Source organism: Pantoea sp. SYBGC1, from assembly GCF_057197005.1.
Window position 1 is genome coordinate 115,343 of record NZ_JBXUNM010000002.1, and the last position, 56,959, is coordinate 172,301.

The window sequence follows — 56,959 nt, forward strand, 5'->3', positions numbered from 1 at the left end:
GCAGCCTGCTGCCGGACAATCTTACCCTGAAAACTGAGACAGAAATCATGGCGAATAAGTATGCAGACGCCGCCCGCTCCATTGTTGCTGCACTTGGCGGCCTGGAAAACATTACGGCGGTGACCCACTGTATGACGCGACTGCGTTTTGTCGTGCAGGCACGCGAAAAGATTAATGATGCCGCGCTAAAAGCGATCCCGGGTGTGATGGGCGTGGTCTATACCGACACCCAGTGTCAGGTGATCATTGGCAATGACGTAAACCTCGCCTACCAGGCGGTGCAGCAGCTTGGCACGCCCGGCGCTTCCGCCATCGCAGCCGCGCCGGCGCGGAAAATCACGCTGCGCCGCATCGGAGCCGGCATTCTTGATGCGCTGGTGGGCACGATGTCACCGCTGATCCCGGCTATCATCGGTGGCTCAATGGTTAAGTTGCTGGCGATGATGCTGGAGATGGGCGGCGTGCTGGAGAAAGGCAGCTCAACGCTGATCATTCTCAACGTAATCGGCGACGGCGCTTTCTTTTTCCTGCCGGTGATGGTTGCGGCCTCAGCCGCGCTTAAATTCAATACCAATATGTCGCTGGCGATCGCCATTGCCGGGGTGCTGGTACACCCCAATTTTATCGACCTGATGGCGAAAGCCGCGCAGGGTCAGACGGTGGAGTTCGCATTTATTCCGGTAACGGCGGTGAAATATACCTATACCGTGATCCCCGCGCTGGTCATGACTTGGATCCTCTCCTGGATCGAACGCTGGGTTGATCGCATCACCCCCGCCGTGACGAAAAACTTTCTCAAACCGATGCTGATCGTCCTGCTGGCCGCACCGGTAGCGATTCTGCTTGTCGGACCGCTGGGGATCTGGATCGGCAGCGGTATCTCTGCGCTGGTCTACACCATTCACGGCTATCTGGGCTGGCTTTCGGTCGCCATTATGGGCGCGCTCTGGCCGCTGCTGGTGATGACCGGTATGCACCGCGTTTTTACCCCTACTATCATTCAGACCATCGCTGAAACCGGCAAAGAGGGCATGGTTATGCCGTCAGAGATTGGTGCCAACCTCTCGCTTGGCGGCGCGTCGCTGGCAGTCGCGTTTAAAACCAAAAATCCGGAGCTGCGTCAGACCGCTTTCGCCGCCGCCGCCTCTGCCATTGTCGCCGGTATTTCCGAGCCGGCGCTGTACGGTGTGGCCGTGCGGCTGCGCCGCCCGCTGATCGCCAGTCTGATCAGCGGCTTTATCTGCGGCGCGGTGGCAGGCATTGGCGGACTCGCCAGCCACTCTATGGCCTCACCGGGCCTGTTTACCAGCGTCCAGTTTTTTGATCCTGCTAATCCCATGAGCATTGTCTGGGTTGGCGGCGTTATGGTGCTTTCCGTGGTGGTTTCATTTGTGCTGACGCTGCTGCTCGGCTTTGAGGATATACCTGTTACCACACCAGCAGAACAGCAGCAGCCGGCCCCCGGTAATGTCGCCATCCCTACCCGTTAATGATTGAGGTTTTTTATGTCTGACACGCCATTCCCGGCCGGTTTTTTATGGGGCGGCGCTTTAGCCGCCAACCAGTCTGAAGGGAGTTACCTGGCCGATGGTAAAGGGCTGACCACGGTGGATATGATCCCGCACGGCGCTAACCGTATGGCGGTTAAGCTGGGGCTTGAGAAGCGGTTTACGCTGCGCGAAGAGGAGTTCTACCCCAGCCATGACGCTATCGATTTTTATCATCGCTATAAAGAAGATATCGCGCTGATGGCAGAGATGGGCTTTACCGTTTTTCGGACTTCTATTGCCTGGAGCCGGCTCTTTCCCGACGGCGATGAGCTGACGCCGAATGCGGACGGGATCGCTTTTTATCATAAAGTATTCACCGAGTGCCGCAAATACGGCATTGAGCCGCTGGTTACGCTCTCTCACTTTGATGTGCCGATGCATCTGGTCATTGAATATGGCTCATGGCGCAATCGTAAGATGATCGATTTCTTTGCGCGGTACGCGCGAACCTGCTTTGAAGCGTTTGATGGCCTGGTGAAGTACTGGCTGACCTTCAATGAGATCAATATCCTGCTGCACAGTCCCTTCTCAGGCGCTGGCCTGGTATTTGAACCCGGCGAGAATCATGAGCAGGTGAAGTATCAGGCGGCGCATCATGAACTGGTCGCCAGCGCGCTGGTGACAAAAATTGCGCATGAGGTGAATCCGCAGAATCAGGTGGGCTGCATGCTGGCGGGTGGTAACTTCTACCCGTGGTCCTGCAAGCCAGAGGATGTCTGGGCCGCCCTGCAGAAAGATCGTGAAAACCTGTTCTTTATCGATGTTCAGGCGCGCGGCGCTTACCCTGCCTATAGCGCGCGGCTGTTCCGTGAAAAAGGCGTAACCCTCGACATTACGGATGAAGATGCAGCCATTCTGCGTCACACGGTAGATTTTATTTCGTTCAGCTACTACGCATCGCGCTGCGCCTCGGCAGAGATGAATGAGCAGAACAGCAGCGCCGCCAACGTTGTCAAATCGCTGACCAACCCGCACGTTGCGCGCAGCGCCTGGGGCTGGGGAATTGATCCGCTGGGGCTGCGCATCACCATGAATATGATGTATGACCGCTATCAGAAGCCGCTGTTTCTGGTGGAGAACGGCCTCGGCGCACGTGATGAGCTTACCGCCGCAGGCGAGATCCATGATGACTACCGCATCAGCTATCTGCAGCAGCATATTGCGGCCATGGCAGAGGCGATCGCCGATGGCATACCGGTGATGGGCTACACCACCTGGGGCTGTATCGATCTGGTCGCCGCTTCCACCGGTGAAATGAGTAAGCGTTACGGCCTGGTCTACGTTGACCGGGATGACCAGGGCAACGGCACCCTGCAGCGCATGCGTAAAAAATCCTTCTGGTGGTATAAAAAAGTGATCGCCAGTAACGGACGCGACCTCAGCTCTGAGTAATATGCGCAGGCCAGCCAGCTGGCCTGCAGCTCTCCGCAACAGGTCTGCTATTTCACTACAATTCATATAGTTAATTTGTCGATGAGCGATTTACTGTATTAGACGTTCATCTAACCTGTGTATTCTTTTCACATCCGGTTTTATGCCTTCTGACTGCAGGCAGGCGTTGTATTAACGGTTCATTAATCCCCCCTCGAACTGCAAACAGTAAAGGTACAATTTTTACACCAACCTCAGGACGATACTTTAATTATGGAACAAAAACCTCTTAATAAACTTTCGCATTTTGAAGCGACAGCACATTTTCGGCCAGAGATAGATGCGCTGGTAGACGTATTAAACCCACCTGAAACAATTTGGGGTAAAATAAAGTCAACAGTGAACTCCCGGCATATATTTGCAAAAGAAAACATTGTACGCACCTTCAAGAAAAAATCCTCTTTTTTGACATGCCTTTATAGTGAAAACAATTTAGAATTTCCTCTTGGACGATGTATTATTAAAAAAAGAGAGGTGGATAACGAAGGTACTGTGCGTGGTTCATTAAGATACAAAGTGCCTAGTGTTATTTCTATGGATGCTCCCGTTCCATTACATATGGTCGATGAAGTCATTAATTTATTTAATGCTGGTGGAACACCAGATTTCAGACGCAATAGTTATGAAGAATTGTGCAGTTTCAGAGTTACGCTCGATCAGCGAGCACGTCTTTTACGTGTAAAGCATAACCTTCCGGCAACCGACTCTCTTTTTACTAAAGATAAACATATAAATTTCCGCAAGCTAAAACTGGATAATATATACATTCCCAAAGATATGTTTGAAAAAGCGGATTTTAGCTACAGCTCGATTGGGAAGCGAAATATCACAGAACATGATCTTTCCCGAATAATATTTGAAAATAGTTCGATGCAGATTGATTATTCCGCACTATCTGGCACAGAGAGAGATATCGATTTATTTTTTAACCATCATAATAACCCTGAAGGAACGCCATTAACAGCATTACAAAGTATCGATAATCGCTTTGCCGATTTTAAAATCCAGCTGGCAAGAGGAGTCGTTAATGAGTTATCGCGCCAAAATATCACCTTAGAAAATTTAGTCAGTGCAGCTATGCCGATACTTGAAATTTTTGGCAAAGAACCCTTTTGTTCAGATCCCAACCTCAGGCAATGGCATGACAGGCTAACGGAAGAGTGGTTTAATTCAAATAGACATATCTCAGGCAGCAATCTGGATCTTTTACCTCCTGCAACAATTGAAACTTTGCTTCGTCTTATTACGCATGACTCATCTTTATTGTCGCAAAAAAATGCTTTATTTCATCAAATAATTGGTTTTGCATTTTCTAAGAACCATGAGAATTCAAATCTCACCAATCACGCTCAGGAAAGCTATAACCGTTATCTTCAGAGCCGAGAAGTTACGCCTTATACGCGCTTTGAACACTTCAGCCGCACCACTGCTCTCTCTGAACCTGCACAAGTTAATCTGCAGGAGAGTGATGCTGTAAATCTCGTGTTGATGCCTGCGAATCCAGGCGGCCCGGTTCTGTTAATGAGTCTTGATACCCTGCGCGGCATGTTAAGGCCCGATCCGCTGAACCCCGTCTGGAACCAATTTTATCAAATGGATACGCCGCAAAACTGCTTAAAAATGGTTGAAGTAAACCCGGAAAAGCTGTTCCGCCGCGACTTTCCTCAGTTTCTTACTCCATTTCTGGAAGAACAGCAGAAAAATACGTTTAGCAAATTGCTGGATTTACTTAAGCTGGGAGAGTTTCGTAATGCTTTTTACCACGCAACCGGAGCAAAGTCCTCAACTGAAAAAAATGATTGATAAAGCCAATGAGTTTAAGCTGGAAGCACACTTTCGCCCTGCGCTGTGTCCTGGCGAGTACTGGAGTCAACTGACGCAACAGCATGCGCAGGCAATTACAGAAGCTTATGGGATAACAGATGCATCTCTGCGAACAAAAGCAGAACATTTTCTCTGCCTCTCTGCAGTATTTACGCGCCTCTCTTCCAGTTTTTATTTTGGAACAGGAGCAGAATCGCCTTTGCCACTGCGCGCCTACGCTCATGCTTTAATGCTTCAGGCGGCAGAATTTGACTCAACAATTTTTGACTCGCCTTCTTTGCTTATCGAGTGGCAGAATAAGTTCCAGGGAAGTAACGGATTACTTGAATGCACGGCGGTTTTGTCCCAGGGCATGTTTGACTATTTGAACAGAGTCTGTCCGCAAACGCTGGCCGCGGTTCGCCCGCTGGCGTGGAGTTAACGTCGCGCCTCGCATAATCTGTGGCTTCAAATGAGCGGTGGCAATAAATCGGTTTAAAGGCTTCATCCCGTACTGGTTACGCATTTCATGGTGTAAATGGTACTATCCCGGCTTTACTGACCAGGAACAGTGCCATGCAGATAAAAGGATTTCCTGCCCCGTATTCAAAAGGATGCTGCCTTTGGCTGTGCTGCGCACTGCCTGCGCTGCTGGTGCTGCTTAGCTGGCCGATGGCATATGCCGCTGAGCATACTGCCGCTGACAATCGCGCTAACCGTATTGTCAGCGGTATTCTGAGCTTTACCCGCTGGCCACCTCCGGTGCAGGTGCCGCAGCTCTGTATTCTGGCCTCCGCCCGACACCTCACGCTTTCATCAGCCGACGCGCCGCCTGCCACGCCGTACAGCGTCGTGCGCGCTGACAGCGCCGGCAGGTTACCCGCGCTGCACTGCGACGCGGTCTATTTCGGCACGGAAACCCCGGCTCAGCAGCATGCAGCTCTGGCAGCAATGCCTGATAAAGCGGTGCTCAGCATGGCGGAAAATAACCCTGACTGCGCAACCGGCGCCACTTTCTGTATGATTTTTGGTGAGGACCGTACCCGTTTTTCGGTGAATCTCGATTCACTGGCACGCAGCGGCGTTAAAGTCAGCCCTGATGTGCTGATGCTGTCGCGTAAAGAGAACCAATAAGATGAAATTTTTACTGAGAAAATGTCAGGGTTCATCACTGCGCGGCCGCCTGCGCCGCATCAGCACCATAAATGCAGCGGTGATCCTGCTGCTGTGCTGGCTGCTGATGACCTCGACCTCTCTCTACTTTATTAAACGTTACGAAAACCGCAATCTGGCGCTGACGGCAACCACGCTGAGCACCAGTCTTACTGCAGCAACGGTATTTGAAGACAGCTATGATGCGCACAGTAAGATTGCCATGCTGGGCGACGAAGGGATGTTTGCGTCTGCGCAGCTGGTCACCGCCAGCCATACTGTCCTGGTTGACTGGGTCAACCGCCGCGAGCACAGCGGCTTCTATGAAAAACAGCTGCGGCAATGGATCTACGCCAGCCCGGTCAACGTGGAGATACAGCACGCGGGCGCGCGGGCCGGCAGCCTGACGCTGGCCGGAACGGTGAACGGCGCCAGCGAATTTATCCACTACTCCATTCTGATCCTGACCTGCGGCATGCTGTGCGTGCTGGTGATCTCTTTTATGCTGAGTGAATTTCTGCATCGCGGCATTCTGCTCTCCATGCGCACTATTACGCGCGCGATTCACTATGTGATCCGCACCGGTGATTTTACCCAGCGCGTGCCGCCTGAGCCGATCAATGAGTTTCAGCTGCTTTCCAGCGATCTGAATGCGCTGCTGAGTGAGATGCAGACGCTGAAAGCATCGCTGTTGCGCGATAACCGTTCGCTGGCCGAAAAAGCGCTGACCGACCCGCTTACCGGTCTGGCGAACCGTTCTGCTTTCGTGGCGCGGCTGGCGCAATTGCTCGATCGTCCGTTAACGCCGCCGCGCTTTGCGCTGCTGTTTCTGGATGGTGACCGCTTTAAGTGCATTAATGACAGCTGGGGACACGCTGCCGGGGATGAAGTGCTGAAAGCCACCGCTGAACGCCTGGCTGGTCTGGTCTCAGAGGGCGATCTGGTGGCACGCATGGGCGGCGATGAGTTTGCGATTGTCCTCACCAGCCGCACTACGCCTGCCCGGCTGCAGGCGCTTCGGGATGCCATACAGCATGCGGTACGCCAGCCTATCGCGCTCAGCGAAGATCGCACGATTACCACCTCGGTCACCATCGGCTATGCCTGGGCGCAGTCTGGCGACAGCGTAGCCTCACTGCTGGAGCGGGCAGATTTGCATATGTATAAAAACAAAAAACTCAATAAGGATCGGCTGTGAAAATCTATTATTGTCTGATGGCGCTGATACTCACCTGCGCGGGCTGCCAGTCCGGCGGCTTTACCCGTGCCCAGGTTGCGGCGCTGCAGCAGGAGGGTTTTAGTCAGAACAGCGAGGGCTGGGGGCTGGGATTACCCAACCGCATCCTGTTTGGCATTAATGAGTCAGAACTTACCGCGGCCAGTAAACAGCGCATCGCCTCCACGGCAAGCCTGCTGGCAGCCACCGGCATCACGCATCTGCGTATCGACGGCCATACCGATAACTATGGCGAAGCGGGCTATAATCAGCAGCTTTCACTCAAACGCGCCAACGCCGTGGCGCAGCAGTGGGCCGCCGGCAGTGGCGTCCCGCGCGCGAATATTGTGACGCGCGGGCTGGGTATGCGGGTGCCGGTTGCCAGCAACAGTACCTCGCAGGGGCGCGCACAGAACCGCCGCGTCGCCATTGTCATCACTGCGCCGTAGCGTGGCCGCCGCGCTCCAGCGCATAGAAATAGAGGCGGTCGCGGGCGAGGTTTTTCATTTTGACTTCGCACATGATATCGAACTGGTCAAACGAGAGTGCCCAGTCGTTTAGCGTCTGATTAAAGAAGTAGTCCGAATGCGCGCGCAGCTTCATTTTAGAGGCCGCCAGCGCATTCTGGTCGGGAAAACCGTGATCGGGGATCAATCCTTCCTGCGCAATGGAGTAGTGCAGCACCGGACGCACGCCGCGCCAGGAGTCGATAATCTGCGCAATCCGGCCATCGTCAGGTTTGATAAAGGCGTTCTCTTTTACCCAGTGATGGTGAATATCCAGCACCACCGCGCAAAGCTCGCGCGCCTGGAGCACATCATCGAGCGCGCAGGAAACCTCATCATTCTCGACGGTGAGCATATTACGCGCCTCGGGGCTGAGCCGCATAAACGCATCGCGAAAACCGGCAAAGCCCTTTTTGCCGTTCATATGGATATTGATTTTAAAATCCTGAAACTGCTGACCATAGCCCATCAGGACGGCACAGGTGGCGTGATATTCAACATCCTCAATTGCACGCTCCACCACGCCCTCATTATCAGACGCCAGTACAGTATATTGTCCGGGATGAAACGAGAGGCGAATGTTGCGGGCGCGCGCCAGTTCACCGCAGCGGGCAAACAGCGGCGCCAGCTCCGGCATCGCCTCGCGGTAGAGTGGCGTAGCCTGCGGAACGGTATAGAGCGGCAGCAGATCGCTGCCGATACGCATCATGCGCAGCGCATCAGGCAGCGTGGCGAGCTGTTCCAGCAGAGCATAAAGATTGGTGAGGTTAGTACGCGCCAGACCAACCAGCAGCGTGGCGGCGGCGTCACCCTGCATACCCAGAAAGCGGGTGCGGGTGGTGCTTTTGAATGGGAAAGGCTGCTTCGCCTCATGATCGAAATACTTACACGCAAAACCCAGTTTCATAGAATTCCCCTTAACGGCAGCTAGTGAGTCTAGCTCTCAGACAGGAATGCGCGAGGCGGAGAGGAAAGAAAACGGGCAGCCGCATGGTCACAGCTGCCCGTAGGGTTACATCTCAGGGAAGGTCAGATTACTGCCTGGTGCCTCACGATGCAGATGGATAAAGTTCAGGTGACGCTCATACTGATCGAGAATATCGATAATCACCTGCTCCTTGTTGTAGTCCATTAGATCGTTGCCCTGGCTACCCTCCAGTAAAAATGTCTCCAGACGGTAATAGTGCGATTTACCGCTGCGTGCACGATAGGTAAAGCCGGGGATCGAGTATTGCTGCGGCCAGACCTGATACATAAAGCTCTGCTCCTCACCCAGATCCACGCGCAGCTCAAGGTGCCCCAGCGCCTGCCCCTCTTCAGCCGGCATTTTCTCCAGCATAGCGCGTGCCCCGCGCAGCTCCAGCTCTTTCGCCACATCTTCCATCGCCGGATAGATAACGGTCTCCATCATGCGCTGCGTATAGCGCGTGCCCGGATAGTTCATCAGGCGCGACAGCCGCTTCTTCCAGCTCAGACGATCGCTGCTTGAGGGAATATAAGGCGCGGTTTCACGCACGGCGCTGGCGCGACGATGATCTTCCACTTTTAGCGATTTCCACAGGCCGGCCATCACAAAGAAGATCACAAAGCTAAACGGCAGCCCCATGATGACCGTGGTGTTCTGCAGTGCAGAAATACCGTTGGTCATCAGCATGCCCATGGTCAGCACCCCGATCGCGATTGACCAGAAGATACGCAGCCAGTTAGGCGCATCGCTATTGATATCCTTGAGCTTTGAGGTGAAGTTACCCAGCACCAGCGAACCGGAATCCGCTGAGGTAACGTAGAAGAGCATCCCGGTAATGGTCGCCACCGACGCGCTGAGCTTAAATGCCGGATATTGCGCCAGCAGGCTGTAAAAGCCGCGTTCAGCATGCGCCATCACTTCCTGCGCAAAGCCGGCATCGCCGTGAATGATTTCATACAGCGAGGCGTTACCGAAGACGGAAAGCCATAGCAGGGTAAACGTAAAGGGAATGATCAGCGTGCCAAGCACGAACTGGCGAATGGTACGGCCGCGTGAGATACGCGCCAGGAACAGGCCAACAAACGGCGACCAGGCGACCCACCATGCCCAGAAAAACAGCGTCCAGCTATTCATCCACTGGGTCGGACGATCGAACGCAAACGTGTTCAGCGTCATGCCCATAAAGCGGTTGATATAGTCGCCAACGTTCAGCACCAGTGCGTTCAGCAGGAAGTCCGTTTTGCCCATAAACAGCACAAACAGGATCAGGCCGAGCGCCAGCGCCACGTTGAGCTCAGACAGAATCCGGATGCCTTTGTCGACGCCCGATGTGACGGAGATTGTCGCAATGATCACCGACAGGACAATCAGCGCCATCTGCGCGGTCAGCCCTTCAGGAACATCAAACAGTACTTTCAGCCCATAGTTCAGCTGCACCACGCCAATACCCAGCGTGGTAGCAATACCAAAAATGGTGCCGACTACCGCTGCGATATCCACGGTATGACCAATCGGTCCATTGATGCGTTTACCAAAAATCGGATAGAGCGCAGAGCGAATGGTGAGCGGCAGATTATAGCGGTAGCTGAAGTAGCCGAGCGCAATCCCCATCAGTGCGTACATTGACCAGCCGGTCAGCCCGTAGTGAAACAGCGTCCAGACCATCGCCTGACGCGCTGCTTCCATGGTTTGTCCGGCGCCCTCCGGTGGCTGCATATATTGCGACACCGGCTCCGCAACGGAGAAAAACATTAAATCAATCCCGATACCGGCGGCAAACAGCATCGCCGACCAGCTCAGCAGGCTGAACTCCGGTTTGGACTGCTCCGGCCCGAGCTTGATCGCGCCATAGCGCGAACAGGCCATATAGATCACGAAAACGATATAGAGGGTGGCGGCCAGCATGTAATACCAGCCAAATGTGGTTGAGACCCAGTTTACCGCTGTCTGGATCCAGGCGGCCGCAAGGTCGCTATAGATAATGGTGACAAGTGAAAATGTCAGAATCAGTCCGGCCGAGGTGAAAAACACCACGGGATTAATTCTGTCCTTTTCACTGGCAGGTGGATTAATCATCGATAACCTCTGGTTAATTTCCTGTAACTACTCAATAAATTGATACGATCAGTATGGCTGATCTTGTTGTTGTACTCCCTGCTTTACCTCCGTTAGTTGGGCACGGTGATAAATCGCTACCAAGCGTAGCTCACCGTTTGGCTTTTGTAACAAACGAAGCACACCATCCTAACAACTTTCTTTTTTATATTGAACGTGCAATCAAAAAAAGTTTTAATAGGGGTCTCAATTTGAGGTGGAGCGGAAGTGATGCCAAAGGTAGGAATGCAGCCGATACGTCGCCGGCAACTGATTGATGCGACGCTGGATACCATCAACGACGTAGGAATTAACTACGCCACCATCGCGCAAATTGCCCGACGGGCTGGCGTCTCTACCGGCATCATTAGTCACTATTTCAAAGATAAAAATGGCCTGCTGGAAGCCACCATGCGTGATGTCACGCGTCAGCTGCGCGAAGCCGTTGCCATGCGGCTTAAACCGCTGGCAGACGCCAGCACCGAAGCACGCCTGCTGGCCATTGTGGAAGGTAACTTTGATGACACCCAGCTGCACAGTGCCGCCATGAAAGCGTGGCTCGACTTCTGGGCAAGCAGCATGCATCAGCCGCAGCTGGGCCGGTTAGAGCGGGTCAGCAGTCGCCGCCTGTTCTCCAGCCTGGCTGCCGAATTTCGCCGGGAAATGCCGCGCGAGCAGGCCCGACTGGCAGCTTACGGTTTGGCTTCTATGATTGATGGCTTGTGGCTGCGTGCCGCATTGAGTGGCAAGCCCTTTGATTTAGCGATTGCCAGAACCCTTACCACCCAATTTATTCGTCAGCAACTGGCTGGCTCACCGAATCACTGAGGAAGGAGAAACCATGTCCCGATTCACCGAACAGCACCTCTACATTGATGGCAAATTTGTCCCTTCTGCAGCAGGTAACACCTTCCAGAGTATCAACCCTGCTAATGGCGATGTGCTGGCAGAGGTCCATGAAGCTGAGCGTGCGGATGTCGATCGCGCCGTTGAGGCCGCGAAAAAAGGCCAGAAAATCTGGGCTGCGATGACGGCGATGGAGCGCTCGCGCATCTTACGGCGTGCAGTGGAGATCCTGCGTGAACGTAACGACGAACTGGCGGAACTCGAAACGCTGGACACCGGTAAACCGTTCAGCGAAACCCAGGCGGTAGATATTGTCACCGGCGCGGATGTGCTGGAGTACTATGCCGGGCTGATCCCTTCACTGGAGGGTCAGCAGATCCCGCTGCGCGACACCTCTTTTGTCTATACCCGCCGCGAACCGCTCGGCGTGGTGGCCGGGATCGGCGCGTGGAACTACCCCATCCAGATCGCGCTGTGGAAATCGGCACCGGCACTGGCTGCGGGTAACGCCATGATTTTCAAACCCAGCGAAGTCACTCCGCTGACCGCGCTGAAGCTGGCTGAGATCTACACCGCGGCCGGCGTGCCGGATGGTGTTTTCAGCGTGCTGAACGGACGCGGCGCGGTAACCGGCCAGCTGCTGACTGACCATCCTGGTATCGATAAAGTTTCCTTCACCGGCGGCGTGGCCAGCGGTAAGAAAGTGATGGCAAACGCTGCCGGCTCGACACTGAAAGATGTCACGATGGAGCTGGGCGGTAAATCTCCGCTGATCATCTTTGATGATGCCGATCTCGACCTCGCCGCTGACATCGCCATGATGGCAAACTTCTACAGCTCCGGTCAGGTCTGCACCAACGGCACCCGCGTCTTTATTCCTGCAGCGGTAAAAGCGGAATTTGAGGCCAAAATCAGCGAACGCGTGGCGCGTATCAAAGCGGGCGATCTCTCCGATCCGGCTACAAACTTTGGTCCGCTGGTGAGCTTTGCCCATCGCGATAACGTAATGCGCTATATCGAATCGGGCATCAGCGAAGGGGCTACGCTGCTGTGCGGCGGTAAGCGCATGAGCGGCGCTGAATTTGATCAGGGCGCGTGGGTTGAACCAACCGTCTTTACCGACTGCCGCGACGAAATGACCATCGTACAGGAAGAGATTTTTGGCCCGGTGATGTCCATTCTCACCTATGAGAGCGAAGAAGAGGTTGTGCGTCGCGCTAATGCCACCGAATATGGCTTGGCCGCGGGCGTGGTCACGCAGGACCTTAACCGCGCGCACCGCGTTATTCACCAGATTGAAGCCGGTATCTGCTGGATCAACACCTGGGGCGAATCCGCCGCTGAAATGCCGGTAGGGGGCTACAAGCACTCCGGTATCGGCCGTGAAAACGGCGTGATGACGCTGCAGAATTACACCCAGGTCAAATCGGTACAGATCGAAATGACCCGTTTTCAGTCAGTATTTTAATTGAGCTTACCTGAGGAGCGACTAATGGAATTTGATTACGTCATTATCGGCGCCGGATCCGCAGGAAACGTACTGGCTACCCGTCTGACCGAAGATAGCAATGTCAATGTACTGCTGCTGGAGGCGGGCGGTCCCGATTACCGCTTTGATTTCCGCACCCAGATGCCTGCGGCCCTGGCTTACCCGCTGCAGGGCAAGCGCTACAACTGGGCGTATGAGACCGAGCCGGAACCTTATATGAATAACCGCCGCATGGAGTGCGGGCGCGGTAAAGGGCTGGGTGGCTCGTCGCTGATCAACGGCATGTGCTATATCCGCGGCAATGCGATGGATCTCGATAACTGGGCCAAAGCACCCGGTCTTGAGCAGTGGAGCTATCTCGACTGCCTGCCCTACTATCGCAAGTCAGAAACGCGTGATATCGGCGCAAATGACTATCACGGCGGCGAAGGCCCGGTCAGCATCACCACCTGTAAGCCGGATAACAACGTCCTGTTTGCGGCAATGATTGAAGCAGGTGTGCAGGCGGGTTATCCGCGCACCGACGATCTGAACGGCTATCAGCAGGAAGGCTTTGGCCCGATGGATCGCTTTGTTACGCCGAAAGGCCGCCGTTCCAGCACGGCACGCGGCTATCTCGATACCGCGAAAAAGCGTCCGAACCTGAAGATCATTACCCATGCGACCACCGATCGCATTCTGTTTGACGGCAAGCGCGCAACCGGCGTTGAATATCTTGAAGGCGGCAGCAACACCCCGAAAACAGTCTATGCGCGGCGTGAAGTACTGCTGTGCGCTGGCGCCATCGCCTCGCCGCAGATCCTGCAGCGTTCAGGTGTTGGTCCGGCAGAGCTGCTGCAGCAGTTTGATATTCCGGTTGTGCACGACCTGCCCGGCGTAGGTGAAAATCTGCAGGACCACCTGGAGATGTATCTGCAGTATGAGTGCAAAGAACCGGTCTCTCTCTATCCGGCGCTGAAGTGGTGGAACCAGCCGAAAATTGGCGCCGAATGGCTGTTCAACGGTACCGGCGTCGGCGCCAGCAACCAGTTTGAAGGCGGCGGCTTTATTCGCAGCCGGGAAGAGTTTGACTGGCCTAACATCCAGTATCACTTCCTGCCGGTTGCCATTAACTACAACGGCTCTAACGCGGTTGAAGCGCACGGCTTCCAGTGCCACGTTGGCTCTATGCGCTCGCCAAGCCGGGGTCACGTGCGGATTAAATCACGCGATCCGCGCCGCCATCCGGCCATTCTGTTCAACTACATGTCACATGAACAGGACTGGCAGGAGTTTCGCGATGCGATTCGCATTACGCGTCAAATCATCAACCAGCCGGCGCTGGATAAATATCGCGGTCGTGAAATCAGTCCGGGAATCGATTGCCAGACCGATGAGCAGCTGGATGAGTTTGTGCGTAATCACGGTGAAACTGCTTACCACCCTTGCGGCACCTGTAAAATGGGCAGCGATGAGATGGCGGTGGTCGATGGTGAGGGTCGCGTGCATGGCCTGCAGGGGCTGCGCGTGGTCGATGCCTCAATCATGCCGCTGATTATCACCGGTAACCTCAATGCGACGACCATTATGATCGGCGAGAAGATTGCGGATAACATTCGCGGTCGCGATCCGCTGCCACGCAGCACTGCCGACTACTATGTTGCCGGCGAGCGCCCGGTGCGCGGTGAGCCTGTACGGGCATAACCTCTCTGCAGGGCAGCGCAATGCTGCCCTGCTTCAAACCGTTCTATCCTCGCTGTAAAACAAGTCGCTGTGAATATCCGGTCACACCTGCCGGCACTGAAGCTGATATGAGTTAGTTGATCAACTAACAGTATGTTGTAATTATCATAATGTGACAGCTTTACTTTCCACACCCGCTGCTGCCAGAAAATGCTGCAGAATGGCGTTCTGGCGCTCTCCCTGCCGGGTCACAATCGCGATTTGGCTGCCGAATCGCAGCCGCGAAGGCGCTATTGCACGCATCTGCCGCAGCTCACACCAGCGTGCTGCGTAGTGATCGGGCAGAAAGCCGATATAGCGTCCGGTCAGGATCAGAAAAGCGATACCTTCCCGGTCAGAGGCTGTGGCCGTACAGTTAAGTGACTGATGCAGGCCAGCGGCTTCCGCGCTCAGGCGGTAGCCAGGCGCTATTGCTTCATAGCAATGCAGCACCGCCGGATCAGCCTCATCCGCGTGGCTGAAAAGCGGGTGCGTACTGCTGCAGTAAAGACAGGAGATCTCTTCATAGAGCGGCGTATAGACCAGGCCCGACACCGGCGCGGTATAGGGCAGCGCGCCCACGTGCAGGCGACCGTCAAGCAGGCCCTGCTCAATATCAGCGGCCGTAAGCATACTGATATTGATGCGGACTTCCGCGCCCTTTTCGCGTAACGCTTCCAGCGCCTGCGTAATCTGCATGCGCGGCTGCGTCACCAGATTATTGATAATGCCGATATTGAGTTCACCGCGCAGCTGTTTATGCATCTGGTTTATTTGCTGGCGAAAATCCTCAACCGCCACCATCAGGCTGGCGCTGTGGCGCAGGATCTCGCGCCCTTCATCCGTCAGGGCAAACCCCGCCCTTCCGCGCTGACAGAGCCGCATCCCGAGACGCTTCTCCAGATCGCTCATATGCAGGCTAATCGCCGAACGGGTAATGCCCAGCCTGCTCTCGGCAGCCGTAAAGCTGCCGCATTCGCTGACGACTTTAAACAGCCGCAGCAGACGCAGATCGAAATCGGTAACCTGCGCCAGCGTTTTAGGTTTCATTCAGGTGAGTTTTCCGCTGACTAAACTTGAGTTAATTAGCATTTAACTTAACCGATGCCTGATTGCAAACTCTGGCTATACATTCTGGAGAACCCGCCATGTCCGAACGCACTGATACCGCTTCCCTGAACCTGCAGTCGCACTGGATGCCCTCCAGTGCTAACCGTAATTTCCAGCGCGATCCGCGCTTTATCGTGGCAGCGGAGGGACGCTGGCTTACCGATGATCAAGGGCGACACATTTATGACAGTCTGTCAGGGCTGTGGACCTGTGGCGCTGGCCATACGCGCAGTGAGATCCAGCAGGCGGTAAGCCGGCAGCTCGGCGTGCTTGATTACTCCCCCGGCTTTCAGTATGGCCATCCGCTCTCGTTCCAGCTGGCAGAACGTATCACGCAGTATATGCCGGGCGATCTCAACCATATCTTTTTCACCGGCTCCGGTTCTGAAGCGGCAGACACCGCGGTGAAAATGGCGCGCGGCTACTGGCGCGCGAAAGGCCAGCCGGCCAAAACCAAACTGATTGGTCGCGCCCGCGGTTATCACGGTGTGAATATCGCCGGCACCAGCCTCGGCGGCATTGGCGGCAACCGTAAAATGTTTGGTCAGTTTATGGATGTGGATCACCTGCCGCATACGCTGCAAAGCGATCTCGCTTTTACGCCAGGTCAGGCTGAAACCGGCGGCGAGGCGCTGGCTGATGAAATGCTGAAACTGATTGAGCTGCATGATGCGTCAAACATCGCCGCGCTGATTGTTGAGCCGCTTTCCGGCTCCGCCGGAGCCATCATTCCGCCACGGGGTTATCTGCAGCGCCTGCGTGAGATCTGCACGCAGCACAACATCCTGCTGATTTTTGATGAAGTGATCACCGGCTTTGGTCGCATGGGACGCTGGACCGGCGCAGAGTACTTTGGCGTGACGCCGGATCTGCTTAACTTTGCCAAGCAGATCACCAACGGCGCTATCCCGCTGGGGGGCGTGGCCGCCAGCAGCGAAATCTACCACACCTACATGTCACAGCCGCTGCCAGAGCATGCGGTGGAGTTTGCGCATGGCTATACCTATTCCGCCCATCCGGTCGCCTGCGCAGCGGCTATCGCCACGCTTGACCTGCTGGAAAAGGAGTCGCTGATAGCGCAGTCGGCTGAGCTGGCACCGCGATTTGAGCAGCAGCTCCACGCGCTGCGCGGTTGTCCGCACGTGGTGGATATTCGCAACTGCGGGCTGGTCGGGGCAATTCAGCTGGCGCCGCGTGAAGGCGATGCCACGCTGCGCCCTTTTGAAGCGGGCATGCTGTTATGGAAGGCGGGATTCTATGTTCGCTTTGGCGGCGACACGCTGCAGTTTGGCCCGATGTTTTCTGCTCAGCCTGACGAACTCGACAGGCTGTTTAATGCGGTAAGCGATGCGCTGTATCGCCTGGCGTAAGCGATCACGCCAGCGCTTTCGCCTGCTGCAGCCGGTAATAGAGCAGCGACAGTAATATGAGCAGGCAGCCAAGCATCTGTCGGGCCGACATCGCTTCGCCATACCAGAGGGCCGCCGCCAGCACCGTCAGCAGCGGCTCCAGAATCATGATCAGTGCGGCGTTCGCCGCGCTGGTCATGCTCTGCCCTTTCAGCTGCAGCCAGAAGCGCAGGCTGGTCGCCAGCAGCGCGCTGGCCGCCAGCCAGCTCCAGGAGGCCAGCGCAATCTCATGCGGCCAGCTTTCAGAGAGCAGCGACAGCACGCCTGCTACCGCGCCGGTGCAGGCGAGCTGCACCGTGGCCAGCGGACAGACAGGAACCGTCGCGGCAAAGCGGGTGGTGAAACAGAAGTAGACTGCCTGAACCAGCGCGGCACCGAGGAACAGCAGCTGGCTCAGTTCAAAATGGAGATCCTGCCTGAGCGTCAGCAGCGCCAGCCCCGCGATGCCCACCGGCAGAGAGAACCAGAACGCACGCGCCGGCCGGCTGCGCAGTATGACCCAGGCAAAAAGCGGCACAAACAGCATCGACAGGCTCATGATAAAAGCCCCCTCACCCAGCGAGCGCGTGGTGGCGACGGCATAAATCCACAGCAGCATGTAAGCAGACTGCAGCAGCCCGCTCATCAAAACCGGCCTGATATTCCGCAGGGTATGGCGCAGCTCGGCGGCACGGCACAGCAGCAGCAGTACCGCGCTGGCGGAGAGAAAGCGCAGCGCAACAAAGGCCAGCGCGGGCATACCGGCTATCGCTTCGCGTGAGCAGATCCAGCCAAATGCCGCGATGAGCGTGGTGCTTACCAGCAGGGCATCAGCCTGACGTTGTCTGGCTATCATTTATCTCTCCGCAGCGTGCGTAGTTGCCATCAGCTCTGAGCGCTCACCAGCCGGACGGCAAAACCAAAGAACAGCATACCGGTCAGCATATTGGCAAATTTAACCAGCCGCGTGCGGCTGCGCAGGAAGCGGACCATCACCGCGCCCGCCACCAGCAGCACGGAGTAGTAGCTGAAGCTGATAAGCTGGATCAGCGCACCCAGCGTGGCGAACGCCGGCGCGGTATGAGTGACTTTGGGGTCAATAAACTGAATAAAGAAAGAGACGTAGAACAGGATAGCTTTAGGGTTAGTCACCCCCAGCAGTACCGCACGCAGAAAGTAGTTTTCTGCTTTGACCGGCTCAGCAGGCTGCGCATCCGCACGCTGGCGCAGCGCGCCCATGATGATTTTGATACCCAGGTAAAGCAAAAACATCGCGCCCAGATAGCGCACCATCATAAAGATGTGCGGGCTGGTGCGGATTAGCGTAGCAACCCCTGCCCAGGCAAGAAAAATCAGGATCAGATCGCCTGCCATGACGCCTGCAATCGCTTTAGACGCAGCTTTCATGCCGCGGCCCATGCCAGTGCGTAAAACATAGAGGCTGTTCGGGCCGGGTAACAGAATAATCACCAGCGCACCTGCCAGAAACGTCCACAAATCGATAATGCCTAAATCTTGCAACATCAGTGCCATAGCTCCATTCACCGTGCGTTATTCGCACGGCGTAATCAGAATATTTATACCGGGTTAACCAGACGACAGCGCGCCGCTGCCGCGCGCTATGGTAGCAGGTATCCCGCATAAATCGCACCTCTGTCGCGTGTGGTTGTCGTGTATCAGGCGGTAGCTGACGGCTGGACGTTAATCACTACAGCGGGCGGCGTGCCGGGGAAGCAGACCGGGGCGTCCCTGCCCGGTGATTACACCTTGCTTTCAGGCAGTACGGTCAATACCGGCTGATGCCTGCGATGAAACAGCGGATAGGCGATACTGGTCACGACCAGACTGATAATCCATGAGATATCCACGCCAGGGATCAGTTTTGCATAGGGACCGGAGAAAAATGCATTTTCGATAAAAGGAACCTGTACCAGGATCCCGGCAAAATAGACCAGCAGCGCCTGCGTATTAAGCCGCCCGTAGCGCCCTCCGTCCGCCTGAAATATGGCTGCCACATCGTAGTGCTGTTTATTGACGCAGTAGAAGTCGAGCAGATTGATCACAATCCACGGGATCAGTACGGCGATCAGCGCCAGAATCAGGTTGATAAAGAATGCGACAAAGTTCTGCGACGCCGCCAGCGCAATCAAAATGCTGCCTGTCAGCACCAGAGCGGACACCACCAGCCGCACCGCCGCTCCCGGCGTCCAGTGCGGCCGGAAGGTTTGCACGGCCGTTATCAGCGATAACACCGCCCCGTACAGGTTCATGGAGTTATGACAGATGATATTCACCAGAAACAGGATCATCAGCAGCGGTCCCAGCCAGCCGGTGGCGTGGCGCACCGCCATCATGGCGTCATCCGCCGGAGCAATACTGACGGCCATCATGCCAAAGACAAACGCCAGGATAGTTCCGCCGCAGGCGCCGAGGTAAGTCGCCCAGAAAGGACGGGCGATCCCCACATCGGCAGGCAGATAGCGCGAATAATCTGAGGTATAAGGTGAAAAGCTGATTTGCCACACCGCACCAATGCAAAAGGTCCCGAACCAGCCTGCCGCGCTCAGCGACCCGCGCTGCCAGAAATCTGCCGGTAGCGGCTGCGATAGCATCAGCGTCAGTCCCAGCAGCAGGGCCGCGCCCATGATCCATGCGCCGATTTTATTGATCCGGTGAATAAAGCGGTAACCTATCACGCCGATCGCCGTTGCCAGCACGGCGCCTAAAATCGTGGCGCCGGCCACCGGCAGCGCCGGAATAACATTGTTAATTACCCGGCCCGAAAGCGAGATATTGGAGATAAAGAACCCCAGATAGATCACAGTGGTAAAGCTGATTACCAGCAGCGAACCATAGCGCCCGAACTGCGCGCGACTCTGTACCATCTGCGGAATGCCGGTTTTCGGCCCCTGCGCAGAGGTCAGCGCAAGAAAGATGCCACCAAAGAGATGGCCGGCGATAATCGCAGAGAGCGCGGAGATCACATTGAGATGAAACGTTTCGGTTGCGATCGCCCCGCTGACCACCGCCAGCGGAGCAATATTAGTACAGAACCAGAGCGTGAACAGGCTGTGCGGTTTGCCGTGCCGCTCAGACACCGGCACATAATCCACCGACTTGTTCTCGATAAACTGCCCCTGACGTGATGATTTTTCCACCTTACCCTCCAGTTGAGATGCAGAATTATTATGTGTTGCAGATACATCACTGGCGTTGTCATGCCATAGCCATCCCGACGATGTGCGTCTCGTCTTCTCGCAGGAGAAACTGCTGGCGGTAAGACTCCTGATACTTAGCGATCCGGCGGGCGAGGATGTGAATGGCCAGCGCCGGAAAGGGAATTAACGCATGATGAAAGGATCGTCGATGGGCTCATCGCTGGTGCGCAGCCATACCGTTTTGGTTGTGGTGTACTCGAGCGCGGCGTCAGTGCCGCCCTCGCGCCCGAACCCTGACTTGCCATAGCCACCAAAGGGTGCCAGCGGTGAGACCGCCCGATAGGTGTTCAGCCAGACCACACCGCTGCGCAGCTGGCGCGTGATGCGATGCGCGCGCGTCAGATTTTGCGTAAAGACGCCGGCGGCAAGACCATATTCGGTGCCGTTAGCCAGCCGCAGCGCGTCCGCTTCCCCGCTAAAAGTCAGCACCGAGAGCACCGGACCAAACAGCTCCTGCACGACACTCTCTGCTGCCGGCACGCTGCTGCAATCAAGAATAGTAGGCGGATAATAGAAGCCAGGCTTGTGAACAGGCTCATGCCCGATAATCAGCTTAGCGCCCTGCTCCAGCGTGCGGCTGACGACCTGTTCAATATTCTGTTTCTGCCGCAGCGTGCAGAGCGGGCCAAACTGCGTTTCAGGCTGCTGCGGGCAGCCGATCATAATGCTGCGCACTTTACTCACCAGCCTCTCAATGAACGCCTCTTTAATACTGGCTTCTACCAGCAGGCGCGAGCCTGCAACGCAGCTCTGACCCGAGGCTGAAAAGATCGCCGCCACCTGAGCGTTAGCCGCACTCTCCAGATCGGCATCGGCAAAGACAATAAAGGGGGATTTGCCCCCCAGCTCCAGTGAGGTGCTGGCGAGATTCTCCGCGCTGCCGCGTATAATATGGCGCGCGGTTTCTGCGCCGCCGGTGAAAGCGATATGATCGATAAGCGGGTGTGCGGTAAGCCGTGCACCGCACTGCTCAGCGAATCCGGTAATGACGTTAATCACGCCGGGCGGAAAACCCGCTTCATCAATCAGCTCTGCCAGAGCCAGTAAAGGAGCCGGAGCCACCTCTGCTGCCTTCACCACCAGCGTACAGCCAGCGGCGATCGCCGGGCCGATCTTCACCGCTGACAGAAACAGCTGGCTGTTCCAGGGGATAATTGCCGCCACCACGCCCACCGGTTCCCGTCTGACCCACGTTTCCATATCGGGTTTATCGATACTTAGCGTGGCTCCCTCCATTTTATCGGCCATGCCCGCGTAGTAGCGGTAATACTCCGCCACATAGGCGATCTGCGCCTGGGTCTCGCGAATAATTTTGCCGGTATCCAGCGTTTCAATGCGTGCCAGGCGCGCCGCATCCCGCTCAATCAGATCGGCCAGCCGCAGCAGCAGTTTACCGCGCGCGCTGGCGGTAAGCGCGCGCCACGCCTCTGACGTAAACGCGCGGGCAGCCGCCTCCACTGCGCGGTCAGTCTCCTGCTGCTCTGCGCCGGCAATGGTTGCCCAGGGCTCTGCGGTCGCCGGATTAAGGGATGTGAACGAGGCTGCGCCGGTTACAAACTGCCCGTCAATATAGAGTTTAAACGCGTCCATCTCTCTCTCCGCTTAGTGGAATTCCGGAACGACCTGATCAATAAAGCGCATCAGCGATGCCTTTTTGCGCTCAAAGGTCATACCGCTGTCGAGCCATAGCGCATATTCGTCATAGCCCAGTGCTTCATAGTTTTTCAGCCGGGCGATCACTTCGTCCGCCGTACCGATAGCCAGGTTCTGGCGCATTTTTTCCGCGCTGTAATAGGTGTTAGCGGCAATCTCTTCATCGCTGAGCGGAGCAATAAGCCCCTGCGTCACCGGACGCTCGTTTTTAAACCAGGCACCAAAGTAGTGGTAGAAGTGGTTCAGCTCCTGCGCTGCCTGCTGTGCATCCGCCTCATCCGCCGCCACGAAACCGTGCTGCAGCAGCATAATTTTCAGCGGCTGCTCCGGAGCGTACTCCCGACGCGCCTCTTTAAACGTGGTGATCAGGCGGACAATCTCCTCTTCGCCCTGATGTAGCGGCGTGCACTGCACGTTACAACCCTGCTTAACGGCAAATTCATGGCTGTTGGGATCGCGGGCAGCAACCCAGATGGGGGGATGCGGCTGCTGTTTGGGTAACGGCGATGACGTGGTGGACGGGAACTGCCAGAACTCGCCCTGATGCGCATAATCACCGCGCCAGAGCGCTTTTACTGCCGGCACCAGCTCCCGCATGCGCTGACCGGCTCCCCACGCATCAAGGCCCGGCAGCAGACGCTCATACTCAAATGCATAGGCGCCGCGCGCAATACCCAGCTCCAGCCGTCCGTTAGTGATGATATCGGTCATTGCCGCCTCACCGGCAAGGCGAATCGGATGGGTAAACGGCGCAATAATGGTGCCGGTACCGAGGCGCACATGTTGGGTGCGGTGCGCAATATCCACCAGATTGATAAGAGGGTTCGGTGCAATGGTGAAGTTCATACCGTGATGCTCACCGGTCCAGATCGCATGCAGCCCGCCGCGATCGGCGATTTCGCACAGCGTCATCATCTCTTCGTAGAGCTTATCCTGTGCATCATCAGCCGAGACGCGCTCCATATGCAGAAACAGAGAAAGCTTCATACCACCTCCTGATGGGCTGGCGCAGAGAACTGTCGCACCGAGCCTTGCGCTTCATCGCCGTAATAGAGACCATAATTACCCGCCGCATATTCACGCATATAGCGTCCCAGCAGCGCCTGCAGCGCCCCGTTCGCAACCGGTACTGCAGCCAGATCCTGCAGATCACGCCACTCTCCCTGGTCAACAGCGGGTAGCGTACTGCCGGTGGGCTGCGCGCATAAAAAGACAATATGCTGCTGCTTTTTCTGCCGATCCTCCCACATGGAGTAGATAAAGCCCGGACTGGCGGTAATCTGCAGCGTGCTGAATACCTGCGTCAGCGTTTCATCGACGCTGCGACCGCGCATGGTTTGTGCCGGCAGGCCATACCCCTCTGGCTGCCTGACCAGCAGTACCTTACCGGCGGACTCGATAAGCGCGCTGACCACGACATCCGGCCCACTAATCAGCGACTCTGCCTGCTGATAAGGGGTAAAATAGGCGCCGCGATAGTAGCCCAGACCCGCCGTGCCGCTGGAAGCGAACTGCAGCACGTTACCAATCAGGATCGCGTGGTCGCCTGCATCAATCACCTGATGCAGCGAGCACTCAAACCAGGCCGAACTCTCATCAATCAGCGGCGTGCCTTGCTCCCCGCGATGCCAGCTGACGCGCGCAAAGCGATCGGCAATTTTCTGCGCAAATACGTTCGACGTCTCTTTCTGCTGTTCTGCCAGAATATTGACGGCAAAATGGCGGCACTGCGTAAAATGTTCAAAGTTAGCTGAACGCTTGTCGATGCTGACCAGCAGCAGCGCCGGGTCGAGTGATACCGATGAAAAAGAGTTAGCGGTAAAACCAATCGGCTCACCTTTCGCATCGTGGGTGGTGACCACGGTTACGCCCGTCATAAAGGCGCCAAAGGCGTCGCGCAACTCTCTGCGTTTATCTGCGTCCATAAGTTACTCCTGAATAAGCTCTTGTGACGTGACGGGGGCTGCAACCGGCTTAAGGAAAGAGAGCATCTCTTGCGTAACCCGTTCAGCATCGGTCAGATTCAACATGTGTCTGGCGTTATCGATAACCACTGCCTCACCGTGAGGTGCTGCGCCGGCCATCTGGCGTGTCATTTCCGGACTGGAGTTGGCATCCAGTTCGCCCGTCATGACCAGCACCGGACAGCGCATCTCTGCCCAGCGATCGGCATACAGCGAGTCGCCTTCAGCAAACGCCTGATAGGCGCGCGCATAGCCTGCCGGGCTGACCTGCTGCAGCCACTCACCGACTTTGTGGCGCAGCGGCTGCTCCTCCGGGATCGCGCTGAACCAGCGATCCAGGGGCGCGTCCAGCTGCACATCGCCGCTCGCCAGCTCGTGAGCGCGCTGCAGGACCGCAGCGCGGGCTGCGGCTGAGCGCCTGAAGACGCCGCTCATGACGATGGCGCGGCTGACAGAGTGCGGATAATCAATTGCCAGTCCGGCGGTGATCAGGGCGCCCATTGAGTGCCCGGCAACCGCAAAACGCTGCTCTGGCTGAGTGGCGAGAAAGGCTGCCAGCCAGGAAACGTAGTCGGTCAGCGTCGCGTGATGCCCGAAGCCTGTGCTGTCGCCATGCCCGGGCATATCCACTGCGATAACCCGAAAATGGCGGCTCAGTACCGCTATCTGGGGAAACCAGGCTTCCGCATTCATGCCCACGCCGTGAATCAGCACCAGCGGAGTGCCGGCTCCCGCTTCGAGATAGCTGACCTGCGCTGACGCCTCAGACAGCGGCTGGATTTTTCTGATCATGGCCAAGCTCTTTAAGATCAAGATAACGGTTACCGATGCGATGATGCGGGCGGCCGCCCAGCGCAGCGCCCAGCGCAATCACGATCTCGTCGCTGAACGGGGCATCATTGATGGTGAACTGCATGGTCAGATAGTGTTCGCGCGATCCCTCATCTTCTGTTCCCATCATCGGGACGAGGATCGGGGTGTTGGCCGGGCCGCGCGTATTGTTGAATGCCAGATAGGTTTTGCCCTGGACCGCAGAACGGTAGTGGTTACCAAAGTGCAATGTATGAATCAGCGCCGAGGCGTGCTCCAGCTCGCCGTTTAGTCCGGTAACGGCACATTTGCCATAGGCGACCACGCGCTCGCCGCCCCCCGCTTCTTTAACGATTAGTCCGGTCAGCAATTCGCCTAATACCGGCGCCATCTCACGGATTTCTGGTGCCAGATCTTCAACAAAGCCTCTGCCAGCCCACGGATTTTTGACCACGGCTGCAGCCGCAATCATCACCAGCGGCGTGCCCGCCGCTTTGCCGCCATCGGTATACACGGTTTCAGTGGTGACGACGGTTTTACGAATATCCGGATGCATGTAAACCCCTTTCAAGTTAACGGTTTGTTAATTGCTACTGGTGAAAGGGGTATAGCATTGCCGTTTTCGAGATGTCAAAACATGGTATACCATCATACGGTAATACCTAAATTGCCTGCTTTTTATGCGCCAGGATGCGCCAGACGCGGTCCTGAGCCATTTTAAGCGGGCTGCCAGTGCAGGTTTTAGCGGGTAGAAAATCAGCTATCGGAGTGTGACTGGCATCATAAAAGTGATGCAGGCCAGCGCAGCGCAAAAAAATCATGTGGCTGATAAATATGCATAATTTTTAAATTCAGCGCGGGAAAAAGAAATGCTTTAGCGATAAGTGATAAAAATGTGAGCAATGACAAATTCCTGTTCCGGCGACAACAGGATCAATCACAGCGCCGCTGAGGGCTTCATGACCTCAGACTCTGTTGCCGCCACGCCCGCGACGTTGCGTTAACTGCCGGAACAGTGCTAATAGTAAAAAAGAGCGCGCGCAGGGGGCTTCGCGCAACGATTCTTAACGCAGGACAATAGGGAAGATCATGATTGCGATTCACTCCTTAAGGATTGAAAACACGCCGGTGACACTACGGGAACTGGCGCTGGTGAAAGTAAGACAGGCAATCATCTCGGGCTATTTTAAAGCGGGCGATCGTCTGGTTGAACGCTCACTGTGTGATGAGCTGGGGGTCAGTCGTACCGTGGTGCGGGAAGTGATCCGTTATCTGGAAGCGGAAGGACTGATCGAAAATCTGCCTAAAAAAGGGCCTATTGTGGCGCGGCTCACTTGGGAGATTGCGCAGCAGATCTACAGCATACGGCAGCTGCTTGAATCTGCTGCTGCAGAAGATTGCGCCCGCAAAGCCACAGCGGAAGATAAGCAGAGGCTGCACACCCGGCTGATGCGTATCGCCAGAGCATCTGAACATCACGACGATATTGAACGGGTTGAAGCGTCTCAGGTGTTTTATGAAACGCTGTTTTCGATTGCAGAGCATCATATCGCCTGGGAGATCGTGCAGCGGCTCAACAGCCGTATCAGCCGGCTGCGCGCCATGACGCTGCGCAGCCCTGAACGCCAGGTTGCCGGATTTGAACGTATGTCGCGTATCTGTGCGGCGGTTGAAGCCAGCGATCCGCAGCAGGCCAGAGAAGCGGTGATACAGCATCTGACGGAAGCGGCGCAGCTGGCAAAAACAATTCTGACAACGGAGGAGTAACCATGACCGCTTACTGGATAGCACACGTGACGGTGCATGATGCTGAGCGCTATCAGCGTTACCGGGATCTTGCACCGGCGGCCTTTAATAAATATCAGGCAACTTTTCTCGCGCGGAGCGAACAGGCGCTGACGCTGGAAGGCGAAAGCTATGGCCGGCATGTGTTAATCGCGTTTCCCGATTATCAGACGGCCCTGGCCTGTTACCATTCACCCGAATATCAGCAGGCGCGTGCCGCGCGTGCTGATATCGCTGACGCAACGATTGTTATTACCGAAGGATTAGCCTGAACCGATCCGGCTGCATAAATTACTTATCTGTTCAGCAAAATTAACTCATCGAACAAAATTCGTACGCTCGCCGAAACGTTGCTATTATAGTGACGCTAAACAGCAATGCGTTGCTGACGAGAAAGTTTACCGGTTATCGTTCGCCTGCCCGCCTCGCGGGCTTTTTTTTGGCTGCAATTCAGGCTTTGCCGGTCAGGCGCGGGCGTTCCGGGCGAAATCCCAGCCCGATAAGACGCCCAAAGAGGTGACGCAGGAACGGGTAGCGGCTGATGAACTGCGGTACTTTTGACGGCGTGCTGCGCGTGCGTTTTTTACTGCTCATCTTTATCTGCAGAAACTGCGTGGCAACCGTCGGAAACTGACGCCGCCGCTGGACTTTCTGTAGTGTTTTCAGGCTCACCCTGCCCCTGAGCAGTGAGGGCGTCAGCAGATTAGCGGTGGCCACCGCATCCTGAATAGCCAGGTTGACCCCTACGCCACCGATGGGCGACATCGCATGCGCCGCATCTCCGATGCACAGCACCCCTGGCCGGCACCAGCTGTCGAGCCTGTCGATCCGGATCGACAGCAGGTGAAACATCCCCCAGTGAGTCAGCACCTGCAGGCGCGCTTCACTAAAGGGAGCAACCTCAGCAAGCCGCGTAATAAACGCAGCGACATCGCCCGCTTTGAGCCGTTCAAACTCACCTTTTTCGATGGTATAGCCGCACTGCCAGTAGTCACCGCGATCGATCACAATAAAATTCTGCTTCGGTCCTTTATGGCCCATGCCGAGCGCCGGATCGTCGGGATGCTTAGGGAGTGAAAACCACAGCACGTCACGCGGTGCGCCAAAACTCTGGCTGGTTAATCCGGCTTTGGCGCGTACCTGTGAATGACGGCCATCTGCCCCGACCACAAGCGGTGCGTGAATAGTATGTCCCTGCAACGTCGTCAGGCCAGTAACCCGGTCTCCCTCTCTGATAAAGTCAGCAAAGCCGGTCTCCTGCAGTAGCGTAAAATTGTCCCAGGCGCGGGCTTTACGCGCCAGAAAATCGAGAAAATCCCACTGCGGCATAAAGGCGATAAAACGGCAGCGCACCGGCAGGCGGGAAAAGTCCGCCATGGTGATCTCTTCCCCGCCCACTTCCGCCTGCAGCTTTTCAGCGCGCTGATGCGGCAGCGTTAATAGCTCATCCAGCAGCCCGAGCTGATGCATCACTTCCAGCGTTGAAGGGTGAATGGTGTCACCGCGGAAATCGCGCAAAAAATCAGCATGTTTTTCAATCACAATCACATTTACGCCTGCACGCGCCAGCAGATATCCCAGCATCAGTCCGGCCGGGCCGCCGCCTGCAATACAGCAGTCAGTATGGAGAGTTTTACCGTTGGGCATTCTGTCAATTCCGCATCAATTTGCTGATAATAATTATCATTTATATAGCATGTTATAGCGGCAAGGCGAGAAACTGATGCGCGTAGATGCCCGTTTAGCAATCGCAGCGCTGCAATATTCTGTAAACATTAAAATAACCTGTTTTAAATAGTTTCCTTGCGGACCCGGCAGCTTATTCCAGGCTTATGAGATAATTTTTTACGCGAGATAAGCAGCGATGAAAGAGCAGAATCGGGATGCCGGCATTAAACCTTATGGCGGCTCAGCCGGCGGCTGGGGTGCACTGAAAGCGGTAGCAGATGCCATTCGCCGTCAGATGGCGGTGAAACAGGATGTGATTGCGTTATTTAAGGTCAATCAGCCGGAGGGATTTGACTGTCCGGGCTGCGCCTGGCCCGATCCGCGTCACGCCTCCTCGTTTGAGTTTTGTGAGAATGGCGCGAAAGCTGTCTCCTGGGAAGCGACCAGCAAACGCACTACGCCCGCTTTTTTCGCCGCGCACACCGTCAGCGAACTCTGGCAGCGCAGCGCCTTTGAACTGGAAGGCGAAGGCCGGCTCACGCATCCGATGAAATATGATGCTACCAGCGATACTTATCAGCCTATTGAGTGGGAGACCGCGCTGCAGGAGATTGGCGCGCTGCTGCGCGGTTATGACGATCCTGATAGCGTGGAATTTTATACTTCCGGACGCGCCTCCAATGAAGCGGCCTTTCTCTGGCAGCTGTTTGCCCGCGAATATGGCACCAACAATTTTCCCGACTGCTCCAATATGTGCCATGAGCCCACCAGCGTAGGCCTGCCTGAATCCATTGGCGTCGGCAAAGGCACGGTAGAGCTGGAGGATTTCGATTATGCCGATCTGGTGATCTGTATTGGTCACAACCCTGGCACCAACCATCCGCGTATGCTGGGGACGCTGCGGGAAGTCTCTAAGCGTGGTGCAAAAATTGTGGCCATTAACCCGCTGCGCGAGCGCGGGCTGGAGCGTTTTACCTCTCCGCAAAGCCCGATCGAAATGCTCTCGATGGGATCCACGCAGCTGGCCTCTACCTACTATAAAGTTCGCGTAGGTGGCGATGCGGCCATGCTCAAAGGCGTGATGAAAACGCTGCTGGCTATGCATGATAAGGCGCTTGAGGCCGGCGAGCCGCCGGTTCTGGATGAGACGTTTATCCGTGAGCATACTGAAGGCTTCGCGGCGCTGAAAGCGGATCTGGATGACACCAGCTGGGATCATATTCTGAAAGTGTCCGGCATGGATATCGCCGAAATCCAGAATATTGCCCACCTCTACGCCGCTGCGGAAAACACCATTATCTGCTACGGAATGGGCATTACCCAGCATCAGTACGGCACGCAAAATGTGCAGCAGATTGCGAACCTGCTGCTGCTGCGCGGCAATATTGGCCGGCGCGGCGCAGGCATCTGCCCGCTGCGCGGACACTCCAACGTACAGGGCGATCGCACCGTGGGCATTACAGAGATTCCTTCGCAGACGCTGCTGGATAGTCTGCAGAAGGTCTTTGGCTTCACGCCCCCGCAGCAGCACGGGCACGGCGCGGTGGCGGCGATTCAGGCGATTCGCGACGGACGCTCAAAAGCGCTGCTTTGCCTGGGCGGCAACCTTGCTGAAGCGATCTCCGATCCGCAAATCACTTTTGAAGCGATGCGCAAGCTCGATCTGGTGGTGCATATGGCGACGAAGCTCAACCGCTCTCATCTGTTGATGGCTAAACATAGTTATCTGCTGCCGGTGCTGGGCCGTACGGAGCGGGATCGCCAGGCGTCGGGCGACCAGAGTGTTACCGTGGAAGATTCTATGTCGATGGTGCACGCCTCGCGCGGCACGCTGGAGCCTGCCTCTCCGCATCTTAAATCGGAACCGGCGCTGGTAGCAGGGCTGGCAAAAGCGACGCTGCCGGCTTCCCGCGTAAACTGGGACGACATGGTCAGCGACTACAGTAACATTCGTGATGCGATTGAAGCCGTCTTCCCGGCGTTTGAGAACTTCAACCAGCGCGTGATGCAGCCAGGCGGTTTCCGCCTGTACAACGCGGCTTCTGAACGTGTCTGGCTGACGCCGTCGAAGCGCGCGCAGTTTAAAGTGATGCAGGGCATCAATGAGGATCCGCGCTCGCTGCAGTGTCACGATCTGGTGCTGACCACGCTGCGCAGCCACGATCAATACAACACGACGCTTTATGGGCTGAACGATCGCTATCGCGGCATTACCGGCCGGCGCGACGTACTCTTTATTTCTGCCGATGAAGCGGAGAGCCGGCAGCTGCGCTCCGGCGATACGGTCAATATGACCGCGCTCGATCCGCAGGGCAACCGCACGCAGCGTCGTATGGAGAACCTGACCCTTGTAATTTATGACATGGCGCCTGGTTCGGTAGCCGCTTACTATCCGGAAGCGAATATCATGGTGCCGCTCGACAGCCACGATACGCAAAGCGGTATTCCCGCGTATAAAAGTATTCCGGTGGTGATTGAGCCTTCCGGTGCCACGCAGGCTGACAGCAGCGGCGTGCTGCGTTAAGAGCAGGGCTCCGGATACGCATTCATGCTTGTCCGGAGCCGCGCTTCAGTGGCGAATCGCGCAGCCACATTGCGACATTTCGCCCGGGATATATTTTCCCTGATGAGAATGACGCACTTCCAGCTCACCCTGCTGCCAGCCGTTGCTGCTGTCAGCACGCTGTTCCAGTAACCGGTTCAGCGTTTCTGCTATCTGTAACTCGCTGCGCGGTGCCCAGCGGGTAAGATGCCAGGTGGATGTCGCCGCTTCGGGCACGCTGCCATAGCCCGTTACCGCAACGTGCGCACCCTGCCCAAAATCACGCACGGCCTGTAGCGCGCCAAACGCCAGCTCATCACTGCTGCAGATTAGCGCGTTGATACGTTCGGCGGCACGGGTTTTCTTCAGGTACGTCATCATACTCAGATATGCCGCTTCGCGCTGCTCACTGCCGGCCGTCAGCAAAAGCTGTATCTCTTTTTCCTGCGTCTGCAAACCGGCATTCACGCCTGCCAGCTGCTGGTTTATAGCTGGCGTGTCACCAGCATGCATAAAGCCTGTCCGCTGATGCCCCTGCGAAAGCAGCAGCAGGGCGAGCGCTTCGCCGGCGCTGTAGCGATCGCTGGCCAGCGCATCAGTATGAAGCTGCGCGACCGCAGGCAGGATCTCTGCGGCCAGAGTCTGCTCATCGTCGCAGACAGATGAGAGATACAGCAGATGTGTAACCGGCAGCGCGGCAGCATTATGCAGCGCCTGCTGCAGCTCCTCGCGTGACCGCGCATGGATCAGTATGCTGACCATGCCGCGTTTGTTGAGCTGAGCGCTGAATGCGCTGAGCTGACGGGCGGTTGCCGCATTTTCAGGCGCGCAGCAGATCAGCGCGACAAGTGAAGAGGAAGCTGACATCAAAGAGGCTCCTGCCAGTCCGGGCTGGCTGGTGAAGAAAACGGTGAGTATTCCACGTTACCCGAATAATGCGCTATCGCCAATAACCGGCGGTACGCGCTGATTAAGATCGGTGCGCCGGACGGCTTTCAGCCGCGCCTTAACGATCACTTTGAGCCGGCAACTGTTACACTGTTGCCACTTATATTCTGTTTGCGGAACCCTTATGCACGTGACTATCGATCCGGCCGATCGGCCTTTTATCCACCGACTGCTGGGCAGTGAACCTGACACCATCGACGCGAGCTCCGCTGAATCGCAGCGCCTGCAGCAGGCTCTGGTTATCGCTCGTCAGCAGAAAAACCACGAAGCCGATCTCGACTGGAAACGTAACGCGCTCTATCTGGTGCTGTTTCTGTTTTTATATGGCGTACTCGGCGCGTCGTTAACCCTGGATCTCACCGGTCTGGCACAGGATTCGCTGCATAAAAGTATCGCTTATGCTCTGGCGGCAGTGCCGGTGCTGATCGCTTTCTCAGGCCTGTTTATCTCGCTACTGTTTCTGTTTGTGACGCGCGGCAGCGCGCGTCGTCTGCGCAGCTGGGACCAGGGCATCTGGGTACTTGAGAAATACACAGGGTGCAACCTCAGTATGCAGATCAACGAAATGGGCGCGCGCACGACAAATTATTCACAATCCGCTATCAGCGTGGCGCTGGCGCTGTTTATCTGCGTCACCTGGGTGGTGATGTATAACTTCTTTACCTTTACCACCAGCGGCGTTATCGGCAGCGTGATCTCTCTGTTTATCACCACTATGACTTACGTCATGCTCGATATTCAGCTGCTTAAATCCGGTAAGTCGATTGCTATCGATGAACCTCAGTTCCCGGCGGACGACGAGAAAGCGCCATAAGCCTGACAGGCAAAGGCGCGGGCAGAACGCATCTGCCCGCGCCCGCCACGCCTCATCAATCCTTAACTATACTCTGCATGGGATTTTTACGATGTTGTGTAAGGAGTGACAATGAAGATTTGGCCTCTGGTTGCTGTCACCGCGCTTTCACTGACGCTGGTGGCCTGCAAATCGCCTACCCCGCCTAAAGGTGTTAAGCCGGTTACCGGTTTTGATGCACAGCGCTATCTGGGTAAGTGGTATGAAATTGCGCGTCTCGATCATCGCTTTGAGCGTGGTAAAGATCACGTGACCGCCACGTATAAAAAGCGCAGCGATGGCGGACTGGTTGTTATCAATCGCGGTTACGATCCGGAAAAGAAAACCTGGAGTGAAAGCGAGGGTAAGGCCTATTTCACCGGACGTTCTGACGTAGCGGCGCTGAAGGTTTCGTTCTTCGGGCCTTTTTACGGCGGCTACAACGTTATCGCGCTGGATGAAGATTATCAGTATGCGCTGGTCAGCGGCCCGAATCGCAGCTACTTGTGGATACTGTCGCGCCAGCCGCAGATCCCGGAGCAGGTTAAACGTGACTACGTTAATCTCGCCAGAGAGCTGGGCTTTGCCACCGATAAACTCATCTGGGTCGATCAATCCTGATCAGCACATTTCACCACGGGGTGGTTTGCGGTTACCGTATGTTTACGGTAACCTTGGCGCCCCTTTTTGCCCTGTGAGACGCAACCTGATATGCATTCAAATGACCCTCTGCACGGCGTAACGCTGGAAATGATAGTGACTGCGCTGGTGGAGCGTTACGGCTGGGCAGAACTGGCAAAACAGATCAATATCAACTGCTTTAAAAGCGATCCCAGTATAAAGTCGAGCCTTAAATTTTTGCGACGTACACCCTGGGCGCGTACAGAAGTTGAAGCACTCTATCGGGAGATGTTAACTGAACAGCCGGAGAAAGACCGGGCTGATTCCGGATTTAATCCGTGGACGCAGGGAAATAAAGAGGAGCGCTGAGCGCTTTCAGGCAGGGCTGGATAGCGCCCTGCCCAATAGTATTACTGGGTATTTTTATTCGCTTCTTTCTCTTTTTTATTCGCCATGTGGTGACCTACTGCACATCCCGCTGCCGCACCGGCTACGCCGTGATGCTTAAGATGCCCTGCCATACCGCCTACCGCAGCCCCTTTCAGACAGCCTTTAGCCTGAACCTGAGCAGTCGCTGATAACAGCACGCCGGCAGTTAATAAAGCAAACGCTATTTTACGCATAATCTTATCCCCGAAAATAAATGCAGATTGCATTCATGCTGAATATAGTAATGAAATTCCGGAATATCGAATTAATTGCCCTGAGATGCGCTGCAATAATGTGTAACCAGAAATAAGTTACTAAAGGTTAAAATTCGCGTTGAAGCGTGTCATTGCTATGCGTTCTGCAGTCAGGGAATAGAAAATAATTAAAAAGAGGCGGATAAAACAGTTCAGCGTGACGTAATGATGAGTGCGCCTGGACTGACAAAGAGGATCGAGCGTGTCCCCTGGTTTATCCACATTTCGCGTGAAAAGAGCAGGCGCAAACCTGTGGATAACCTTCTGCAGGCCGCATGGCAGATACGCCGCTATTGATTGGTTATTTTTTAACCACAAAAACAGCAAAGCCGCCCGGAGGCGGCCTTAATACCTATTCACGCCAGATTATTTGTAGAGTTCGGCGGTCATATGCACACGATTGTTTGTGTTGGCTTCAGTAATTTTATACTGTGCGCCCTGCTCCTGCGCCTGAGCGGCGATTTTCGCTTCTGCTCCATCCAGCGTACCGGAGGTCACAGAGATGCTCTGTGCAAAGCTTGCGCCTGATACCAGGGTTAGAGCGGTTACAGCAGCGATTGAGAGAGCTTTCATGGTTTTCATAATCTTTTCCTTAATATCTGTTTTAAAGGCCGCACGCCTTTGATGAGAAATATAGTAACTCTGTGAACTATACAATTATTGATAATTAATTCTGTTGCTGTGATCTTGCTAACTAATTTTATCAGCAAGTCACGCAGTTTATTTCACTTAAGAAAGCAGCTGGAGAATCACTCCGGAAACGCTATCAGCGCTGCCTCTGTTGCGATGAAGAGAGAATAAAGGCGTTGAGGAGAGTTTAAAAGCTAAGCATTTTGCCGTTTTTGTTCATATTTTTTGAATAAAAATGAGGCGTAAAAAAACCGCCATCAGGCGGTTTTTCTCAGCAGGCAGAGAGAGGTGCAGCTGTTATTCCTGGATCAGAGAAGCAGGCAGCCTTCAGACTTTATTTTTATAGTTGAAGCTGATTTGCGAACCCTGTTCGCGAGGTAGTCGCCGCGCCTGGAGATAGACAGACTTCCAGTAAGGATTGTTGAGGGATGAACGCATCACACCCTGACTCACTGACGCATGCAGGAACTGGCGGTCTGTATCATAGAATCCGACGTGTAGCTCATGCCTGATGCGGAAAAAGACCAGATCGCCCGGCTGCAGATGGGCCTGATCAACCGGCTTGCCCATGGCGATGAGTTCGCGTGTCGTCACGCGCTCCATCGGAATATTAAAGCGGTCTTTCAGCGTGCGCCAGACAAAGCCTGAGCAGTCCACGCCGGAGAGCTGCGTGCCGCCCCACTGATATTTTGTGCCCTGCCAGGAGTGCATCTGATCGTGCAGTGCAGCAATAACCGGGATTAAATCGGGCTGTTTATCACCAGAGAAATTCACTTCAGCGCTGTCAGGCGGAGGCGCTTCATGATGTTTTTTCGCGCATCCAGCCAGCGTAAACAGCAGCAGAGTAGTAAGAAGAGTACGGCTTGCGGTGATAGTCATGGGTTGTCATTTCGCCCGGCTTATTGGTGAAAGATTTATACCGTAAAAAAGCAGCACAGTTAAACCCGCAGCGGAAAAATCCTCACTCTCTCCCTGTTATTTACCTTAATTTACACAAAGGTAACATCATGTTTATACGCATAAAAACAGGATAAACAGCAATTTTGACAGGTGCCGTGGGTCGCACGAGCTGAACGAGCTAATTTTAGCGGGTGTTTGAGAAAAGAGGAGGAGGGAAAAGAAAAATTTCAGCCAGTCTGAGAAAGTGATAAAGAGAGTGTCCCGGTTAACTCAGATAGCCAGCCGGAACCCGATTGCTACTCTTCCGCAGCGGCGACAGCCAGCGACTCAATTTGCTGCCAGAAATTCTCAGGCAGAGACTGAACCAGCGGAACCGGATCGCTGACGGCATGTTCGATGACGGCCAAAAGTTGCTGTGTGTCACTATTGTTGTTTTTCAGAAGTGTTGTCATAACGCAATAACCTGGTGAAATGTATCAGCGGGTTATTGTAAGGATCTGGTACTAAAAATAAATAAACGAACCGCATTAATCTGGCGCTGGCTTAAGGCATTTGTGCGTTTTGCGCGTAACTTCACAGGCTGAAAACAGACCAGGTACGTTGGTTTTACAAAATAAAAACAGTGCGGTAAAAAACAGCGTTTATGCATAACGTCTGCCGCTCACCAGAGGCGGCGGCAGACCCTGAGCGCATCAGCGCGGAATGATATTTTCCGCTTTAAGACGATCAAACAGCTGGATGAAAGAGTCAACGGACGAACGATAGCCGGTAAAACCTGCTTTACGGCTTTTGCTCATATCTGTGAACACTTCCATCGGGCGGCCGAGATCGGCATCGGTATGCCACCACGACGCCAGCTTACTGATGTCCGCCTCACGTAACTGATAGCGTGCGGCGATCTCCCGCCAGATTTCAGCCGCCTCCTGCATTCTCTCTTCCAGCGGCAGCGTCTGAGCCGGCAACTCTGCAGCTTCGATACCAAAATAGGCTGCCAGCTGCGGCCACATCCAGTTCCAGCGGAAAACGTCGCCGTTGACTGCGTTGAAGTCCTGATTCGCCGCGCCTTCTGCTGTAGCTGCCCAGACCAGCTGCTCAGCCAGCAAACCAGCATCCGTCACATCGACCAGGCCATTCCACTGCTCAGGCGAGCCGGGGAAGATAAACGGCCAGCCTTTTTCACGGCACAGGGTGGCATAGACGGCCAGCGTCTGGCCCATATTCATCGCATTGCCGAGCGCAAAGCCGACGATGGTGTGCGGACGGTGCACGCTCCAGCGATAATCATATTTTTCGGCACCGGCAAACAGCTCATCCTCCTGAGCATAATAGAAGTTATCCACCGGCTGGCGGCCCTGCTCTTCGCGGAACGGCGTAACCGGCACGGCTCCTTTACCATAGGCTTCAAAAGGCCCCAGATAGTGCTTAAGGCCGGTGACCAGCGCCACGTGAGCACCCTGCAGCCGTTCGCCCAGCGCCTCAATGACGTTACGCACCATGCCGCTATTAACGCGAATGTTCTCTTTCTCATTTTCCTGACGTGCCCAGACGCTGAAAAACAGCGCATCGGGTTTTTCCTGCGCCAGCGCATCGCGTACCGCATCGCTGTCGGTGAGGTCAGCAGTCAGGCTACGGCAGCCATCCGGTACTGCACCACGTCCGCGCGACAAGCCGGTAACGTCCCAGCCCTCTTTCTGCAGCTGTTCTGCCAGCGCACGCCCGATAACACCGCTGATCCCCACAATGAGTGCCTGTTTTTTCATCATTATCCTCCCGTCGGTTTAATAATATTTAGCCTAATAGAGAAATCAGTTCTTATCTCTGGTAAAAATTCACTTCATTTCTGAATTGAGTTCATGAATAGATGCACGATCACCGCCTGAAAGATATTGTTCCATTTGTTGCCAGCGTGGAATGCGGCAGCTTTGCTGCGGCGGCGCAGCGGCTGCATCTGACCGGTTCAGCGATCAGTAAAAGCGTTACCCGGCTGGAGACACGTCTCGGCTCACGCCTGCTGGAGCGCACCACGCGCAGTCTGAAGCTGACCGATGCCGGCAGCGCCTACTATCAGACCTGCCTGCGCGTCATGGAGGAGCTGGCCGAAGCGGAATCGGTACTGGCCGCGCAGCGAACGATCCCGTCAGGGCGCCTGCGACTGGCCCTGCCCAGCACCTACGGCCGGCTGGCGGTGATGCCGCTGCTAATCGCTTTTTGCCAGCAGCACGCGGAAGTGGAGCTGAGCCTGACGTTTTCCGATCGCTTTATCGATCTGTTTGAGGAGGGAATCGATCTGGCCGTGCGCATTGGCGGCTCGCCGGATCTGCCCGCGTCGCTGGGCTGCCGTCATCTCGGGCGTGAACGCATGGTATTTTGCGCAGCGCCGGACTATCTGGCACGTCACGGCTATCCCGCAACGGAAAATGAGCTGCTGCTGCATCCGGCGGTAATGTATGAACGGGTTGATGGCACCACCAAGCCCTGGCTGCTGACTACCACAGAGGGTCATGCTTACTGGCGTCATGTCCCGCACCGTATGGCGCTGGGCGATGTGGATGCACAGGTGCAGGCAGTCTGTGCCGGATTAGGCGTGGCACAGATGCCCTCCTGGCTCATCGCCGGGCCGCTGCAGCGTGGCGAGCTGGAAATTATCCTGCCGCAGCAGCAGCCAGACGGTTTTGCGCTGTCACTGATCTGGCCGCGCCGCAAGCAGCTGTTACCAAAAGTTGATGCGCTGCTGACGGCGCTTGAACAGTTGCCTATCCGTTAGCCGCTCAGGGACGTTCTGTGGTCACAAATTTGATATCAGTTGGCGTGGCAATTTCTGCCGCCTTCCCTTTCGCCTCCAGCTTGCCGCTCTCTTCGTCGAAAGAAAACAGCGAAATGGCGTTAGTAAAGACATTGGTCACATACAGATAGCGGCCGGTGGCGTCGAAAGCTAACGCCCGCGGCTCAATGCCGCCTGCAGGGTAGCGCACGGGCGCCTCCGGCTTGCCGTCGCGCCCAATCCGGAATACCAGCAGATGGTTGTGCGAACCGCGGTTGGACACAATCAGGAATTTGCCCTGCGGACTGAGCATGATTGCGCCGCCGCTTCTCTGATCCGCCGTGGCGTTATCGGGGGCTATGTCCGTACTCGCGATGCGTTCCGGTTTTTCTCCCGTAAACCGCCAGGTTTCGACCACCGCTGCCATTTCTGCAATGACCCAGGCGTAGTGACCATCGGCTGAAAATACCATATGGCGCGGCCCGGCACCGGGTGAAAAGGTCATGTCGCGTGCCGGATCCGGCTGCAGCGGCGTGGCTGAATGCGCGTCATAGCGATAAGCATAAAGCTTGTCACCCCCCAGGTCAGCGGCATAAAGCGTCTTTCCATCCGGCGTAAACGTGACTGAATGAGCATGTCCGCTCTCCTGACGCTCGTCCACGACGCCGCTGCCTTCAGCAAACGGAAAGTGCTGCACCGGCGCACCCAGCGATCCATCCTGATTTACCGGCAGTACGGCAATGCCCGCACCGCCTTTATCACCAGAATAGTTGGCGACCAGCAGATAGCGGCCATCGGGGCTGAGCGTAGCGTGTGTTGGCTCATCGCCGTGGCTGGCAATGGTGTTAATCACTTTTACGGTGCCATCAGCCGCAACCGACAGTGCGGTTACGCTGCCCGCTTTCTCTTCGTTGGTGGTATACAGAAAGCGCCCGTCGGCAGATTTCACCAGCCATGACGGACTCTTCATCTTTACCACATCCAGCGGGGTAAGCGTGCCGTCGCGGTTTAGCTTCAGCCGGTAGAGCCCTTCGCTTGGCTGCGCCGGTTTTTCAGCAGCCGGTGCATCAGGCACGCTGGTCCAGGTGCCCACCAGGGCAATTTGATCTTCGCTATTTTGTGCCATTGCGTTTCCCCCAAAAGTAAAAAGAGCCAGTGACAGTGCTACGGAAAGCGGCGTCAATGCGCCGGACGCAGCGGATTTGAAAGATATAGACATCGTTATGTTTATCCTGCAGACCAGAGGTGTGATACAGCGTAGTCAGGAAACGGGCAATCTGGCAACGATTCTGCAAGCCGTCTATAGGAGTTAGTCAACAATCTGATTCTGCGATTAACACTGCCTGCCAGAGATGATTTAATAGCTTTTTTACTGCCCGGGACGGAGCCATGTTGCCGTTTTCAAATGGATTTTTGCTTAGCCTCTCCTTATGCCTCGATATTGGTCTTGCCAATATCGCCATGCTGACCCTGGCGATGCAGCGCGGTTTTCTGCAGGGTTTCTGGCTGGGTGTCGGGACCTGCATCGGTGATTTGATCTATGCCCTGCTGGCGCTGGCGGGTATGGCTATGGTGCTGCAATTTGCGCCTGTGCGCTGGGCGTTATGGATTGGCGGTGGCCTGCTACTGATCGTGTTTGCCGGACGTATGCTTTACGCCGCGCTGATAAAGTCTGTTGCCATGCCGGCAGCCGAAACCGTCCCCCGCCAGCCGCTGTCACGGGAATTCCGCCGCGGAGTGATACTGGCGATGTCATCGCCTGGCGCCATTCTCTGGTTTGCCAGCGTGGGCGGCGCGCTGATTGCGCGTATGGGTAATCAGGGAGCAGGTGCCACAGCAGAATTCCTGAGCGGCTTTTTTATTGCAGGTTTACTCTGGAGCGGTGTGATTTGTCTGACCGGCGCGCTGGGCGGCAAAATGCTGGGTGAGAAGCTGCTGAGGCTCTCTTATCTCGCCTCAGCGCTGATTTTCTGCTATTTCGCGGTGTATGTGATCTACTCCGGGTATCAGGAGTTTGTCATATCCTGAAGCGTGCTCTGCCGCTTGCTGTGCGGCAGAGCAGCGCCTGTTAACCAGCAAAATATTTATCTGCCAGCGCATAGAGGATTGCCGCCGTTTCTGCATCCATTACGCCCGCATAATCCTGCTGACGAAAATGCAGCTGAAACGCCCTGACCAGCACGCGATAGCCGTGAGCGGACGCAGCCTCCTGCGTGTTATAGCCATATGTTTTAAATTTGCTGATGATTTCATTTTTATCCGGCAGCGCGGCAGCAAAACGTTCCATATACATCTGTTTCGTACTTTCATCATACCAGGCACCTATGCCCGCTTCATATAATCGCTGCCACGGAAAGCTTGCGCCCGGATCGCTTTTACGGCCCGGAGCAATATCGCTGTGCCCTACTACCTGCGTAGGTGTAATATCGGGATAGCGCTGCAGAATATTATATGCCAGGGAAATTATCGCTTCGACCTGACTGTCGGGATAAGGAGGGAAAATAAATCCCTCACTGCTACTTTTAGCCTCATTTACAATTTCTATACCGATGGATGAGTCATTAATATTTGTTCGTCCGGCCCATGTGCTGACGCCGGCATGCCATGCGCGCTCGTGCTCATCCACCAGGTTAAATACACGTTCATCGGTAAATCCGGCGTCAATATATGTTTTGTCTGTAAAATCGGGCACCAGATAGTGGGCGCTGACGGATGCGCCCGTTAGCGCATTTACTGAGCCGTTAAAATTTAATGCAGTGTAGTGCATAATAAGAAAGCGTACGCGGCGGTTAAAGCCTTTTACAGAACGATAGCTGTTATAATCAATTTTAATCATGACATTCTCCTTTTCGTGTAAGAGAATTCATTTTAATAATAGTAATATTAAATAAATTTTAAACAGGTTATTATGGTGACAATTTTATACAATATCATTACAATAGATATTTCGCGCTATTCGGCATCTTTTAATATACAAATTCCTGTTTACCCTTTATTTCAGAAAAATAGCCTGATGAAACGGATATTTACCGATGCCGTATGCTGGCATACCAGAATTCTGGTTGCGCTAAAAACGGATGCAGTAATGTGCATCCGCTTATAGTAGTTACACGCCGGCAATCTGTCTGAGCTCTGCTTCAGCGCCTGGCGCCACTGCCAGCACCTGCGCGCCTTTCAGCAGGCGATCGCCCTCGGTATTAAACGGGTGATACCAGCCTCCCGCCTCTTTCACCAGGCAATATCCCGCCAGACAATCCCAGGCGTGCATATAGGGTTCAAAATAGCCTACCACCCGTCCTGCAGCGACCCAGGCCAGCATCAGCGCGCCTGAGCCAATACGGATAAAGTTGCCGCCCGCCGCCAGCAGCGACGCGAGCAGCCTGCCCACCTCTTCCGGGCTGACGTGGCTGTTTGCACCAAAACCCGTAACGTGATTCTGCAAAGTGCGTGCGGGATCAACCTGCAATATTGTGCCATTCAGCGTGGCGCCAGCGCCGAGGGAGGCGGCATAACACTCTTCATAAACCGGCGCATAAATAATGCCAACCACCGGTATTCCCTCATGCAGTACGGCCACCGACACGCACCAGTTAGGCATGCCGTTCAGAAACGGGCTGGTGCCATCGATAGGATCAACTACCCAGGTATAACCTGACGAACCCGGCTGCAGCCCATACTCCTCTCCCAGAAAACCATCCTGCGGAAACCGGAGGCGGATCTGCTCTGCTATCAGCTGCTCCACTTCACGATCGGCGCGGGAGACCACATCCTGCAGATCGTACTTCGTTTCCACCACCAGCGAATCGCGCTGCCGGAACCAGGCCAGAGCCTTTTCACCTCCCGCCCGCGCAACCTGCTCAGCCAGCTCCCGTCGCGCCTGTAGCGCACTGCTTAATGTTTCACTCATGACGCATCCTCTTGTCAGCCGGCAATCAGAGCCAGCCCCTGTGGTTTGAAATCGACGCCGACCCGTGCAGCCAGCGGCAGCTGCTGCTCCATCTGCGCATCGACGATAAACAAGGCGCCCAGCTCAGTGGTCACTTCATATTCAATATGGTCGCCCAGCCAGGTGCAGTGCGTGATCTCTCCCGTCAGCGCGCCGGCGCGGTGAGCGCTGAGCGTAATAAACTGCGGGCGCACGGAGAGACGGGCGGTGCCGGCGCGTACGCCGTTATCCGGCACGCGATAGCGCTGATTTCCCAGCCGGATCAGCGCCTCACTCGCTGTGACCTGTTCAACTTCGCACGGCAGGATATTCGCCTCTCCCATAAAATCGGCAATAAACTCTGAGGCCGGATTGCGGTAAAGCGTTTCCGGCGCGCCCTGCTGAGCGATATCCCCCTCTTTCATGACGATGATTTTGTCGGATACCGCCAGCGCCTCCTCCTGATCGTGCGTGACATACACTGCCGTAAAACCAAGCCGCTGCTGTAAATCGCGGATATCGGTCCGTACCCGGCGGCGCAGCCGTTCATCCAGGTTAGAAAGCGGCTCATCCAGCAACAGCACCTGCGGCTCCAGCACCAGCGCGCGCGCCACCGCAATGCGCTGCTGCTGGCCGCCTGACAATTCTGATGGCAGGCGCTGCCCCTGACTCTCCAGTCCTACCAGCTTCAGGCCTTCACGCGCGCGATCCTGCGCCTCACGCTTCGCCATCCCGGACGACTGCAGCCCGTACATGATATTTTCCAGCGCGCTCATGTGGGGAAACAGCGCGTAGCTTTGGAAGACCATCGCCACATCGCGTTCGTTAGCGGGCAGATGGGTGACATCTTTACCGCCAATCAGTATCCGTCCGGAGGTAGGATGTTCCAGCCCGGCGAGCAGGCGCAGCGTCGTGGTTTTACCGCAGCCGGAAGGACCCAGCAGCGTCACCAGCGTACCCGGCTCCACGGTGAGCGAGAGATCCGGCAGCGCGTTAAACCCGGCAAAACGCTTAGTGACGTGTTCAAATACAACGGAACCTGCTTTGATGGCACTCATACAGCACTCTCCTGCGTTAAGGATGGAGCAACGGGTGGAGCGGCGACATCCACCGGGCGCGCCACGCGGCGCAGCCGGCGCTCACCCACCAGCCACTGGAACAGGCCGATAATCAGCAGCATGACAAAGATCAGTACGGTGGAGTACGCGATAGCCACGCCATACTCTCCATTCTCTACCAGGCCAACGATGTAGGACGTCGCCATGTTGTACTGCGCGCTGACGAGGAAAATCACGGCGCTGATGGAGGTAATCGCGCGTACAAAGGCGTAGACCAGCGCGGCGCTGATCGCCGGTTTCAGCAGCGGCAGTACCACTTTGCGCAGCGTGCGGAAACTGCTGGCGCCCAGCGTCAGCGACGCTTCATCCAGGCTTTTATCAAGCTGGCTCATGGCGGCAATGCCGCCGCGCACGCCTACCGGCATATTACGGAAGACAAAGCAGGCGATCAGGATCATCGCCGTCCCGGTGATCTCCAGCGGCGGCAGGTTATAAGCCATAACATAGCTCACGCCGATAACCGTACCGGGAATGGCAAAGCTCAGCATCAGCAGAAACTCAAACGTCTGCCGTCCGGCGAACTTCTGGCGCACAATCAGCCAGGCGGTCAGCAGCCCGACAATTGCGGTGAGCGGCGCGGCGATCAGCGCTATCTCCAGCGTGGTCCAGAAGGAGTTCCACGCCACCCCGCTCCACAGCAGGTGTCCGTCGCTGATGCTCACGCGGAAAGCGCGCACGTAGTGCTCAACCGTCAGCGCACTGTTCAGGCCCCACGACTGCACAAAGCCTCCGACCAGAATCATGCCGTAGACCACCAGGGTAAAGAGGCCCCACGGGATCACCAGCCCATAGACGCCGCCGCGCAGCAGCCGCGGCAGCTGGCTGTGCTGGCCACCATCCCCTTTGCCGGTCACGGTGGCAAAGTTTTTGCCGCCCAGCCACAGGCGCTGCAGCACAAAGGCCGCCAGCGTGAAGCAGAGCAGGATCATCGCCAGCACCGCCGCCCGGCTCGGATCGTTCTGGGCGCCTACTACCGAGAAGAAAATTTCTGTCGAGAGCACGCCGTGGCTGCCACCCAGCACCATCGGGTTGCCAAAATCGGCCATGCTTTCGATGAAGCTGATCAGAAAAGCGTTTGCCAGGCCCGGCGCCATCAGCGGCAGAGAAACGCGGCTGAAAGTGCGCCAGCGATCGGCACGCAGCGTCTGCGACGCCTCTTCCAGCGAGGGGCTGACGCCCTCGGCTACGCCAATCAGCACCAGAAAAGCGATGGGTGTAAAAGAGAGCACCTGCGCGATCCAGATCCCGGTCAGGCCATAGAGCCAGCGCCCGGGTTCTATGCCAAACAGCGCGGCCAGATGTTCTGTTACCACCCCCGAACGGCCAAACAGCAGGATCAGCGCCAGTCCGATAACAAACGGTGGCGTGATAATGGGCAGAATGGTCAGCATGCGCAGCGCTTTTTTACAGGGCAGCGGCGTGCGCGTGGCGGCGAGGGCAAACGCGAGACCCAGCAGCGTGGAGCCGGTCGCCGTCATCAGCGCCAGCCAGAGCGTGCGCCAGGCTGTCCCGCAGCTGCCGCCCGCCAGACAGGAGAGGCTCCAGATTGAGGGGTCCTGCAGATTAGCTAACAGCCCATCGGGCTGAAAGCTGCCGTCAACGTCCTGCACGGAGACCACAAACATACTCAGCACCGGGTAGAGCACAAATACGCTGACCAGCGCGGTGATCAGCACCAGCGCCGCCACAACAAACGCATCCCCTCTCAGCACGCCGCGCTCGGCCAGCGCAAAGGCGAAAAGCAGCAAGAAGGTGGTCAGCAGTAAAATTGCGCCTGCGCCCATTGCAGGCTGCCCCTGTTCCAGCGTGCCAAACTGATTCTCCAGCCACAGCCAGCTCCAGCCGCTGTAGCCAATGGCGTGACCTTCAATAATCAGAAACAGTACGCCCAGCGCGCTGAAAAGCAGCAGCAGCGCGCTGCGCTGCCTGACCGGCAGCAGGCCACTGACACCGCACAACAGCCAGAGCGTCAGCGCCCCCCACAGCCACGGATGTGCAGCAAGCTGCCACAGCGCCGGCGCGCTGGCCTCATCACGCCAGAGCGACAGGATCCAGCCGGTATCAAAAAAACCCGCTTCCAGGCTGTACCAGGGCAGCAGCGTCAGCGCTACAACCCCCGATAGCAGTGCGCCTGTCAGACGGCGATTATGTGCATTCATATAACACCTCGAACGGGAGGGAGCGGACTGGCACGATCTGCACCAGCCCGGAATATCTGTCTGCAGACGTGGATTTACTGCGCACCAGAGCCGATCTCTTTATCCCAGCGGCCGAGCAGCGCTTTACGTTTGGCCGTATCGCCATAGGTTTTGAAGTCGTAATCGATCAGTTTGATATTTTCAAAACGCGGCGCATATTCTGAGATTTCCGCTTTGCGGTTAGAGGGCAGCTGGAATGACTTCGCCTCTTTCATATGCGACTGCGCCTCTGCGCTGAGCGCCCAGTCATACCAGACTTTGGCATTCGCCAGATTGCGTGCGCCTTTCACAATTGACATCGAGCCGATTTCGTAGCCGGTGCCTTCACACGGCGCAACGGTTTTTATCGGGAAGCCATCAACCTGCATGGCGACGGCATCGTGCATAAACACAATGCCGACCGTCGCTTCACCGCGCGCTGCGGCTTTCACCGGTGCCGAACCCGACTTGGTATATTGTGAAATATTGGCATTGAGCTTTTTCAGGTAATCGAAGGCTTTATCCTCGCCCATGATCTGTACCAGCGTGGCCAGCGTGTTGTAAGCGGTACCGGAGGAGTTGGGATTGGCGATCTGAATTTCGCCCTTAAAGGCCGGGTCAAGCAGGTCGGCCCAGCAGGTGGGTTCTTTCAGTTTTTTCTCTGCCAGCAGTTTCGTGTTGTATCCCCAGCCCAGCGCACCCGCATAGATCCCCACGGTGCGGTAACCCGCATTTTCCGCCTGTTTCTGCGCCCACGGCTGCTGCTGATCGAGCAGCGGTGATTTGTAGACCTGCGTCAGTCCTTCCGCCGCCGCCTGCATATGGGGATCGCCGGTGCCGGCCCACCAGATATCGGTACGCGGATTACGCGCTTCACTGCGCAGACGGGCGTAGGCTTCACCAGCTGACAGCCGCACCATGCTCACTTTGATGTCAGGATGGCTCTGGCTGAAGATACGCGTCATCTGTTCGCACACCACCACATCCGCTGAACAGATCATATTGAGATTGCCCGCGGCTGAGGCGGTTAGCGGCAGGCCAGCCGCTGAGAGAGTGAGAGCAACGGCAAGGGATAGGGTTCGCATAGTAGTCTCCTGTCGGGCAGAGGGTGCGCATTAATTATTATTTGCACGTGTGTGCAAATTAGTAACGGACAGAAAATAGGCTGTCAAACGCTGCGCTCTGCAATTGACTGCCCGTGTCACAAAAATGCAACATTTATGCTCAGGGATAATTTGCACAGCTTTGCAATTTGCGGCAGACTCAGTTATGCGACGGGAGTTGAGGACGTACTAATGCAAAACGATAAAGCGGGCGTCAGCGCGCAGGATGTGGCAGCGCGGGCCGGTGTTTCGCGGTCGGCCGTTTCGCGTGCTTTTACGCCGGGTGCCAGCGTCTCTGCTGCTACGCGGGCCAGAGTGATGAAAGCCGCAGAAGAGCTGGGGTATCACGTGAATCATCTGGCACGCGGCCTGGTGCGTAACCGCAGCGGTATTGTCTGCCTGATCGTCTCAGAGATCGCCACGCCCTACCGCGCGACGCTGGTGCGCTGGCTGACACAATTTTTGCAGGAGGCGGGTAAGGTCGCGATGGTGATCAATACCGATCGCTCTGACAGCAGCGTGTCGGCCGCGCTGCTGCAGGCGATCAACTTCCGCGCCGACGCGTCGATCATCCTGTCAGGCATGCCGGACCGTGCCATCACCGCCCAGTGCTACCGGCACGGGCAGCGCATCATTCTGATTAACCGCGATGAAACCTTGCCAGGCTCGCTCAGCATTCATCTGGATGCGCAAAGCGCTGCTGAAACCGCCGTTATGGCCTTTCAGCGCGCGGGCTGCCGCCATCTTGCCTTTGCTAACTCTCTGGCCGGTACGCCCAGCCTGCAGAAGCGCGAAGCGGCGTTTCTGGCCGTTGCGGATGCCGCTGGTCTGCACGTCACCGTTGAAAGGTTTGGGACAACCTCTTATGAGAGCGGACAGATTCTGGCACACCGGCTACTGACGCGCGCGCAGCGGCCTGATGCGATATTCTGCGTAACCGACCTTATCGCCTGCGGCGTAATGGATGAAGCGCGTCACCGCTTCCGGCTGCAGGTGCCGGACGATCTCTGCCTGTTCGGCTATGACAACATTGCGCAGGCGGGCTGGGCGTCCTATAACCTGACAACCTTTGCACAGCCGGTAGAGCAGTTTGCACGTGACGCCGTGGCCTGGCTTAGCGCCACGGAATCGGGCGAGCACGACGCCTCCGGTGCGGATGGAGAGCCGCCCGCGTCGCGTCTTTATCAGGCAGAGGTGATCTGGCGCGGCTCGGTGCGTGGCGGATGACGTTGCGTCAGCCGGGCTGACTACTCATGCAGCGCCAGCCCTTTGATCGCTTTGTCGACCGCTTTTTTCGGGCCAAACAGCGCCAGGCCAACCAGGTTCATCTCCTGCGCGTTTTCTGCCAGAAACACCTCGCGGTTGGCCGCGTCGTTGCCGGTAGAAAACATCGCTTCTACGTAGGGTATCAGCGTCAGTTCACGCTCCAGCCCCTGGCGATGTGCGCGCTGCAGGCCAGCGAGATTGCCGGAAAATACCCGCATCGGCTGTCCGGCGATCCGGCCATAGTGACGTCCCTGCGCGTCGATGTAGGGTTCCCCCAGCATCTCCGGTGCCCCGGCGGCGAGGCCGGTGGCGATAAACGCCACCACGTTCAGACGCTGCCAGGTGGCTAAATCATCGCGTACGATCAGGGCAATTTTAGTGTCAGACATGGCTTAACGCTCTCTTTCAGAAGGAAAACGCTATCATTCCTGATGCGGCGGTGCGCCGTATAGAACGTTTGTGCACGCCCGCTGATAGGCCGCCGGCGTCATATGCCAGGCGCGCCGGAACCAGCGGCCAAGATGACTTTGATCGGCAAAACCGGTCCGGGCAGCGACCTCAACCGGCGCCACGCCCTGCGCCAGCAGCGCGCGCGCCGCGCGCAGCCGCAGGCGTACCAGGTAAGCGTGCGGCGTCTGACCAAACGCCTGCCGGAACTGGCGCGTCAGGCGAAAGCGATCCAGCCCGGCCAGGCGTGAAAGCTCGTCGAGTCCGATATCCTGCGCCATAAAATCATGCAGATAGTCGCGCAGCAGCAGCATCTGACGCTGTGCCGCCGTTTCAGGCCGCTCCGGACGCCGCTCAAGATGCCGCGACAGAAGTGTGATCAACTGCTCCAGCGTCTGATCGCGCGCCAGACGCCCTTCGCGCTGATGAATGGCATACCACGCCTCTTCAGTGGCGCGGGCAAGCTGCACGTCGTCGGTCAGCGTATGCCGGAATGCGCCGCCGATCCGGGCAATATCCCCCTGCCCGCGCTGCTGCATCATGTCAGCCACCCACGGCTGCGGCAGGTAAAGCATGACATAGGTAAAACCCTCAGCCTCCGGCGCGTGGCCATCGTGCACCGCGCCCGGTTCAATGAGGATGACGCGGCCGGGGGTACTGGTATGCAGCGCGCGGCGGCAGTTGAAGCGCTGCAGTCCCTGCCGGGTTACCCCGACCAGCAGCTCATCGTGATCGTGTGCGTCGTAAGCGTGACCGCTGAAGTGGGCATTGATACTCTCAATGCCGGTCTCCTGGTCGCGTCGCAGCTCAACCCAATCTTTATTTTCTGACATAGTCTGGTCCCTTCCGGCAGCGGTGCAGATTATCTGGCTACAGCGTGCGGGTAAAATCAGGCGGCAGCAAGCGCAGTGAGCCACTCTATCAGCGCCCGGGCGTCGGGCTGCTGCAGTGTACGCTGCGGCCAGGCGAGATAGTAGGGCTTACTGAGCGGCAGGCTAAAGCTGTCTGCGATAATCAAATCGCCCCGCGCCAGCTCAGCGGTAATAAGACGCCGCTGGCCCAGCAGCAGCCCGGCACCCGCAACCGCAGCATCTATCGCCAGCGACGTGAGGTTAAAAGTGAAAGCGGGCTGCGGCGCGGGCTCGCCATAGCCGCGCGCCTGCAGCCAGCTTTGCCAGTCCGGCAGGAAACGTCCCTCATTGCCCCAGTCAAGATGGATCAGCGGCGCCTGGTTAAATAGCCGCTCGCCCGGGAAGCGCTGCAGCAGCGCCGGGCTGGCTACCGGCAGCACCTCGTCATGAAACAGCCGCTGTTTCTCCAGCTGCGGATAGCGATCGTCTCCGAATACGATGGCGAAATCAGCCGGCGTGGCGCTGAAATCGACCTGCGCATGGGTGCCATGCAGGCAGAGGTCGCTCGCGGGACAGGACGCGCGCCAGTGGTTTAGCTGCGGCATCAGCCACTTTGACGCCAGCGCCGGCAGTGCGTACAGGGTCAGCGTGGGCCGGCTGGCCGCCTGGCGCAGACTGAGCTGCCCCATCCGCAAAATATCAAACGCTTCTGAGACATAGCGCAGATAGGCCCGGCCGCTCTCTGTCAGCATGACTCCGTTTTGCGTGCGCACAAACAGAGCGTGACCCAGCAGCGTCTCCAGCTGGCGGATCTGCTGGCTGATTGCCGCCGGCGTCAGCGCCAGGTGCGCGGCTGCTTTTGCAAGACTGCCCAGCTCTGCAGCAGCTTTGAACGCGAGAATAAGGCTGATTTTTGGCAGACGCGAAGCACTGACGGACATTAACGTTTCCTTAGCAGGGCAGTAATGATTTATCGTTACGCATTCCCGCCGCAGCAACGTAGAGTTTCAGTACACTGTTGCTATCGGGAACCGCACTATGTCTGGATTAATACGTTTTGACCTGCATCCGCTGGCGGACGCTGACTGGCGCGCGCAGTGTCGTGCGCAGCTGGAACAACACGGCGCCCTGGTGCTGCGGCAGTTTCTGCAGCCGGCAGCGCTGCAGGCCATCATTACAGAAGGAAACGCGCAGCGCCATCTTGCCTGGCACACCCGCAGCAAACATAACGTCTATCTGCTGAAAACCGACGAGACCCTAAGCGCAGACCATCCCCGTAACCGCGATGTTATCAGCACCAAAGGCTGTATTACCGATGAGGCGATCGCTCACGACTCACCGCTGCGTCAGCTTTATAACGACACGCTGTTTAAGCAGTTTCTCTGCGACGTGCTGAACGAGAGCGCCCTCTATTCTTATGCCGATCCGCTCTCGTCAATCAACCTGCACTATGCCGCGCAGGGTCAGGAGCTGGGCTGGCATTTCGACAACTCCTCCTTTGCCATTACCCTGCTGCTGCAGAAGCCGCAGGCGGGCGGCATATTCCAGTACGTGCGCGATCTGCGCAATGCTGACGCGGGCGAGATGAACTACGAGGGCGTCGCCGCAGTGCTCAATGAAGCCCGCACGCCGGATGCGCTGGCGATTGAGGCGGGCGATCTGGTGCTGTTTCGCGGACGCAATTCGCTTCATCGCGTGACGCCGACCGAAGGTGCTATCACCCGCATGCTGGCGGTGCTCGCTTACAATACGCAGCCGGGAATTGCGCTGTCAGAGACCGCCCGCATGACGTTTTATGGCCGGCTGTGACAGCAGCGCCTGCCAGCCGCGCCGGAAAATTTGCTGTGTGCGGAATGCCGTCAGCTCGCGCCAGTCGCGGTCCTGTGGCCAGAACCCCTCAACCAGCTGCTGTTTGAGAGCCTGCCCGGCCGCACTCTGCACATCGCCCTCTAAATGCAGCCAGTGATCGTCCCGCACCCGCCGGTGCATCTCCTCACCCGCGTAAGTGCCACACTCCACCACCAGCGGCAGGATGGCGCCGTCCGGCAGCTGGTCCAGCAGAAACTGCGAGACGTAACCGGTGGCCGTTGCCGTGACGCCGGTGGCGCTCTCCTGCCCGCTGCCGGTGCCGATCAGCGTCAGCCATTCGCCATACAGCTCGCGTCCCCAGGCGTGCACAGGAACCCGCTTCTGCGCAATGCCCAGCAGCATCGGGTGTCCCCATGCGCCTGCGCCGGTATGCAGATCAAAACTCAGGATCTGTTCTGCCCGCAGCAGATGGCCGGTTACAATCTTCTGCAGCGTCTGCTGCGACCAGCTGGCGTGCTCTCCGCCATAAAACAGGCCATCAGCGTGCTGATACTGTCCGGCCTCCACCACCCGCTTGATCGCCGGCCAGCCGTCGCGCTGCAGCGCGGCAGCCAGCAGCCGATCCGCCTCTGCCCGCTCGCCGTGATAAAAGGCGTGATAGCGTGCATAGTCAGCGTTATCCGGCAGCGGCGCGCTAAACGGGATAAAATTGCGGTTCAGGTCGATATTCTCTTCATTGACGCGCCGCAGATGCGCCGCTCCCCACGGGTTCAGCAGATGAATCAGCATCACGGCACACTCTGCCGGTAAGCGGGCCGCATCGAGACTGTTCAGCCACGCAATCTGATTATCCGACCCGTAATACCCCTCCACGCCGTGCGTGCCGGAGATAATCAGCATGACGCGCGAGGCGTGCGGGTTGCCAATCACGGCAAGATCGGTAAACAGTGCTTCACCGGCCGGACCGCATAACGGATGTTGCCAGGTGTGCAGCACCCCTTTTTTATGCTCAACGGCAGCAAGAAACCGGGCACGTTGCGCGCGATAATCGGTCAGGTTATGCATAATTCTCCTGCTGGCAGATAACGGATCCACAGAGCCCGATCAGGGGTAAACTTTATATTTGAAATACTTCTGCGCCAGACGATCGTAGGTACCGTTGCGGTGCAGTTCTGCCAGGGCCGCATTAATCAGCTTAAGATTTGCGACATCATCTTTGCGCAGCCCGATTCCTACGCCGTTACCTAATACGGCTTTATCGGTCAGGGTCACTTTATTCACATATTTCTTTCCTTCTGCGGTATTCAGGAAGCCCTGATCGGCAGACACCGCATTCGCCAGCGTGCCATCAAGGCGCCCGGCAACGAGATCGGGATAAATCTCCATCTGGTTGGGATAGGAGACCACGCTGACGCCTTTCGGTGCCCAGTAAGTCTGCGCGTAGGTTTCCTGAATAGTCCCCTGCGCTACGCCGATGTTTTTACCGCGCAGCGTGGCGATGTCATCAGTCAGGGCGCTGTCAGCCAGGGTGATGAGCGCGCTGGGGGTGACATAAAGCATATCGCTGAATGCAACCTGCTCGCGTCGTTTCTCCGTCATCGACATGGCTGATAAAATCGCGTCAAACTTCTTCGCCTGCAGCGCCGGAATAGCGCCATCAAAACCAATCTGAACCCATTTGCAGCTCACTTTGGCCTGGGCACAAATGGCGTTGCCGAGATCGATGTCAAACCCCTGCAGCGAGCCATCGCTGGCTTTAGATTCAAAGGGCGGAAAGGTGGGATCGACGCCAAAACGCAGCGTCTGTTGCGCCGCGGCTGACTGAATAGCGCAGTACGAGAGCAGCAGAGCCAGTGAAATTCGCTTATACATAATTCTCTCCGGAAGGCTGAAAGCAGAGAGAGCAGTCATATCATGACCCGCAGCATTCAGCCAGAGCGGCAGCCGCGATTTGCAGAGCAAATTCTTATAATAGTTAGGGGGTTAGCGAAAATTACGACGGCCATCAGATTAGCTTAAGTCGGCGGGTGACGTTTTCCTGACCGAAAACAGGCACGAAGCGGCCGCTCCGTGCCGGGTGAATCACGTTATCAGAAACCGCTAAGCACCAGCTTGCCGCGCGCGCGTCCGCTCTCGATCAGCGCATGCGCTTTGCGCAGGTTAGCCGCATTGATGCTGCCGAGATGCTCCCCGGCGGTAGTCTGCAGGGTGCCATCATCAATCAGCTGGCTGATACGCTGCAGAATCTCATGCTGGCGCTGCATATCCGGCGTTTCAAACAGCGAGCGCGTAAACATCAGCTCCCAGTGTAATGAAATCGCTTTACGCTTGAGCGGCATGGCATCCAGCGTCTCCGGATCGTCAATCAGCGCCAGCTTACCCTGCGGCGCCAGCACCTCAATCAGCTGCGTATAGTAGCTGTCGGTATGGGTCAGCGACGCAACATACTTCACCGTGTCAATGCCGAGCGCACGCAGCTGCTCCGCCAGCGGCTGGTGATGATTGATAACGTGATGCGCACCCTGCTGGTGCACCCACTCTTCAGTCTCAGGGCGTGATGCCGTACCGATAATTGTCAGCCCGGTGAGTTTGCGTGCCAGCTGGGTGAGAATAGAGCCGACTCCCCCGCCCGCGCCCACAATCAGCAGCGCTGCGTTCTCATCCGCCTGCACCTCAAGACGGTCAAACAGCAGCTCCCACGCGGTAAGTGACGTCAGCGGCAGCGCAGCCGCATCGGCGTCGCTCAGGGAGCGCGGTTTGTGGCCGGCGATGCGCTCATCCACCAGACCATACTCTGCGTAGCTGCCGGCCCGGCTGATATCGCCGGCATAAAACACCTCATCGCCCGGGCTGAACAGCGTAACCGCTTCACCCACCGCCTCTACCACACCGACGGCATCCCAGCCCAGAATGCGCGGCTGCTCAGTGGCGGCGCCTTTACGTACTTTGGTGTCGACCGGATTCACCGCAATGGCATTGATTTTGACCAGCAGATCGCGGGCGCCCGGCTGAGGTTTGGCAACGTCAGCGTCATACAGCGCATTTTCATCCGAAATGGGTAAGCCGTTCTGACTATAAACAATGGCTTTCATGCCTTATCTCCATGGTAATTGACAGATTTTCTGAGTACCCATCAAGCATAGCGGGCAATGGCGCATGGAAAAATCGACGTTGCAGGGGAAGACTTTCACTCGTAGAGTGAAAATCCGGTTTGCCAGGTAAAAACGTCATGGTTCGTCTCGAAGATATTACGCTGTTTGTCCGCTCAGCTGCGCTGGGCAGCTTCTCCCGTGCCGCGCGCGAAGCAAACCTGCTGCCGGGTCAGGTCAGCGCGGCGATTCAGCGGCTGGAGCGCGATCTCGATCGCCGCCTGTTTGCACGCTCAACGCGCAGTCTGCGGCTGACCGCCGAGGGTGAGCGCTATCTGCCTTTTGCACAGGAGATGCTGGCGCTGATGCAGGCAGGTGCAGAGAGTCTGCAGCGTCATGACGACGAACTGCGCGGTGAACTGAAAATTGCGATGCCATCTGATATCGGGCGGCATATCCTGCTGCCCTTACTGACCCGTTTCTGCCGTCAGCATACCGGATTGCAGCTGCGCCTTTCACTCTCCGATCAGGTCAGTAACGTCTTCCGCGATCCGGTAGATATCGCTATTCGCTACGGCAAATTAGAGGAGAGCAGCTACGTTGCGCTGCCGCTGGCTGAAAATAACCGGCGGGTACTGGTCGCATCACCCGATTATCTCATTGAACATGGCCGGCCTGCCGCGCTGACCGATCTCACCCGCCATCACTGTCTGCCGTTTATGATGGGAGGCCACGTGTATGATAAATGGAGTTTTCCGCAGGCGGAGGGCGCGCAGCTTATCACGGTAAAAAGTCGCCTTCTGTGTGATGACGCGGAAGTCGCACGCCGCTGGGCGCTGGCAGGAATGGGTATCGCCTATAAGTCCTGGCTGGACGTGGCTGAGGATGTACATCAGGGGAGGCTGGAGTTGATTCTGCCTGAGGTGAAAGGGGAGGCGACGCCGCTGCATCTGATCTGTCCGCACCGCAGGCAATTCTCGCCAGCGATTCGCGCCCTGCACCATCACTTACGTCAGCATCTGCAAAACAGCGTGTCGCTGCCGGGCAAAGATTAATGACTGAGACACCGGTTAACCGGTAATATCCCGCTTATCAGCGCCAGTACCACGGATAATCCCGTTCGGATTCCTCTCTATTCTCTGTCGCCTCCAGGCTGCCAAACCAGAGCCGGTCAGCTTTTCCTGACGCGTAACCCTTATCCGCCTCCGGTTTAAGATGGTCTGGCATGGTATTCTTATTCTGAATCAGTAATAGTAAGCAACAGCACATATTTGTCAGGCTAACTATTCAGGATAGATAATGTCTTATTCCAGACCCCGATCGCGCAACCTGCTCACGCACATTGTGCTGTTTATTGTGGTAATCAATGTCATCGATGTTATTCATGCGCTGCTGAGCTGATGTCAGACAGGCACATGAATATCGCGGGAGGGAGCGGTGCTGCAGCACCGCACTTTCTCAGGAGTTATCGGGAGGCGTGCTGCTTTCACTGAACTGCGGACGCTGGCGGGTCACTGAATAAACCACATGTTTCGGCTTAGCCGCATCCGTGGTGATATCAACGCCCGGGATGGTGACTTTGCCAAAACCAAACAGCGTCTGTACATAGCCGCCAATTTCATGCTTGCCTGCCGCAACGCGGATCTCTTTATTCTCACCTTTTTTCAGCATGCCCGCTTCCTGGCCGTCAACGGTGACATACACAGCCGATCCATCATCCGTGCGCGTAACCAGGTGTGAAACGTTGATCACCGTAGGTCCGCTGGCAAAGGGCGTGTCGGTGTTGCTGTTCTCAATCGGTGCGGCAGCACTCACCTCTGCCGGCGCGGTGCTGGCAATCTCATCAGCGTGATGACGGGCGCAGCCGGTAAGCAGTAAGGCAGCGGCTAAAGAAGCCAGTGTAAAACGTGAAAGCATTGTGACGATCATCCCTTAGCAAAATGAGAAGCGTTTAGTTTAGCGTGGCTTCTCATGTGATAACAGTCACAGGATTCCAGTATTTTCCGAAAAACTTGCCGCCGGCTAACCGCTGCTGGCCGCCAGAATCGCCAGGTCCGTATAGCCCCGCTCCGCCAGCTCGCTGGCCGCCTGTGCGGCGCGTATACCGCTGGCACAAACCAGCACGATGCGCCGGCCAGCGGGTGGCTGCCAGGCCGCCAGATCTGCCGGTAAAATACGCTCAGCCTGGCTTGCCACGCTATGGGGCGCTTCATCCCGGCTGCGTAGCTCAACAATACAATCTGCCGTGGTAAGCAGCGAGCAGTCGATAAAGGGCACGCCCGGCACGACAGGCTCCTGCGCTTCATCAAAGCGAAACGCGCGAAAGTGCCAGTTCACAAAATCGCAGTTAACCAGTAATCCCAGCGGAGATGGCTGCAGATCAAGCAGTACCGTAAGCGCCATCTGCGCCTGTATGGCGCCAAGCGCGGCCACAGCCGGCCCCATCACTCCTGCCGTGTTGCAGCTGGCAGCCGTACGCGGCAGCCGGGGAAAAAGCGCCCGGTAGCTGGGCGCACCTCCGCAAAATCCGCCCGCATAGCCCTGCCGGCCCAGCACTGAAGCGCTGATAAACGGTGTGCCGGTCGCATAGCAGGCGTCTGAAAGCTGCCAGGTCACGGCAAAATTGTCGGCCGCGTCGATGACCAGCGAACAGTCAGCCATAGCCTGCGCGATGTTGCTGGCCGTCAGCGCCTGTGCGCAGGTTTCGATATTGACCTCAGGATTACGCTGCGTCAGCGCCTGACGCGCGCTGAGCACTTTTGAGTGCCCGACATCCTGCTGCGTAAAGAGCGTCTGGCGATGCAGATTATGCAACGCCACTTCATCGGCATCATAAATACGCAGCGTCCCCACGCCGGCCCCCACCAGCTGCGGCAGAAGCGTCGCGCTCAGACCGCCCGCGCCGG

Annotated in this window: 54 protein-coding genes (1 of these 54 only partly in view); 22 read left to right on the top strand and 32 right to left on the bottom strand. The window is 56.4% G+C overall.

All coding sequences use genetic code 11. The annotated features are described in order from the left end of the window. The first annotated feature begins 47 nt into the window (after positions 1-47). From ascF to yfiB, 7 genes are all read left to right on the top strand, one after another. Positions 48-1,490 carry a PTS cellobiose/arbutin/salicin transporter subunit IIBC gene (gene ascF, locus AC2CF9_RS06005; RefSeq protein WP_484556496.1) on the top strand — a complete coding sequence of 481 codons (1,443 nt, stop codon included), beginning with the start codon at positions 48-50 and terminating at the stop codon, positions 1,488-1,490. Between the two features lie 15 nt (positions 1,491-1,505). Next, positions 1,506-2,942, top strand: a complete 1,437-nt coding sequence (locus tag AC2CF9_RS06010) for a 6-phospho-beta-glucosidase (RefSeq protein ID WP_484556497.1) — start codon at positions 1,506-1,508, stop codon at positions 2,940-2,942. A gap of 252 nt (positions 2,943-3,194) precedes the next feature. Beyond that, positions 3,195-4,784 (top strand): hypothetical protein, encoded by a 1,590-nt coding sequence (locus tag AC2CF9_RS06015; protein WP_484556498.1) that lies wholly within the window; start codon positions 3,195-3,197, stop codon positions 4,782-4,784. Continuing rightward, the gene (locus AC2CF9_RS06020; RefSeq protein WP_484556499.1) at positions 4,777-5,226 is read left to right on the top strand and encodes a hypothetical protein; all 450 of its coding nucleotides are present in this window, start codon (positions 4,777-4,779) and stop codon (positions 5,224-5,226) included. Before AC2CF9_RS06015 ends, AC2CF9_RS06020 begins: the two co-directional genes overlap by 8 nt. A gap of 212 nt (positions 5,227-5,438) precedes the next feature. Next, positions 5,439-5,918: a regulatory sequestration protein YfiR gene (gene yfiR, locus AC2CF9_RS06025; RefSeq protein ID WP_190314941.1), complete on the top strand. Its 480-nt coding sequence runs from the start codon at positions 5,439-5,441 to the stop codon at positions 5,916-5,918. A 1-nt stretch (position 5,919) separates the two neighbouring features. Further along, positions 5,920-7,134 (top strand): diguanylate cyclase DgcN/YfiN, encoded by a 1,215-nt coding sequence (dgcN, locus tag AC2CF9_RS06030; RefSeq protein ID WP_484556500.1) that lies wholly within the window; start codon positions 5,920-5,922, stop codon positions 7,132-7,134. Beyond that, positions 7,131-7,601 (top strand): outer membrane lipoprotein YfiB, encoded by a 471-nt coding sequence (gene yfiB, locus AC2CF9_RS06035; protein WP_370513334.1) that lies wholly within the window; start codon positions 7,131-7,133, stop codon positions 7,599-7,601. The genes dgcN and yfiB overlap by 4 nt, the downstream gene beginning before the upstream one ends. On the opposite strand, the gene AC2CF9_RS06040 is transcribed toward yfiB, so the two are convergent. Both AC2CF9_RS06040 and AC2CF9_RS06045 read right to left on the bottom strand, forming a co-directional pair. After that, entirely contained in the window at positions 7,588-8,565 is a 978-nt protein-coding gene (locus tag AC2CF9_RS06040; protein WP_150017107.1) for an apurinic/apyrimidinic endonuclease family protein, read from the bottom strand. The genes yfiB and AC2CF9_RS06040 overlap by 14 nt on opposite strands. Before the next feature lie 105 nt (positions 8,566-8,670). Next, positions 8,671-10,701 (bottom strand): choline transporter, encoded by a 2,031-nt coding sequence (locus tag AC2CF9_RS06045; protein ID WP_484556501.1) that lies wholly within the window; start codon positions 10,699-10,701, stop codon positions 8,671-8,673. A gap of 249 nt (positions 10,702-10,950) precedes the next feature. Here AC2CF9_RS06045 and betI point away from each other — a divergent pair, with 249 nt between their 5' ends. The 3 genes from betI to betA are packed head-to-tail and all read left to right on the top strand — an operon-like array spanning position 10,951 to position 14,737. Further along, on the top strand, positions 10,951-11,547 hold the full coding sequence (gene betI, locus AC2CF9_RS06050; RefSeq protein WP_150017105.1) for a transcriptional regulator BetI: 597 nt from the start codon (positions 10,951-10,953) through the stop codon (positions 11,545-11,547). 13 nt (positions 11,548-11,560) lie between these two features. Then, entirely contained in the window at positions 11,561-13,033 is a 1,473-nt protein-coding gene (gene betB, locus AC2CF9_RS06055; protein WP_484556502.1) for a betaine-aldehyde dehydrogenase, read from the top strand. 24 nt (positions 13,034-13,057) lie between these two features. After that, positions 13,058-14,737: a choline dehydrogenase gene (gene betA / locus AC2CF9_RS06060; RefSeq protein ID WP_150017103.1), complete on the top strand. Its 1,680-nt coding sequence runs from the start codon at positions 13,058-13,060 to the stop codon at positions 14,735-14,737. Between the two features lie 144 nt (positions 14,738-14,881). Here the strand turns inward: betA and AC2CF9_RS06065 are convergent, their stop codons facing one another. After that, the gene (locus AC2CF9_RS06065; RefSeq protein WP_484556503.1) at positions 14,882-15,805 is read right to left on the bottom strand and encodes a LysR family transcriptional regulator; all 924 of its coding nucleotides are present in this window, start codon (positions 15,803-15,805) and stop codon (positions 14,882-14,884) included. A 98-nt stretch (positions 15,806-15,903) separates the two neighbouring features. On the opposite strand from AC2CF9_RS06065, the gene aptA reads away from it, so the two are divergent. Next, positions 15,904-17,235 (top strand): omega-aminotransferase AptA, encoded by a 1,332-nt coding sequence (gene aptA / locus AC2CF9_RS06070; protein WP_150017101.1) that lies wholly within the window; start codon positions 15,904-15,906, stop codon positions 17,233-17,235. Positions 17,236-17,239: 4 nt separating this feature from the next. Here aptA and AC2CF9_RS06075 read toward each other — a convergent pair whose 3' ends face one another. The 8 genes from AC2CF9_RS06075 to AC2CF9_RS06110 form a co-directional block, all read right to left on the bottom strand. Beyond that, positions 17,240-18,106 carry a DMT family transporter gene (locus tag AC2CF9_RS06075; protein ID WP_484556639.1) on the bottom strand — a complete coding sequence of 289 codons (867 nt, stop codon included), beginning with the start codon at positions 18,104-18,106 and terminating at the stop codon, positions 17,240-17,242. Between the two features lie 32 nt (positions 18,107-18,138). After that, positions 18,139-18,777 (bottom strand): leucine efflux protein LeuE, encoded by a 639-nt coding sequence (gene leuE, locus AC2CF9_RS06080; protein ID WP_040113891.1) that lies wholly within the window; start codon positions 18,775-18,777, stop codon positions 18,139-18,141. 236 nt (positions 18,778-19,013) lie between these two features. Then, complete coding sequence (locus AC2CF9_RS06085) at positions 19,014-20,411, bottom strand: purine-cytosine permease family protein (protein WP_484556504.1); 1,398 nt, start codon at positions 20,409-20,411, stop codon at positions 19,014-19,016. A 183-nt stretch (positions 20,412-20,594) separates the two neighbouring features. After that, positions 20,595-22,061 (bottom strand): aldehyde dehydrogenase, encoded by a 1,467-nt coding sequence (locus AC2CF9_RS06090; RefSeq protein WP_484556505.1) that lies wholly within the window; start codon positions 22,059-22,061, stop codon positions 20,595-20,597. A gap of 12 nt (positions 22,062-22,073) precedes the next feature. Then, positions 22,074-23,111, bottom strand: a complete 1,038-nt coding sequence (locus AC2CF9_RS06095; protein ID WP_484556506.1) for an LLM class flavin-dependent oxidoreductase — start codon at positions 23,109-23,111, stop codon at positions 22,074-22,076. After that, positions 23,108-24,049 carry a flavin reductase family protein gene (locus tag AC2CF9_RS06100; protein ID WP_150017097.1) on the bottom strand — a complete coding sequence of 314 codons (942 nt, stop codon included), beginning with the start codon at positions 24,047-24,049 and terminating at the stop codon, positions 23,108-23,110. The genes AC2CF9_RS06095 and AC2CF9_RS06100 overlap by 4 nt, the downstream gene beginning before the upstream one ends. A 3-nt stretch (positions 24,050-24,052) precedes the next feature. Then, positions 24,053-24,880 (bottom strand): alpha/beta fold hydrolase, encoded by an 828-nt coding sequence (locus AC2CF9_RS06105; RefSeq protein ID WP_484556507.1) that lies wholly within the window; start codon positions 24,878-24,880, stop codon positions 24,053-24,055. Beyond that, the gene (locus AC2CF9_RS06110) at positions 24,852-25,454 is read right to left on the bottom strand and encodes an amino acid synthesis family protein (RefSeq protein WP_150017095.1); all 603 of its coding nucleotides are present in this window, start codon (positions 25,452-25,454) and stop codon (positions 24,852-24,854) included. Before AC2CF9_RS06110 ends, AC2CF9_RS06105 begins: the two co-directional genes overlap by 29 nt. 533 nt (positions 25,455-25,987) lie before the next feature. Here AC2CF9_RS06110 and AC2CF9_RS06115 point away from each other — a divergent pair. After that, entirely contained in the window at positions 25,988-26,665 is a 678-nt protein-coding gene (locus AC2CF9_RS06115) for a GntR family transcriptional regulator (RefSeq protein WP_484556508.1), read from the top strand. Positions 26,666-26,667: 2 nt separating this feature from the next. Continuing rightward, complete coding sequence (locus tag AC2CF9_RS06120) at positions 26,668-26,955, top strand: DUF1330 domain-containing protein (protein ID WP_150017093.1); 288 nt, start codon at positions 26,668-26,670, stop codon at positions 26,953-26,955. Positions 26,956-27,133: 178 nt separating this feature from the next. Here the strand turns inward: AC2CF9_RS06120 and AC2CF9_RS06125 are convergent, their stop codons facing one another. Then, on the bottom strand, positions 27,134-28,330 hold the full coding sequence (locus AC2CF9_RS06125; RefSeq protein ID WP_484556509.1) for an FAD-dependent oxidoreductase: 1,197 nt from the start codon (positions 28,328-28,330) through the stop codon (positions 27,134-27,136). 217 nt (positions 28,331-28,547) lie between these two features. Here AC2CF9_RS06125 and AC2CF9_RS06130 point away from each other — a divergent pair, with 217 nt between their 5' ends. Next, complete coding sequence (locus AC2CF9_RS06130; RefSeq protein WP_484556510.1) at positions 28,548-30,875, top strand: FdhF/YdeP family oxidoreductase; 2,328 nt, start codon at positions 28,548-28,550, stop codon at positions 30,873-30,875. A 45-nt stretch (positions 30,876-30,920) separates the two neighbouring features. Here AC2CF9_RS06130 and AC2CF9_RS06135 read toward each other — a convergent pair whose 3' ends face one another. Beyond that, complete coding sequence (locus AC2CF9_RS06135; RefSeq protein WP_484556511.1) at positions 30,921-31,760, bottom strand: type 1 periplasmic-binding domain-containing protein; 840 nt, start codon at positions 31,758-31,760, stop codon at positions 30,921-30,923. A gap of 205 nt (positions 31,761-31,965) precedes the next feature. Here AC2CF9_RS06135 and AC2CF9_RS06140 point away from each other — a divergent pair, with 205 nt between their 5' ends. From AC2CF9_RS06140 to AC2CF9_RS06150, 3 genes are all read left to right on the top strand, one after another. Continuing rightward, positions 31,966-32,655 carry a RipA family octameric membrane protein gene (locus AC2CF9_RS06140; protein ID WP_150017089.1) on the top strand — a complete coding sequence of 230 codons (690 nt, stop codon included), beginning with the start codon at positions 31,966-31,968 and terminating at the stop codon, positions 32,653-32,655. 111 nt (positions 32,656-32,766) lie between these two features. Then, a complete protein-coding gene (gene blc / locus AC2CF9_RS06145; RefSeq protein WP_484556512.1) occupies positions 32,767-33,294 on the top strand; it encodes an outer membrane lipoprotein Blc in 528 nt (175 codons plus the stop codon). A gap of 90 nt (positions 33,295-33,384) precedes the next feature. Further along, positions 33,385-33,663, top strand: coding sequence for a VF530 family protein (locus AC2CF9_RS06150; protein WP_484556513.1), 279 nt, complete (start codon positions 33,385-33,387; stop codon positions 33,661-33,663). A gap of 41 nt (positions 33,664-33,704) precedes the next feature. On the opposite strand, the gene AC2CF9_RS06155 is transcribed toward AC2CF9_RS06150, so the two are convergent. The 5 genes from AC2CF9_RS06155 to AC2CF9_RS06175 all read right to left on the bottom strand — a co-directional run bounded on the left by AC2CF9_RS06155 (position 33,705) and on the right by AC2CF9_RS06175 (position 37,267). Further along, entirely contained in the window at positions 33,705-33,917 is a 213-nt protein-coding gene (locus AC2CF9_RS06155; protein ID WP_484556514.1) for a hypothetical protein, read from the bottom strand. Between the two features lie 426 nt (positions 33,918-34,343). Next, positions 34,344-34,559, bottom strand: coding sequence for a YdgH/BhsA/McbA-like domain containing protein (locus AC2CF9_RS06160; protein WP_040113576.1), 216 nt, complete (start codon positions 34,557-34,559; stop codon positions 34,344-34,346). A gap of 375 nt (positions 34,560-34,934) precedes the next feature. After that, positions 34,935-35,486, bottom strand: coding sequence for a C40 family peptidase (locus tag AC2CF9_RS06165; RefSeq protein ID WP_150017086.1), 552 nt, complete (start codon positions 35,484-35,486; stop codon positions 34,935-34,937). 317 nt (positions 35,487-35,803) lie between these two features. Next, on the bottom strand, positions 35,804-35,959 hold the full coding sequence (locus AC2CF9_RS06170; RefSeq protein WP_158249873.1) for a hypothetical protein: 156 nt from the start codon (positions 35,957-35,959) through the stop codon (positions 35,804-35,806). 240 nt (positions 35,960-36,199) lie between these two features. After that, entirely contained in the window at positions 36,200-37,267 is a 1,068-nt protein-coding gene (locus tag AC2CF9_RS06175) for an SDR family oxidoreductase (RefSeq protein ID WP_484556640.1), read from the bottom strand. Between the two features lie 101 nt (positions 37,268-37,368). On the opposite strand from AC2CF9_RS06175, the gene AC2CF9_RS06180 reads away from it, so the two are divergent. After that, complete coding sequence (locus tag AC2CF9_RS06180) at positions 37,369-38,271, top strand: LysR family transcriptional regulator (protein WP_484556515.1); 903 nt, start codon at positions 37,369-37,371, stop codon at positions 38,269-38,271. Positions 38,272-38,275: 4 nt separating this feature from the next. On the opposite strand, the gene AC2CF9_RS06185 is transcribed toward AC2CF9_RS06180, so the two are convergent. After that, positions 38,276-39,394 carry a lactonase family protein gene (locus AC2CF9_RS06185; protein ID WP_484556516.1) on the bottom strand — a complete coding sequence of 373 codons (1,119 nt, stop codon included), beginning with the start codon at positions 39,392-39,394 and terminating at the stop codon, positions 38,276-38,278. Between the two features lie 263 nt (positions 39,395-39,657). On the opposite strand from AC2CF9_RS06185, the gene AC2CF9_RS06190 reads away from it, so the two are divergent. Then, complete coding sequence (locus AC2CF9_RS06190) at positions 39,658-40,296, top strand: LysE family translocator (RefSeq protein WP_484556517.1); 639 nt, start codon at positions 39,658-39,660, stop codon at positions 40,294-40,296. A gap of 40 nt (positions 40,297-40,336) precedes the next feature. Here AC2CF9_RS06190 and AC2CF9_RS06195 read toward each other — a convergent pair whose 3' ends face one another. The 5 genes from AC2CF9_RS06195 to AC2CF9_RS06215 form a co-directional block, all read right to left on the bottom strand. Next, complete coding sequence (locus AC2CF9_RS06195; RefSeq protein WP_484556518.1) at positions 40,337-41,104, bottom strand: N-acetylmuramoyl-L-alanine amidase; 768 nt, start codon at positions 41,102-41,104, stop codon at positions 40,337-40,339. A gap of 270 nt (positions 41,105-41,374) precedes the next feature. Next, positions 41,375-42,175, bottom strand: a complete 801-nt coding sequence (locus tag AC2CF9_RS06200) for an inositol monophosphatase family protein (protein ID WP_484556519.1) — start codon at positions 42,173-42,175, stop codon at positions 41,375-41,377. A 14-nt stretch (positions 42,176-42,189) separates the two neighbouring features. After that, positions 42,190-43,251, bottom strand: a complete 1,062-nt coding sequence (locus tag AC2CF9_RS06205; protein WP_484556520.1) for an ABC transporter ATP-binding protein — start codon at positions 43,249-43,251, stop codon at positions 42,190-42,192. Further along, entirely contained in the window at positions 43,248-45,470 is a 2,223-nt protein-coding gene (locus AC2CF9_RS06210) for an ABC transporter permease (RefSeq protein ID WP_150017080.1), read from the bottom strand. Before AC2CF9_RS06210 ends, AC2CF9_RS06205 begins: the two co-directional genes overlap by 4 nt. A gap of 74 nt (positions 45,471-45,544) precedes the next feature. Beyond that, positions 45,545-46,573: an ABC transporter substrate-binding protein gene (locus AC2CF9_RS06215; protein ID WP_150017079.1), complete on the bottom strand. Its 1,029-nt coding sequence runs from the start codon at positions 46,571-46,573 to the stop codon at positions 45,545-45,547. 210 nt (positions 46,574-46,783) lie between these two features. Here AC2CF9_RS06215 and AC2CF9_RS06220 point away from each other — a divergent pair, with 210 nt between their 5' ends. Continuing rightward, positions 46,784-47,818, top strand: a complete 1,035-nt coding sequence (locus AC2CF9_RS06220) for a LacI family DNA-binding transcriptional regulator (RefSeq protein WP_150017078.1) — start codon at positions 46,784-46,786, stop codon at positions 47,816-47,818. 20 nt (positions 47,819-47,838) lie between these two features. Here AC2CF9_RS06220 and AC2CF9_RS06225 read toward each other — a convergent pair whose 3' ends face one another. Genes AC2CF9_RS06225 through AC2CF9_RS06235 form a run of 3 tightly spaced genes read right to left on the bottom strand, consistent with a single transcriptional unit; the run spans position 47,839 to position 50,096 of the window. Beyond that, positions 47,839-48,246: a DUF2000 domain-containing protein gene (locus tag AC2CF9_RS06225; protein WP_040113600.1), complete on the bottom strand. Its 408-nt coding sequence runs from the start codon at positions 48,244-48,246 to the stop codon at positions 47,839-47,841. A gap of 33 nt (positions 48,247-48,279) precedes the next feature. Beyond that, positions 48,280-49,137 carry an AraC family transcriptional regulator gene (locus AC2CF9_RS06230; protein ID WP_150017077.1) on the bottom strand — a complete coding sequence of 286 codons (858 nt, stop codon included), beginning with the start codon at positions 49,135-49,137 and terminating at the stop codon, positions 48,280-48,282. Positions 49,138-49,193: 56 nt separating this feature from the next. Next, positions 49,194-50,096, bottom strand: a complete 903-nt coding sequence (locus AC2CF9_RS06235; protein WP_150017076.1) for a LysR substrate-binding domain-containing protein — start codon at positions 50,094-50,096, stop codon at positions 49,194-49,196. A gap of 97 nt (positions 50,097-50,193) precedes the next feature. On the opposite strand from AC2CF9_RS06235, the gene AC2CF9_RS06240 reads away from it, so the two are divergent. Then, positions 50,194-50,964 carry a 2OG-Fe(II) oxygenase family protein gene (locus tag AC2CF9_RS06240; protein ID WP_150017075.1) on the top strand — a complete coding sequence of 257 codons (771 nt, stop codon included), beginning with the start codon at positions 50,194-50,196 and terminating at the stop codon, positions 50,962-50,964. Here AC2CF9_RS06240 and AC2CF9_RS06245 read toward each other — a convergent pair. From AC2CF9_RS06245 to AC2CF9_RS06255, 3 genes are all read right to left on the bottom strand, one after another. Beyond that, positions 50,926-52,029, bottom strand: coding sequence for a DUF2817 domain-containing protein (locus tag AC2CF9_RS06245; RefSeq protein WP_150017074.1), 1,104 nt, complete (start codon positions 52,027-52,029; stop codon positions 50,926-50,928). The two genes, AC2CF9_RS06240 and AC2CF9_RS06245, sit on opposite strands and share 39 nt — an antisense overlap. A 39-nt stretch (positions 52,030-52,068) precedes the next feature. Next, positions 52,069-52,836, bottom strand: coding sequence for a transporter substrate-binding domain-containing protein (locus AC2CF9_RS06250; protein ID WP_150017073.1), 768 nt, complete (start codon positions 52,834-52,836; stop codon positions 52,069-52,071). Positions 52,837-53,054: 218 nt separating this feature from the next. After that, positions 53,055-54,056 (bottom strand): zinc-binding alcohol dehydrogenase family protein, encoded by a 1,002-nt coding sequence (locus AC2CF9_RS06255; protein WP_150017072.1) that lies wholly within the window; start codon positions 54,054-54,056, stop codon positions 53,055-53,057. A gap of 137 nt (positions 54,057-54,193) precedes the next feature. Here AC2CF9_RS06255 and AC2CF9_RS06260 point away from each other — a divergent pair, with 137 nt between their 5' ends. After that, complete coding sequence (locus AC2CF9_RS06260; protein WP_150017071.1) at positions 54,194-55,108, top strand: LysR family transcriptional regulator; 915 nt, start codon at positions 54,194-54,196, stop codon at positions 55,106-55,108. 403 nt (positions 55,109-55,511) lie between these two features. Here AC2CF9_RS06260 and AC2CF9_RS06265 read toward each other — a convergent pair whose 3' ends face one another. Next, entirely contained in the window at positions 55,512-55,970 is a 459-nt protein-coding gene (locus AC2CF9_RS06265) for a hypothetical protein (protein ID WP_150017070.1), read from the bottom strand. Between the two features lie 105 nt (positions 55,971-56,075). Continuing rightward, on the bottom strand, positions 56,076-56,959 hold the 3' portion of the coding sequence (locus AC2CF9_RS06270) for a HesA/MoeB/ThiF family protein (RefSeq protein ID WP_150017069.1). Its footprint extends 85 nt past the window's final position; the window shows 884 of its 969 coding nt (coding positions 86-969); the start codon falls outside the window, past its right edge; the stop codon is at positions 56,076-56,078.

Bases quoted from the DNA above. Each gene is read 5' to 3' on its own strand.
- AC2CF9_RS06065 (WP_484556503.1), bottom strand. From the start codon at position 15,805: ATGAAACCTAAAACGCTGGCGCAGGTTACCGATTTCGATCTGCGTCTG.
- AC2CF9_RS06015 (WP_484556498.1), top strand. From the start codon at position 3,195: ATGGAACAAAAACCTCTTAATAAACTTTCGCATTTTGAAGCGACAGCA.
- AC2CF9_RS06255 (WP_150017072.1), bottom strand. From the start codon at position 54,056: ATGAAAGCCATTGTTTATAGTCAGAACGGCTTACCCATTTCGGATGAA.
- AC2CF9_RS06170 (WP_158249873.1), bottom strand. From the start codon at position 35,959: ATGACAACACTTCTGAAAAACAACAATAGTGACACACAGCAACTTTTG.
- AC2CF9_RS06090 (WP_484556505.1), bottom strand. From the start codon at position 22,061: ATGGACGCGTTTAAACTCTATATTGACGGGCAGTTTGTAACCGGCGCA.
- AC2CF9_RS06265 (WP_150017070.1), bottom strand. From the start codon at position 55,970: ATGCTTTCACGTTTTACACTGGCTTCTTTAGCCGCTGCCTTACTGCTT.
- ascF (WP_484556496.1), top strand. From the start codon at position 48: ATGGCGAATAAGTATGCAGACGCCGCCCGCTCCATTGTTGCTGCACTT.
- AC2CF9_RS06115 (WP_484556508.1), top strand. From the start codon at position 25,988: ATGATTGCGATTCACTCCTTAAGGATTGAAAACACGCCGGTGACACTA.
- AC2CF9_RS06235 (WP_150017076.1), bottom strand. From the start codon at position 50,096: ATGTCCGTCAGTGCTTCGCGTCTGCCAAAAATCAGCCTTATTCTCGCG.
- AC2CF9_RS06040 (WP_150017107.1), bottom strand. From the start codon at position 8,565: ATGAAACTGGGTTTTGCGTGTAAGTATTTCGATCATGAGGCGAAGCAG.
- betA (WP_150017103.1), top strand. From the start codon at position 13,058: ATGGAATTTGATTACGTCATTATCGGCGCCGGATCCGCAGGAAACGTA.
- AC2CF9_RS06140 (WP_150017089.1), top strand. From the start codon at position 31,966: ATGCACGTGACTATCGATCCGGCCGATCGGCCTTTTATCCACCGACTG.
- AC2CF9_RS06045 (WP_484556501.1), bottom strand. From the start codon at position 10,701: ATGATTAATCCACCTGCCAGTGAAAAGGACAGAATTAATCCCGTGGTG.
- AC2CF9_RS06125 (WP_484556509.1), bottom strand. From the start codon at position 28,330: ATGCCCAACGGTAAAACTCTCCATACTGACTGCTGTATTGCAGGCGGC.
- AC2CF9_RS06200 (WP_484556519.1), bottom strand. From the start codon at position 42,175: ATGAGTGAAACATTAAGCAGTGCGCTACAGGCGCGACGGGAGCTGGCT.
- AC2CF9_RS06190 (WP_484556517.1), top strand. From the start codon at position 39,658: ATGTTGCCGTTTTCAAATGGATTTTTGCTTAGCCTCTCCTTATGCCTC.
- aptA (WP_150017101.1), top strand. From the start codon at position 15,904: ATGTCCGAACGCACTGATACCGCTTCCCTGAACCTGCAGTCGCACTGG.
- AC2CF9_RS06260 (WP_150017071.1), top strand. From the start codon at position 54,194: ATGGTTCGTCTCGAAGATATTACGCTGTTTGTCCGCTCAGCTGCGCTG.
- AC2CF9_RS06100 (WP_150017097.1), bottom strand. From the start codon at position 24,049: ATGGACGCAGATAAACGCAGAGAGTTGCGCGACGCCTTTGGCGCCTTT.
- AC2CF9_RS06155 (WP_484556514.1), bottom strand. From the start codon at position 33,917: ATGCGTAAAATAGCGTTTGCTTTATTAACTGCCGGCGTGCTGTTATCA.
- AC2CF9_RS06175 (WP_484556640.1), bottom strand. From the start codon at position 37,267: ATGAAAAAACAGGCACTCATTGTGGGGATCAGCGGTGTTATCGGGCGT.
- AC2CF9_RS06130 (WP_484556510.1), top strand. From the start codon at position 28,548: ATGAAAGAGCAGAATCGGGATGCCGGCATTAAACCTTATGGCGGCTCA.
- AC2CF9_RS06110 (WP_150017095.1), bottom strand. From the start codon at position 25,454: ATGCATCCGGATATTCGTAAAACCGTCGTCACCACTGAAACCGTGTAT.
- AC2CF9_RS06010 (WP_484556497.1), top strand. From the start codon at position 1,506: ATGTCTGACACGCCATTCCCGGCCGGTTTTTTATGGGGCGGCGCTTTA.
- AC2CF9_RS06180 (WP_484556515.1), top strand. From the start codon at position 37,369: ATGCACGATCACCGCCTGAAAGATATTGTTCCATTTGTTGCCAGCGTG.
- AC2CF9_RS06240 (WP_150017075.1), top strand. From the start codon at position 50,194: ATGTCTGGATTAATACGTTTTGACCTGCATCCGCTGGCGGACGCTGAC.
- AC2CF9_RS06105 (WP_484556507.1), bottom strand. From the start codon at position 24,880: ATGATCAGAAAAATCCAGCCGCTGTCTGAGGCGTCAGCGCAGGTCAGC.
- AC2CF9_RS06220 (WP_150017078.1), top strand. From the start codon at position 46,784: ATGCAAAACGATAAAGCGGGCGTCAGCGCGCAGGATGTGGCAGCGCGG.
- AC2CF9_RS06250 (WP_150017073.1), bottom strand. From the start codon at position 52,836: ATGTATAAGCGAATTTCACTGGCTCTGCTGCTCTCGTACTGCGCTATT.
- AC2CF9_RS06150 (WP_484556513.1), top strand. From the start codon at position 33,385: ATGCATTCAAATGACCCTCTGCACGGCGTAACGCTGGAAATGATAGTG.
- AC2CF9_RS06195 (WP_484556518.1), bottom strand. From the start codon at position 41,104: ATGATTAAAATTGATTATAACAGCTATCGTTCTGTAAAAGGCTTTAAC.
- AC2CF9_RS06225 (WP_040113600.1), bottom strand. From the start codon at position 48,246: ATGTCTGACACTAAAATTGCCCTGATCGTACGCGATGATTTAGCCACC.
- AC2CF9_RS06020 (WP_484556499.1), top strand. From the start codon at position 4,777: ATGATTGATAAAGCCAATGAGTTTAAGCTGGAAGCACACTTTCGCCCT.
- AC2CF9_RS06120 (WP_150017093.1), top strand. From the start codon at position 26,668: ATGACCGCTTACTGGATAGCACACGTGACGGTGCATGATGCTGAGCGC.
- dgcN (WP_484556500.1), top strand. From the start codon at position 5,920: ATGAAATTTTTACTGAGAAAATGTCAGGGTTCATCACTGCGCGGCCGC.
- AC2CF9_RS06205 (WP_484556520.1), bottom strand. From the start codon at position 43,251: ATGAGTGCCATCAAAGCAGGTTCCGTTGTATTTGAACACGTCACTAAG.
- AC2CF9_RS06245 (WP_150017074.1), bottom strand. From the start codon at position 52,029: ATGCATAACCTGACCGATTATCGCGCGCAACGTGCCCGGTTTCTTGCT.
- leuE (WP_040113891.1), bottom strand. From the start codon at position 18,777: ATGTTGCAAGATTTAGGCATTATCGATTTGTGGACGTTTCTGGCAGGT.
- betI (WP_150017105.1), top strand. From the start codon at position 10,951: ATGCCAAAGGTAGGAATGCAGCCGATACGTCGCCGGCAACTGATTGAT.
- AC2CF9_RS06210 (WP_150017080.1), bottom strand. From the start codon at position 45,470: ATGAATGCACATAATCGCCGTCTGACAGGCGCACTGCTATCGGGGGTT.
- AC2CF9_RS06165 (WP_150017086.1), bottom strand. From the start codon at position 35,486: ATGACTATCACCGCAAGCCGTACTCTTCTTACTACTCTGCTGCTGTTT.
- betB (WP_484556502.1), top strand. From the start codon at position 11,561: ATGTCCCGATTCACCGAACAGCACCTCTACATTGATGGCAAATTTGTC.
- AC2CF9_RS06230 (WP_150017077.1), bottom strand. From the start codon at position 49,137: ATGTCAGAAAATAAAGATTGGGTTGAGCTGCGACGCGACCAGGAGACC.
- AC2CF9_RS06135 (WP_484556511.1), bottom strand. From the start codon at position 31,760: ATGTCAGCTTCCTCTTCACTTGTCGCGCTGATCTGCTGCGCGCCTGAA.
- AC2CF9_RS06160 (WP_040113576.1), bottom strand. From the start codon at position 34,559: ATGAAAACCATGAAAGCTCTCTCAATCGCTGCTGTAACCGCTCTAACC.
- AC2CF9_RS06185 (WP_484556516.1), bottom strand. From the start codon at position 39,394: ATGGCACAAAATAGCGAAGATCAAATTGCCCTGGTGGGCACCTGGACC.
- AC2CF9_RS06095 (WP_484556506.1), bottom strand. From the start codon at position 23,111: ATGAAGCTTTCTCTGTTTCTGCATATGGAGCGCGTCTCGGCTGATGAT.
- blc (WP_484556512.1), top strand. From the start codon at position 32,767: ATGAAGATTTGGCCTCTGGTTGCTGTCACCGCGCTTTCACTGACGCTG.
- AC2CF9_RS06215 (WP_150017079.1), bottom strand. From the start codon at position 46,573: ATGCGAACCCTATCCCTTGCCGTTGCTCTCACTCTCTCAGCGGCTGGC.